Annotated in this window: 52 protein-coding genes and 1 pseudogene (1 of these 53 only partly in view); 26 read left to right on the top strand and 27 right to left on the bottom strand. The window is 70.5% G+C overall.

The genetic code is table 11. From position 1 onward, the window contains the following. The 8 genes and pseudogenes from GEV07_03515 to GEV07_03480 form a co-directional block, all read left to right on the top strand. Window positions 1-802, top strand: partial view of a DUF917 family protein gene (locus GEV07_03515; protein MQA01823.1) — the 3' portion only. Its footprint begins 275 nt before the window's first position; 802 of the gene's 1077 nt are visible here — the last part of the coding sequence; the start codon falls outside the window, past its left edge; it ends in the stop codon at window positions 800-802. A 2-nt stretch (window positions 803-804) separates the two neighbouring features. Further along, window positions 805-2365 (top strand): annotated as a pseudogene (locus GEV07_03510) (hydantoinase/oxoprolinase family protein). A 33-nt stretch (window positions 2366-2398) separates the two neighbouring features. Then, window positions 2399-3814 carry an ABC transporter substrate-binding protein gene (locus tag GEV07_03505; protein MQA01822.1) on the top strand — a complete coding sequence of 472 codons (1416 nt, stop codon included), beginning with the start codon at window positions 2399-2401 and terminating at the stop codon, window positions 3812-3814. Between the two features lie 7 nt (window positions 3815-3821). Then, entirely contained in the window at window positions 3822-4598 is a 777-nt protein-coding gene (locus GEV07_03500) for an ATP-binding cassette domain-containing protein (GenBank protein ID MQA01821.1), read from the top strand. Next, the gene (locus GEV07_03495; protein MQA01820.1) at window positions 4591-5517 is read left to right on the top strand and encodes an ATP-binding cassette domain-containing protein; all 927 of its coding nucleotides are present in this window, start codon (window positions 4591-4593) and stop codon (window positions 5515-5517) included. Before GEV07_03500 ends, GEV07_03495 begins: the two co-directional genes overlap by 8 nt. A gap of 37 nt (window positions 5518-5554) precedes the next feature. Then, window positions 5555-7585 carry a hydantoinase/oxoprolinase family protein gene (locus GEV07_03490; GenBank protein MQA01819.1) on the top strand — a complete coding sequence of 677 codons (2031 nt, stop codon included), beginning with the start codon at window positions 5555-5557 and terminating at the stop codon, window positions 7583-7585. Then, complete coding sequence (locus GEV07_03485; protein ID MQA01818.1) at window positions 7578-9203, top strand: hydantoinase B/oxoprolinase family protein; 1626 nt, start codon at window positions 7578-7580, stop codon at window positions 9201-9203. The genes GEV07_03490 and GEV07_03485 overlap by 8 nt, the downstream gene beginning before the upstream one ends. A gap of 73 nt (window positions 9204-9276) precedes the next feature. Further along, window positions 9277-9702: a hypothetical protein gene (locus tag GEV07_03480; protein MQA01817.1), complete on the top strand. Its 426-nt coding sequence runs from the start codon at window positions 9277-9279 to the stop codon at window positions 9700-9702. A gap of 5 nt (window positions 9703-9707) precedes the next feature. Here GEV07_03480 and GEV07_03475 read toward each other — a convergent pair whose 3' ends face one another. Together GEV07_03475 and GEV07_03470 are read right to left on the bottom strand one after the other, a co-directional pair. Further along, complete coding sequence (locus GEV07_03475; protein MQA01816.1) at window positions 9708-10295, bottom strand: carboxymuconolactone decarboxylase family protein; 588 nt, start codon at window positions 10293-10295, stop codon at window positions 9708-9710. A 22-nt stretch (window positions 10296-10317) separates the two neighbouring features. Beyond that, window positions 10318-10761, bottom strand: coding sequence for a heme-binding protein (locus tag GEV07_03470; GenBank protein ID MQA01815.1), 444 nt, complete (start codon window positions 10759-10761; stop codon window positions 10318-10320). A gap of 37 nt (window positions 10762-10798) precedes the next feature. Between GEV07_03470 and GEV07_03465 the strand changes: the two genes are divergently transcribed. Beyond that, window positions 10799-11845: an amidohydrolase family protein gene (locus tag GEV07_03465; protein MQA01814.1), complete on the top strand. Its 1047-nt coding sequence runs from the start codon at window positions 10799-10801 to the stop codon at window positions 11843-11845. A 5-nt stretch (window positions 11846-11850) separates the two neighbouring features. On the opposite strand, the gene GEV07_03460 is transcribed toward GEV07_03465, so the two are convergent. The 22 genes from GEV07_03460 to GEV07_03355 form a co-directional block, all read right to left on the bottom strand. Next, entirely contained in the window at window positions 11851-13035 is a 1185-nt protein-coding gene (locus GEV07_03460; protein MQA01813.1) for an MFS transporter, read from the bottom strand. A 7-nt stretch (window positions 13036-13042) separates the two neighbouring features. After that, window positions 13043-14194 carry an acyl-CoA dehydrogenase gene (locus tag GEV07_03455; GenBank protein ID MQA01812.1) on the bottom strand — a complete coding sequence of 384 codons (1152 nt, stop codon included), beginning with the start codon at window positions 14192-14194 and terminating at the stop codon, window positions 13043-13045. A gap of 4 nt (window positions 14195-14198) precedes the next feature. After that, window positions 14199-16295, bottom strand: coding sequence for a hypothetical protein (locus GEV07_03450; GenBank protein MQA01811.1), 2097 nt, complete (start codon window positions 16293-16295; stop codon window positions 14199-14201). A 106-nt stretch (window positions 16296-16401) separates the two neighbouring features. Further along, window positions 16402-17271 carry a carboxyvinyl-carboxyphosphonate phosphorylmutase gene (locus tag GEV07_03445; GenBank protein ID MQA01810.1) on the bottom strand — a complete coding sequence of 290 codons (870 nt, stop codon included), beginning with the start codon at window positions 17269-17271 and terminating at the stop codon, window positions 16402-16404. Continuing rightward, a complete protein-coding gene (locus tag GEV07_03440; protein MQA01809.1) occupies window positions 17268-18503 on the bottom strand; it encodes a CoA transferase in 1236 nt (411 codons plus the stop codon). The genes GEV07_03445 and GEV07_03440 overlap by 4 nt, the downstream gene beginning before the upstream one ends. A gap of 4 nt (window positions 18504-18507) precedes the next feature. After that, entirely contained in the window at window positions 18508-19605 is a 1098-nt protein-coding gene (locus tag GEV07_03435) for a hypothetical protein (GenBank protein MQA01808.1), read from the bottom strand. Window positions 19606-19619: 14 nt separating this feature from the next. Beyond that, window positions 19620-20489, bottom strand: coding sequence for a CoA ester lyase (locus GEV07_03430; GenBank protein MQA01807.1), 870 nt, complete (start codon window positions 20487-20489; stop codon window positions 19620-19622). Next, complete coding sequence (locus GEV07_03425; protein MQA01806.1) at window positions 20490-20915, bottom strand: hypothetical protein; 426 nt, start codon at window positions 20913-20915, stop codon at window positions 20490-20492. 11 nt (window positions 20916-20926) lie between these two features. Next, the gene (locus GEV07_03420) at window positions 20927-21409 is read right to left on the bottom strand and encodes a hypothetical protein (GenBank protein MQA01805.1); all 483 of its coding nucleotides are present in this window, start codon (window positions 21407-21409) and stop codon (window positions 20927-20929) included. Window positions 21410-21523: 114 nt separating this feature from the next. Further along, entirely contained in the window at window positions 21524-23233 is a 1710-nt protein-coding gene (locus GEV07_03415) for a CocE/NonD family hydrolase (protein ID MQA01804.1), read from the bottom strand. Between the two features lie 57 nt (window positions 23234-23290). Beyond that, a complete protein-coding gene (locus GEV07_03410) occupies window positions 23291-24475 on the bottom strand; it encodes a prolyl oligopeptidase family serine peptidase (GenBank protein ID MQA01803.1) in 1185 nt (394 codons plus the stop codon). Between the two features lie 19 nt (window positions 24476-24494). Further along, complete coding sequence (locus GEV07_03405; GenBank protein ID MQA01802.1) at window positions 24495-25502, bottom strand: alcohol dehydrogenase catalytic domain-containing protein; 1008 nt, start codon at window positions 25500-25502, stop codon at window positions 24495-24497. A gap of 12 nt (window positions 25503-25514) precedes the next feature. Beyond that, window positions 25515-26537 carry a PhnD/SsuA/transferrin family substrate-binding protein gene (locus GEV07_03400; GenBank protein ID MQA01801.1) on the bottom strand — a complete coding sequence of 341 codons (1023 nt, stop codon included), beginning with the start codon at window positions 26535-26537 and terminating at the stop codon, window positions 25515-25517. A gap of 34 nt (window positions 26538-26571) precedes the next feature. Then, the gene (locus tag GEV07_03395; protein MQA01800.1) at window positions 26572-27378 is read right to left on the bottom strand and encodes an ATP-binding cassette domain-containing protein; all 807 of its coding nucleotides are present in this window, start codon (window positions 27376-27378) and stop codon (window positions 26572-26574) included. Window positions 27379-27398: 20 nt separating this feature from the next. Beyond that, a complete protein-coding gene (locus tag GEV07_03390) occupies window positions 27399-28286 on the bottom strand; it encodes an ABC transporter permease subunit (GenBank protein ID MQA01799.1) in 888 nt (295 codons plus the stop codon). A gap of 120 nt (window positions 28287-28406) precedes the next feature. After that, a complete protein-coding gene (locus GEV07_03385; protein ID MQA01798.1) occupies window positions 28407-29285 on the bottom strand; it encodes a hypothetical protein in 879 nt (292 codons plus the stop codon). A 6-nt stretch (window positions 29286-29291) separates the two neighbouring features. Beyond that, complete coding sequence (locus GEV07_03380; GenBank protein MQA01797.1) at window positions 29292-30260, bottom strand: cyclase family protein; 969 nt, start codon at window positions 30258-30260, stop codon at window positions 29292-29294. Between the two features lie 36 nt (window positions 30261-30296). Then, window positions 30297-31712: a M24 family metallopeptidase gene (locus GEV07_03375; protein ID MQA01796.1), complete on the bottom strand. Its 1416-nt coding sequence runs from the start codon at window positions 31710-31712 to the stop codon at window positions 30297-30299. Next, window positions 31514-32041, bottom strand: coding sequence for a hypothetical protein (locus GEV07_03370; GenBank protein ID MQA01795.1), 528 nt, complete (start codon window positions 32039-32041; stop codon window positions 31514-31516). The genes GEV07_03375 and GEV07_03370 overlap by 199 nt, the downstream gene beginning before the upstream one ends. A 221-nt stretch (window positions 32042-32262) precedes the next feature. Beyond that, window positions 32263-33189: a helix-turn-helix domain-containing protein gene (locus tag GEV07_03365; protein ID MQA01794.1), complete on the bottom strand. Its 927-nt coding sequence runs from the start codon at window positions 33187-33189 to the stop codon at window positions 32263-32265. After that, a complete protein-coding gene (locus GEV07_03360) occupies window positions 33149-34744 on the bottom strand; it encodes an AMP-binding protein (protein MQA01793.1) in 1596 nt (531 codons plus the stop codon). Before GEV07_03360 ends, GEV07_03365 begins: the two co-directional genes overlap by 41 nt. An 85-nt stretch (window positions 34745-34829) precedes the next feature. After that, on the bottom strand, window positions 34830-35627 hold the full coding sequence (locus tag GEV07_03355) for a helix-turn-helix domain-containing protein (protein ID MQA01792.1): 798 nt from the start codon (window positions 35625-35627) through the stop codon (window positions 34830-34832). A 91-nt stretch (window positions 35628-35718) separates the two neighbouring features. On the opposite strand from GEV07_03355, the gene GEV07_03350 reads away from it, so the two are divergent. Genes GEV07_03350 through caiD form a run of 4 tightly spaced genes read left to right on the top strand, consistent with a single transcriptional unit; the run spans window position 35719 to window position 40317 of the window. After that, complete coding sequence (locus GEV07_03350; protein MQA01791.1) at window positions 35719-36258, top strand: 4-hydroxybenzoyl-CoA thioesterase; 540 nt, start codon at window positions 35719-35721, stop codon at window positions 36256-36258. 13 nt (window positions 36259-36271) lie between these two features. Further along, entirely contained in the window at window positions 36272-37432 is a 1161-nt protein-coding gene (locus GEV07_03345; GenBank protein MQA01790.1) for an acyl-CoA dehydrogenase, read from the top strand. A gap of 2 nt (window positions 37433-37434) precedes the next feature. Then, window positions 37435-39522 (top strand): CoA-binding protein, encoded by a 2088-nt coding sequence (locus tag GEV07_03340; GenBank protein ID MQA01789.1) that lies wholly within the window; start codon window positions 37435-37437, stop codon window positions 39520-39522. Between the two features lie 9 nt (window positions 39523-39531). Further along, window positions 39532-40317, top strand: a complete 786-nt coding sequence (caiD, locus tag GEV07_03335) for a crotonobetainyl-CoA hydratase (GenBank protein MQA01788.1) — start codon at window positions 39532-39534, stop codon at window positions 40315-40317. A gap of 8 nt (window positions 40318-40325) precedes the next feature. Here the strand turns inward: caiD and GEV07_03330 are convergent, their stop codons facing one another. Next, window positions 40326-40736, bottom strand: a complete 411-nt coding sequence (locus tag GEV07_03330) for an alpha/beta hydrolase fold domain-containing protein (GenBank protein ID MQA01787.1) — start codon at window positions 40734-40736, stop codon at window positions 40326-40328. A 197-nt stretch (window positions 40737-40933) separates the two neighbouring features. On the opposite strand from GEV07_03330, the gene GEV07_03325 reads away from it, so the two are divergent. The 13 genes from GEV07_03325 to GEV07_03265 all read left to right on the top strand — a co-directional run bounded on the left by GEV07_03325 (window position 40934) and on the right by GEV07_03265 (window position 55610). Next, the gene (locus GEV07_03325) at window positions 40934-41713 is read left to right on the top strand and encodes an enoyl-CoA hydratase/isomerase family protein (protein MQA01786.1); all 780 of its coding nucleotides are present in this window, start codon (window positions 40934-40936) and stop codon (window positions 41711-41713) included. Between the two features lie 8 nt (window positions 41714-41721). Further along, window positions 41722-42759: an LLM class flavin-dependent oxidoreductase gene (locus GEV07_03320; protein MQA01785.1), complete on the top strand. Its 1038-nt coding sequence runs from the start codon at window positions 41722-41724 to the stop codon at window positions 42757-42759. After that, the gene (locus tag GEV07_03315) at window positions 42759-43895 is read left to right on the top strand and encodes an acyl-CoA dehydrogenase (protein MQA01784.1); all 1137 of its coding nucleotides are present in this window, start codon (window positions 42759-42761) and stop codon (window positions 43893-43895) included. Before GEV07_03320 ends, GEV07_03315 begins: the two co-directional genes overlap by 1 nt. 21 nt (window positions 43896-43916) lie before the next feature. After that, a complete protein-coding gene (locus GEV07_03310; protein ID MQA01783.1) occupies window positions 43917-44642 on the top strand; it encodes an SDR family oxidoreductase in 726 nt (241 codons plus the stop codon). Between the two features lie 29 nt (window positions 44643-44671). Continuing rightward, entirely contained in the window at window positions 44672-45832 is a 1161-nt protein-coding gene (locus GEV07_03305) for an acyl-CoA dehydrogenase (protein MQA01782.1), read from the top strand. A 5-nt stretch (window positions 45833-45837) separates the two neighbouring features. Beyond that, window positions 45838-47829, top strand: coding sequence for a hypothetical protein (locus GEV07_03300; protein MQA01781.1), 1992 nt, complete (start codon window positions 45838-45840; stop codon window positions 47827-47829). 55 nt (window positions 47830-47884) lie between these two features. After that, window positions 47885-48652, top strand: a complete 768-nt coding sequence (locus GEV07_03295) for a 1,4-dihydroxy-6-naphthoate synthase (GenBank protein MQA01780.1) — start codon at window positions 47885-47887, stop codon at window positions 48650-48652. A gap of 2 nt (window positions 48653-48654) precedes the next feature. Next, window positions 48655-49455: a hypothetical protein gene (locus tag GEV07_03290; protein MQA01779.1), complete on the top strand. Its 801-nt coding sequence runs from the start codon at window positions 48655-48657 to the stop codon at window positions 49453-49455. Window positions 49456-49528: 73 nt separating this feature from the next. Next, window positions 49529-50197: an FCD domain-containing protein gene (locus GEV07_03285; protein MQA01778.1), complete on the top strand. Its 669-nt coding sequence runs from the start codon at window positions 49529-49531 to the stop codon at window positions 50195-50197. A 28-nt stretch (window positions 50198-50225) separates the two neighbouring features. After that, window positions 50226-52028 carry a TRAP transporter large permease subunit gene (locus tag GEV07_03280; GenBank protein ID MQA01777.1) on the top strand — a complete coding sequence of 601 codons (1803 nt, stop codon included), beginning with the start codon at window positions 50226-50228 and terminating at the stop codon, window positions 52026-52028. Between the two features lie 52 nt (window positions 52029-52080). Further along, window positions 52081-53232 carry an FAD-dependent oxidoreductase gene (locus tag GEV07_03275; protein MQA01776.1) on the top strand — a complete coding sequence of 384 codons (1152 nt, stop codon included), beginning with the start codon at window positions 52081-52083 and terminating at the stop codon, window positions 53230-53232. A 9-nt stretch (window positions 53233-53241) separates the two neighbouring features. Further along, on the top strand, window positions 53242-54975 hold the full coding sequence (locus GEV07_03270; protein ID MQA01775.1) for a thiamine pyrophosphate-binding protein: 1734 nt from the start codon (window positions 53242-53244) through the stop codon (window positions 54973-54975). Beyond that, entirely contained in the window at window positions 54975-55610 is a 636-nt protein-coding gene (locus GEV07_03265; GenBank protein ID MQA01774.1) for an FCD domain-containing protein, read from the top strand. The genes GEV07_03270 and GEV07_03265 overlap by 1 nt, the downstream gene beginning before the upstream one ends. A 132-nt stretch (window positions 55611-55742) precedes the next feature. On the opposite strand, the gene GEV07_03260 is transcribed toward GEV07_03265, so the two are convergent. Further along, a complete protein-coding gene (locus tag GEV07_03260) occupies window positions 55743-56498 on the bottom strand; it encodes a glucose 1-dehydrogenase (protein ID MQA01773.1) in 756 nt (251 codons plus the stop codon). Between the two features lie 14 nt (window positions 56499-56512). Then, window positions 56513-57625 (bottom strand): acyl-CoA dehydrogenase, encoded by a 1113-nt coding sequence (locus GEV07_03255; GenBank protein MQA01772.1) that lies wholly within the window; start codon window positions 57623-57625, stop codon window positions 56513-56515. Window positions 57626-57671 lie beyond the last annotated feature (46 nt).

The following is a 57671-nucleotide window of genomic DNA, read 5'->3' as shown; positions in this document are numbered from 1 at the left end:
GGTCGCCGCGGTCATGCCGTCCGAGATCGGCGGCTCGAACGGCTGCTCACCGATCGCGTGGGCGGCCAAGCTCGGGCTGCCGCTTGTGGACGGTGACGGCATGGGCCGGGCGTTCCCCGAGATGCCGCAGGTAGCCATGGAGGTCGCCGGCGTCGACCCGTCACCGTGCCTGATGGTCGACGAACGCCGCAACACGCTCGTCACCTGGCCCACCGACGGTGCCTGGCTGGAGCGGATCTGCCGCGCCAACGCGGTCGCCTTCGGCGGTCGAGCGGTCTCCAGCGAGTACCTGATGACCGTGGCCCAGGCGCGGCACAGCGTCGTACGCGGTTCCGTGACGCTGGCGATGGAGATCGGCCGGGCGCTGGAGGACGCCGTCGGCGACCCGGTCGACAGCCTGCTCGACAAGGTGCGCGGCTTCCGCCTGATCGAGGGCAAGATCACCGACGTGGACCGGCGTACGACCGGCGGGTTCGTCCGGGGTTCGGTCATCGTCGAGGGGCTGCGCGGCGACAGCGGGCGGCTGCTGCGCCTCGAGCTGCAGAACGAGAACCTGATAGCGCTGGAGGACGGCCAGCTGCGGGCGTGCGTGCCCGACCTGATCACCGTGCTCGACACACAGACCGCGGACGCCATCCCCACCGAGCTGCTCAGGTACGGTCAGCGGGTCACGGTGATCGCGTTCGGCTGCGATCCCGTCTGGCGCACCGAGCGCGGCCTCGCGCTCACCGGCCCGCGCGCCTTCGACTACGACCTCGACTACGTGCCGGTGGAGGAGCTGCACCGGGAGGCCGTCCGATGAGCGTGCTCGACCTCCGCCTCGGCGTCGACGTCGGCGGCACGAACACCGACGCGGTCGTGCTGGCCGCCGACGACACCCTGCTCGCGAAGGCGAAGGTGCCCACCAGCCAGGACGTCACGACGGGTGTGGAGACCGCCGTCGAGCGGGTCGTCGCGCTGGCGGACGTGCCGGCCGACCGCATCACCCACGTGATGATCGGCACCACCCCACGCGACCAACGCCGTGCTCGAACGGCGCGGCCTGTGCCGCACCGCCGTGGTCCGTGTAGGCGGCCCGGCCACGCATGCCATCCGGCCGCTGTTCGGCTGGCCGGAGGACCTGCGCCGCACCGTGTCCGCGGGCGAGATCATCGTCGACGGCGGTGCCGAGCTGGACGGCCGCGACCTGGCGCCGCTCGACACCGATGCGCTCGCCCGGTTCCTCGGCGGGCTGCCTGACGACACCCACGGTGTCGCGGTGACGTCCGTCTTCGCGCCGGTCTCGGCCGACCACGAGCTCGCCGCCGCGGAGATCGTCCGCAGGGAACGCGGCCACGACATCCACGTCTCGCTCAGCCACGAGATCGGCAGCATCGGCCTGCTCGAGCGGGAGAACGCCACGGCGCTCAACGAGGCGCTCGTGCGCACGGCGCAGGGGGTGGCGTCCGCGACCCGCAAGGCGCTCGGTGACAACGGCCTCAGCAACGCCGTGGTGTTCTTCGCCCAGAACGACGGCACGCTGATGACCCTCGACTACGCCATCGACTTCCCCGTGCTCACCATCGGCAGCGGCCCCGCGAACAGCATCAGAGGAGCGGCGTACCTGTCCGGCCTGACCGACGCGATCGTCGCCGACGTCGGCGGCACCTCCACCGACGTGGGCGTGCTCGTGAACGGCTTCCCGCGGGAGTCGACGCTCGGCGTCAGCATCGGTGGCATCGACACGAACTTCCGGATGCCCGACCTGGTCAGCATCGCGATCGGCGGCGGCACCGTGGTACGGACGCAGGACGGCAGCGCGGTCGTCGGACCGGACAGCGTCGGCTACCGGCTGCCCGACGAGGCGCTCGTCTTCGGCGGTGACACCGCGACGCTGACCGACGCCGCCGTGCTCGGGCAGCGGACGCGCATCGGCACGCGGGACGTCCCTGCGCGGCTGCACGTCGCGCTGAAGGAGGCGCTGCGCCTCGCCGACGACCGGGTCGCCGACGCCGTCGACCAGATCAAGCTGGCCCGCGGCGCGCTTCCGCTTGTGGTGGTCGGTGGCGGCGGCGTGCTCGTACCGGACGAGATCGAGGGCGTCACGGAGGTCGTACGACCCGACCACCACGACGTCGCCAACGCCATCGGTGCCGCGATCGGCTCGGTGAGCGGCCAGGCGGACCGGGTGTACTCGCTCGGTGAACGCACCCGCGCGGAGGCGCTCGACGACGCCCGCGCCACCGCAAGGGACCAGGCCATCAGGGCCGGCGCCGACCCCACAGCGGTCGAGCTGGTCGACCTCGAAGAGATACCCCTCAGCTACCTCACCGACCCGGCCGTCCGCATCCGTGCGAAGGCGGCCGGCCCACTCGGCACCGGCTAGCCGCGGCGACCGAGCCGGAACAAGGAGGACACCATGCGGACCATCTCCACCAGACTGGTGGCAGCGGTCGCCGCTGCGGCGCTGACCGCCGCCATGGCGACCGGCTGCACCGGCAAGCCCGCCGGCTCGCCGGTCGACGAAGGCGACACCGGCGGCAAGCAGCGCACCTTCACCTACGACACGTACTCGCAGGTGGTGACCGAGTGGGACCCGGCGATCTCGTACTCCAACGAGATCATCGCCATGAGCAACGTCTACGAGACGCTCACCCGGTACGACGCGGAGACCGAGAAGGTCGAACCACTGCTGGCGACCGAGTGGGACAGCAGCAACGGCGGCCGCACGTGGACGTTCACGCTGCGGGACGACGTCACGTTCCACAGCGGGCGCAAGCTGACCGCCGAGGCCGCGAAGGGCGCCATCGACCGCACCAGGAAGCTCGGCAAGGGCGCCGCGTACATCTGGGACGCGGTAAAGGAGGTGCAGGCACCGGAGTCCGACCGGCTGGTGCTCGAGCTGAAGTACCCGGCACCGATGGACCTGATCAGCTCCGCCGACTACGCGGCCTACATCTACGACACCGAGGCGGCCGGCGACGCCGACCTGCAGAAGTGGTTCAACAAGGGCAACGACGCGGGCACCGGCCCGTACACCGCCGGCGACTGGGAGCAGGGCGAGGAGATCGAGCTCACCCTGGACAAGTACGGGAAGTACTGGGGCGGCTGGAGCGGTAACAGGTACAGCAGGGTGGTGTACCGGGTGGTGCCGCAGGACACCACGGCGGCACAGCTCGCCAGGTCCGGCGAGGTGAGCTTCGTACAGCAGATGAGCCCGCACCTGTGGAAGACGTTCAAGGACGACAAGTCCGTGACCAGGCCGGCCCGTAACTCGTGGCAGAACCTGTTCGCGCTGTTCAACACGGAGAGCGGACCGCTCGCCGACAAGCGGGCCAGGCAGGGCATGGCGCACGCCATCGACTACGAGGGCATCCTCGCCGCGCTGAAGGGCGCGGGCACCCGCACCCCCGGCGTGGTGCCCGACGGCCTGCTCGGCCACGACCCCCGCCTGCCGCAGTACGAGCGCGACACGGCCAAGGCCAAGCAGCTGCTCAACGCCGCCGGGTACGGACCTGGCAAGAAGCAGCTGAAGCTGAGCCTCACGTACACCGAGGGCGACTCCAACGAGCAGCTCGCGGCGTCGCTGATCAAGTCGAACCTGGCGAAGCTGAACGTCAAGCTCACCACGCGCGGCCTGCAGTGGCCGACACAGTGGGCGAAGGCGAAGTCGTCGGACCTGAAGAACAGGCAGGACATCCTGCTCTTCTACTGGTGGCCCGACTACGCGTCGCCGTACTCCTGGTTCATCAACCTGTTCCACACCGAGCAACCGCCGTCGCGTTCAACCTGCTCGGCGACGGTCTGCGCGACGCACTCGACCCGAGGCGGGTGACGCTGCGATGAGCCTGGACGTACAGGACCTCACGGTCGCCTTCGGCGAGCGTACGGTGGCGCACGTGCCTGAGCTGACCGTACGTCCCGGCCACATCGTGGGCCTGGCCGGCGAGAGCGGGTCGGGCAAGTCGATGACCGCGACGGCAGTGCTCGGCCTGGCGGAAAGGCTCGGCGCGACGGTGACCGGGAGCATCACCCTCGACGGGGACGAGCTCGTCGGTGCCCCCGAGGCCAGGCTGCGGGCGATCCGCGGCCGCCGCATCGCGATGATCTTCCAGAGCCCGAGCGCGTCGTTCCACCCGGTGCTGCGGGTGGGCGAGGTGTTCCGCCGTGCGCTGCGGCTGCACGGCGAGCGGTCCAAGAAGGCCGCACGCAGGCGCGCCGAGGAAGCACTCGCGGAAGTGCTACTGCCCGCCGCCGTGCTCGACAGGTACCCGCACCAGATGTCCGGCGGTCAGCTGCAACGGGTGGCCATCGCGTTGGCGCTCGCACTGCGCGCCGAGGTGCTGGTGGCGGACGAGCCTACGACCGCGCTCGACGTGACGGTGCAGGCGGAGATCCTCACGCTGATGCGGCGGCTGTGCGAGACCGACGAGCTGGCCGTGTTGATGATCAGCCACGACCTCGCGGCGCTGGCCGAGGTCGCCGACCACCTGGTGGTGATGCGCGACGGCGAGGTGGTGGAGTCCGGCCCCGGCCGCTCCGTCATCGACGAGCCGCACACGTCGTACACCCGCGAGCTGATCGCCGCGGTGCCGGTACTGGAGGACACCGATGCTTGAGGTGCGCGACCTGCGGGTCACGTTCGGCGGCACGACCGTGCTGACCGGCGTGGACCTCGACGTGCCAGAAGGCGCCCACGGGGTCGGCCTGGTCGGCGAGTCCGGCTCCGGCAAGACGACCATCGCGCGTTGCTTGGTGCGGCTGCTCGACCCCAGCGGCGGCACGATCACGTTCGACGGCACCGACGTCGCCGCGCTGCGCGGTACGGCGCTCACCGCGTACCGCCGGCGGGTGCAGGTGGTGCTGCAGGACCCGGACGGCGTGCTCGACCCGCGGATGCGCGTCGGGCCCGCGCTCAGCGAGGTACTGCGCACCCACCGCGTCGTCGCGCGGGCCGCCGAACGCGACCGCGTGCACGAGCTGCTCGCCGAGGTCGGCCTGGAAGCCGAGCACGCCAAGCGGTACCCGCACGAGCTGTCCGGCGGGCAGCGGCAGCGGGTGGCGATCGCGCGGGCGCTGGCCGTCGAACCTGAGCTGCTGGTGCTGGATGAGCCGACCAGCGCCCTCGACGTCACCGTGCAGGACCGGGTGCTCGCGCTGATCGAGCGGCTGCGGGACTCCCGCGACCTCGGCTACTTGCTGATCTCGCACAACCTCGCCGTCGTCGGCCGGCTCTGCACCGACGTCGTCGTGCTCTACCTCGGTCGCGTGGTGGAGGCCGGCCCGACCAGGCAGGTACTCGACCGGCCGGCGCACCGTACACCGCGGCGCTGCGGTCGGCCGTGCCGCGGCTCGACGGGCAGCAGCGGGCGCGGATCGTGCTCCCCGGCATCCCCGCGAACCCGGCCGACCCGCCGTCGGGCTGCGTGTTCTACCCGCGGTGCCCGCTCGCCGTCGACAAGTGCCGGACGGAGGCGCCACCACTGGTCACCCGTGCGGGCCGGCAGGTCGCCTGCCATCGCGCCGACGAGGTGCTGACCGGCCAGGCGGACCTGACGACGGCAAAGGAGCACGCGTGACTCCGGTCCGGGTGGGCATCGACATCGGTGGCACGTTCACCGACCTGGTCGCCGTGGACGCGGACGGCCGGGTGCACCGGGCGAAGACCGCCACGACGCCGCGGGCGCTGGACGACGCGGTGCTCACCGTGCTCGCCGACACCGGGCTGCCGCCTGAGACCGTCACCGACCTCGTGCACGGCAGCACGGTCGTCGTCAACGCGGTGACCGAACGCAAGGGCGCCCGCACCGGCCTGCTGACCACCAGCGGCTTCGCGGACGTGCTGGAGATCGCCCGCACCAACCGGCCCGCGCTCTACGACCTGAGCTACCGGAAGCCGCCGCCACTTGTGCCGCGCAGACTGCGGCTGGAGGCCGACGAGCGCATCGACCACCACGGCAACGTGCTGCGGCCGCTCGACCCGGCCGACGTACGGGAGGCCGCCGAGCAGTTCCGCGCGGCCGGCGTCGGCGCCGTCGCCGTGTGCTTCCTGCACTCCTGGCTCGAACCCGACCACGAGCAGCGCGCGGCGGAGCTGTTGCGCACCCTGCTGCCCGACGTCGAGGTGGTTGCCTCGCACGAGCTGAGCCGCCAGTGGCGCGAGTACGAGCGCACGAGCACGGCGGTGCTCTCCGCGTACGTCCAGCCGACCGTCGCCGGCTACCTCGGCGTGCTCGGCGAACGGCTGGCCGGCACCGGCGTCACGGGTTCGCTGTACGCGATGCAGTCGTCCGGCGGGGTGGCGCCGTTCGACGTCGCGGCACGGGCGCCGATCACCCTGCTGGAGTCTGGCCCGGTCGCGGGCGTGACGGCCGCCGTGGCGCTCGGCCGGCAGCTCGGCCACACCGACGTGCTGAGCTTCGACGTCGGCGGCACGACCGCGAAGACGTCGGCCGTGCGGGACGGCCGGGTGCGGATCAACACGCTGCACCACGTCGAGCGCACCCCGAGCTACGCCGGCTACCCTGTGCAGGCACCCGTCGTGGACATCGTCGAGGTCGGTGCCGGCGGCGGCTCGATCGTGGAGGTGGACGCCGCGGGGCGCCTGCACGTCGGCCCGCGCAGCGCAGGTGCCGAACCGGGTCCGGTCTGCTACGGCCGCGGCGGCACCGCGCCCACCGTCACCGACGCGAACCTGCTGTGCGGCCGGCTCGACCCGGACAACTTCCTCGGCGGCCGGATGACGTTGGACGTGGACGCGGCGGAGAAAGCGTTCGACGCGCTCGACCGGCAGCTCCGGGTCGGCGCACGCGACGCCGCGCGGGGCGCGCTGCGCTATGCGGTCGCCACCATGGCCAACGCGCTGCGGCTGGTCACCTCGCGACGCGGGCACGACCCCCGCGACTTCACCTTCGTGGCGTACGGCGGCAACGGCCCGCTGCACGCCGCCCTCGTCGCCCGCGAGCTCGGCATCACGAGGATCGTCGTGCCGCCAGGCCCCGGACACTTCTCCGCGTACGGGATGCTCGTCGGCGACCTCACCGCACATGCGGTGCAGACACACGTCGCACCGCTCGACACGGACGTCGTCACCGCACTGCTCGACCGGGTCACGGCGGAAGCCAGCCAGCGGCTGGCCGCGCAGGCGGAGAGCGTACGGAGATTCGTCGAGCTGCGGTACCGGGGACAGGAGCACACGCTGGAGATCGCCGTGCCCGACGCCGTCGGCGCCGCGCTCGTCGACCGGCTGCGCGCCGACTTCGACCGGGCGTCGCAGGAGGCGTACGCGTTCACCCTGGACGCACCGCTCGAGGTCGTCGCGGCACGCGTCGAGGCGGTCGCGCACCTCGACCATCCCACTGCGGCGGCGGAAGCGGACCTGGACGGCGCGGCCATCGTCGAGCCGACCAGCCGGCTGGTGGACTTCGACGAGGCCGGCGGCCGGCGCGAGGCGTCGGTCGTGGACCGGCGGTCGCTCACCGTCGACGTCGAGCTGCCCGGCCCGTGCGTGGTGGAGGAGCCCGCGGCCACCACCCTCGTGCTGCCCGGACAGTCCGTCCGTGCCGACCGGCACGGCAACCTGCTGCTGGTGGATCACCATGACTGACCCGTTCGTCGACGACATCCTGCGCGAAGCGTTCCTCGCCGTCGCGGACGAGATGTTCGTGTCGCTGCAACGCACCTCGCAGAGCCCGGTGGTGTACGAGGTGCTCGACTGCGGGGTCGGGCTCACCGACGCGCACGGCGAGCTGGTGTCGCAGGGCAACGGGGTCGCTGGCTTCCTCGCGCTGCTCGGCGAGGCTGTGCAGGCGACGCTTGTCAGGGTGCCCGACCTGCAGCCGGACGACGTGGTGGTCACCAATGACCCGTACGCCGGCGGCGGCACCCACCTCAGCGACATCGCCATGGTGCGGCCGATCTTCTACGCCGGCGAGCTGGTGGCGTTCGCCGCGGCCAAGGCGCACTGGACCGAGGTGGGCGGCAAGGACCCGGGCTCGTGGAGCGCGACGAGCACCAACGTCCACCAGGAGGGTCTCCAGCTGCCGTTCGTCCGCGCGTACCGCCGCGGCGAGCTGGACGCGGACATCGCGGCCATCATCCGCGCGAACAGCAGGCTGCCCGAGCAGGCACTCGGCGACCTCACGGCGCAGGCGGCCTGCCTGGAGGTGGCGCAGCGGCGGGTGCACGCGCTGTGCGACAGGTACGGCCCGGCGACCGTCACTTCCGCCATGCGCAGTGCGCTGGACCGCAGCGAGGTGCTCGCGCGCGCTGCCATCCGCCAGCTGCCCGACGGCACGTACCTGGCTAGCGACCTGGCCGACCGCGACGGGCTCGGCAACGGCCCGTTCCCCGTCCAGGTCCGCGTAGAGGTGGCCGGCGACGAGATCCACGTCGACTTCACCGGCAGCCACCCGCAGGTGGCCGGGCCGATCAACTGCACCCGCAGCGGCCTGCACTCCGGTGTGCACACGGTCGTCAAGGCGATCACCGGGCCGCACGAGCCGGCCAGCGACGGCTGGTTCAGGCCGCTGACCGTCACCTGTCCGGACGGCACGCTCTTCACCGCGACCCGACCGGCCCCCGTCGGTTCGTACTTCGAGAGCACGGAGATCGCCAGCGACCTGGTGTGGCGTGCGCTCGCCGACGCATGCCAGGACCACCTGACGGCGGGGCACTTCCTCTCCGTCTGCGCCACCTCGATCGCGCTCACCCACCCGGGCACCGGGGAGCCAGCGCTGCTCGTCGAGCCACACGCCGGGGGCTGGGGAGCCGGCGCCGACCACGACGGGCAGAGCGGCCTGGTCTCCGTCGGCGACGGCGAGACGTACGTGATCCCCGTCGAGGTCGCCGAGCAACGGTACGGCGTGCGCGTCGAGCGGTACGCGATCCACCCGGGAGCGGGCGCGGGCGCGCACCGCGGCGGCTTCGGGCTGGTGCGCGAGTACCGGATCCTGTCCGAGTCGGCCACGTTGACCGCGGCGCTCGGACGGCACGACGTACCGCCGTGGGGCCACGCCGGCGGCGAGCCCGGCACCCCGAACCGGATCGAGGTCGTCCCCGCCGAAGGCGGTGAGCCGCGGACGTTCGGCAAGGCCGCAGGCGTACCTCTGCGCCGCGGCGACCTGGTGCGGATCATCACCGGCGGTGGCGGTGGCTGGGGCGACCCGGCCGACCGCGCGCCCGCCGCGGTGGAAGCCGACCTGGCCGACGGCTACCAGCCCTGAATCTGTGGAGGACCCGCGCGCGGCTGTGGGCGGGCGACGACGGAGCCGGCCGGATCGCGTCAGCATGCGGGGCATGTCAATCTCACCGCTGCCGCTCCCCGAGCGCATCGACGACGAGTCCGCCATGGTGCGCTATCTCGGCGCGCTGCTGACCGCGGACGGTGCCTCCGGGCGCAGGGACCTGTGGGTCTTCATGCTCGACGGCGACGGGCACCCGCTGGACCCCGCCACCTGTGTAGACGACGTGCCGGCCGACCCCGCACCCCGGTTCACCGGCAACCTCTTCCTACTGTTCCGCCGTACGCTCGCCAGCGTCGCACCCGACGGCAGCGTCGCCATGGCGCTCGAACGACCTGGCCCGCCGCAGGTCTGCCTCTCCGACCGGCAGTGGGCCAGCGCCCTGCGGTGGGGCGCCCGCCGCGAGGGCGTACGGCTGCACGGCCCTTACCTGGTGGTGGGCGGCCGGGTGCGCCGGCTGCCGGACGGCGAGGCGAACTGACGGCGTCAGTCGAACGCGGACTCCGCGCCCGGCGGCAACGCCACGGCGAACGTGTTGAGCGCGGCGGCCACGCTGGTGTAGTAGCCGAAAAGGAACACCAGCTCGGCGACCCCGCGGTCGCCGAACTCGTCCGTGGCGGACGCGTACAGCTCGTCGTCGACGGTGCGGTCACGCAGCAGGGCACGGCACACGTCGTACGCGGTGGCTTCCGGCCCGGACACCTCGTCCGGCCGGTCCCCGCGGTGCAGCGCGGCCAGCACGTTCTCCGGCATGCCCGCATGCCTGGCGATCTTCGAGTGCGCGTACCACTCGAACTCACACCGCCAGGCCTGCGCCACCACAAGGATGACGAGCTCACGCACCCGGGTCGACAACGACGACTCGTAGCGGAGGATCTCGCCGACCCGTTGGAACGTGCCGCCGAGCGCCGGGTTGACCAGCATCGCGTTGAACGGTCCGTACAGGCTGCCGTCCGGCGCGGTGAGGTCGAACAGCTGCGGCCCGGACGACCGCTTGCCGCCGACGATCGCGTCGTACACAGCACGCTGTTCGGCGGAGAGCTGGTCAGGTGGCAGTTGCGGCAGTCGGGTCATCGGCGGGCTCCCATCGGCGGGTTCACGACTCGGCAGTTGCGTCGGCGACCAGCCCGGTGGCCTCGATGGCCGCCACCGCGCACTCCTCGTCGCGGTCGGACGTGTCGCCGCTGACCCTAACCGCGCCGACGATCTCGCGGGTCTGTGGGTCACGGACGAGTACACCACCGGGCACCGGCACCAGACCACCAGGCGCGAGCGCGGCGAAGAACTGCGGCTGCCCCTGCGCGCGGCGGGCGAGCTCGCGGCTGGGCAGGCCCATGCCGAGCGCACCCCATGCCTTGCCGGAGGCGATCTGCGGCCGCATGATGCTCGCCCCGTCCTCGCGCTGCAGCACGACGACGTGCCCACCCGCGTCCAGCACGGCCACGGTCAACGGCAGGTAGCCACGCTGCTGCCGCAGCTCGAACACGCCGCCAGCGATCTGCTGCGCGACCCCGAGCCGCAGCCCTCCCGACGACGACATCCGGGCCTCCTTCTCCTCGGATTCTGTACAATACATCATGTTTGATATCACCGTCGCCGTAGGAGGCACCGTGACGGAGCGCGCGGCAGGCACCGCGACCATCGACGTGCATGCGCACCTGATCTCCGAGGCGGCACTGACCGAGTTCGGCGGTACGTACCCGGAGCTCGGCCCGACGCTGGTGGAGCGCGGCACGGACTACTACCTGACCTACCCGGGCCGCGCCCCGCTCGGGCCGATCAGGGCGGCGATGTTCGACGTGGACGAGCGGCTGGCGGAGATGGCCACGCAACGCGTCGACCTGCAGGTGCTCGCCGTGCCGCCGCCGCAGTTCTTCTACCACGTGCCCGCCGGCCCCGGCGCCGACTTCGCCCGGCTGCAGAACGACGCCATGCTCGACGTCAGCGCCAAGTACCCGCACCGCCTCCACGTCTTCGGCACCCTCCCGCTGCAGGACCCGGCGGCTGCGGTCAGCGAGATCGAGCGGCTGGCCGGGCACGACCGGGTGCGGGGCGTGCAGCTCGGCACGAACGTCAACGGGGCCAACCTGGACGCGGCCGAGCTGGCGCCGGTGTGGGCGGCGCTGCAGGAGGTGGGCCTGCCGGTGTGGGTGCACCCCGACCAACGCAGCATCGCCGGCGCAGAGCGGCTCACCTCGTACTACCTGGCCAACCTGATCGGCAACCCGCTGGAGTCCACGATCGCCATCGCCTGCCTGATCTTCGGCGGGGTGCTCGCCGCGTACCCGCGGCTGCGGTTCGGGTTCGTGCACGGCGGCGGGTTCGTGCCGTACCAGAGCGGCCGGTGGGACCACGGCTGGCAATGCAGGCAGGAACCACGGGCCGTCATCGACCAACCGCCTACGCACTACGTCGAGCGGATGTTCTTCGACTCGCTCACCCACGACCGGGAGTCGCTGCTGCTGCTCGGCCGTCGGGTGGGCTGGCGGAACGTCGTGCTCGGCAGCGACTACCCGTTCGACATGGCGAGCGCCGACCCGGTCGGTGCCGTCGAGGAGCTGCACCTCGACGACGCCGACGAGCGGGCCGTGCTCACGGCCAACGCCGAGACGTTCCTCCGCTGACCGGTTCACGGCGACCTCCGCAGCCGCAGTGCAACACACAGCGCGGCGCCGGCGAGCGCGCTCGACCCGGCCGCGACCAACCAGATAGCGGCGTAGCCGAGACCGTGTGCCAGCTGGCCGAGCACCAGCGGCCCGAGGCACGCGCCGGTCGCGAAGCCGGTCATCAGCACTCCCGTCGCGCGTGCTGCACCACCAGGGCTGCCGACGACCACCGCGTAGTGCAGCAGGCTCGGCCACGCCCAACCCAGCCCGTACGCGACGAGCGAGCCGACCACGTACCCCGCCGGCGCGCCGGTACCGATCAGCACGTGTCCAACCGCGCCGGCGAGGAGCAGCCCGCCGGCCAGCGGTAACGGTCCCGGCCGGGACGTGTGGTCCATCAGCCAGCCGGCGGCGACCCTGCCGGTGAACCCGGCGACGCTGGCCAGCGCAAACGCCAGGCCGGCGGCCGCTTCCGCGAGGCCTACCGCACGCACGCCGTAGTCGACGAGGAACGTGCCGAGCGAGTTGCCCGCCGCGCCGCCACACCCGGAGACCACGGCGACGACAAGCAGCAGCCGCCCGTCGATGCTCGTGGCGCGGCGCCCGGACAAGCCCGCCGTCTCGTGCCCGGCCGGCGCCGGCGCCATGCGCACCGCGTACACGAGGAACAGGCTCACCACCGCCGCGGTCACGAACGACCACCGCCAGCCCACGGTCAGCGCCACGACCGGCACCGCGAGCCCGGCGAACAGGCTGGCCACCGTTGGCGCCGCCTGCTTGACGCCCAGCGACGTGCCAAGCGGCGCGTCACCGTTCGACACGAGCAGCAGGTTGGTGGACGGGTGCACGGCGCCGTTGGCCAGCCCGCCTACGGCCATCGAAAGCGCGAGGTGGACGACCGACTGCGACAGCGCGGCACTGACAAGCGCGATCGTGCTGCCGACCATCGTCGCGACCAGGCTCCGCCGCGCACCCCAGTGCTGCACGGCCCGGCCGAGCGTCGCCGACGACAGCGCGGTGAGCCCGAAGAACAACGCGACGGCACGACCGAGCGACGCCGGGCTGAGCCCGAGCTCGGACCCGATCTGCACGGCCTGCGCGCCGACGAGGAACAGCGGCGAGATCGACGCGACCGCCGTCACGGTGGCGAGCAACAACGGCCGGCGGGCGAACGCGCTGCCGGGCCGCCGCAGCACCGTCAGCCACATGGCGGCGTTACAGGCCCATCGTCTTCGCGATGATGTTGCGCTGGATCTCCGACGTGCCCGCGCCGATCGTGCCCAGCCGTGAGTCGCGCAGGTGGCGTTGCAGGTCGTACTCCATCGTGTACCCGTACCCGCCGAGGATCTGCAGTCCCATGTCGGCCACCGACTTGTACGCCTCGCTGACGTAGAGCTTGAGCTCGGCGGCGTCGCGGATGGTGTTGTCGCCGGTGTCGAGCAGGCCCGCGTAGCGGTTCACCAGCATCCGCGAGATGTCCACGAGCAGCTGCATCTCGGCCAGCTTGTGACTGACCGCCTGGTACTTCCCGATCGGCTGGCCGAACTGTTGCCGCTGCTTCGCGTACGCCAGCGCGTCGTCGAGCGCCGCCCTGGCCGCGCCGGCACGTGCCGCCGACAGGCAGAGCCGCTCGAACTCCAGCACGTCCATCAGCACCGGCCAGCCGCGGTCCTGCGGGCCGAGCCGGTTCTCCGCCGGCACCTCCACGTCGTCGAAGTGCAGCACGGTGGTGCCGAGCGGCCAGTGGCCGAGGGTGTCGAGCGGCCTTGCGGTCAAACCGGCACTGTCCGTCGGCACCAGTAGCAGCGTGATGCCCTCGTGCTTGCGCTCGCCGGTGCTCGACCTCGCGACCGTCAGGACGTAGTCGGACACCTTGAAACCGGAGCAGAAGATCTTGCCGCCGTTGACCCGATAGCCGGCGTCGGTGCCGGAGGCAGACGTGGTGATCGCGGCCGCGTCTGACCCGGAGTCCGGTTCGGTCAGCGCGAAGCAGACCGACAGCCGGCCGTCCGCGATCGCGGGGAGGAACCGCTGCTTCTGCTCGTCCGTGCCGTGGCTCTGGATCGCGTGACCGCCGTGACCGATAGCCCGGAACACCCAGAACGCGAGGTCGAGGAAGCCGTAGCCGAGCTCCTCGAGCAGCACGGCCGCGGCCTTCGTGTCACCACCACCGCCGCCGTACGCCGGGTCGATGTTCACACCGAGATAGCCGAGCCGGCCGAGCTCGGCGAACGCCTCCGTCGGCGCGCGATGCTCCCGGTCGCACTCCCGCACGTACTCGCGGTCGTACCGCTTCGCGAACATGTCGCGCACCGTCTGGCGCAGCATGTCGTGCTCGGCAACGGGTTCTGTCATCACCTCGGACATGTCATCACTCCGTCTTCTTGCGGGCGAGGGCGTCGACGACCAGCCAGCCGTGCTCCGACCACGTCAACGGGTTCACCTCGAGCTCGACGAGCTCCGGGTGCGCGACGAACTTCCGGCTCAGCAGGGCGACCAGCCGCGCGAGCGCGTCGACGTCCGGCGGCGGTACGCGGCGGCTGTTCGCAAGGGCGGGGAAGCCGCGCAGCAACCGGTGGGCACGGACGTCGGACAGCGGCGCGGGCGCGAACGCCACGTCCGCAACGGCTTCCGCGTCCACCCCGCCGAGACCGACCATCACCACCGGGCCGAAGGCGTCGTCGACCAGGCAGCCGACGATCACCTCGAGGCCGGGCCGGTGCTGCTCGACGAGCACTCCGTCGACCCGCGCCCCTGGCACCGCGCGGCGTACGTCGTCGTGGGCGCGGCCGACCTCGTCGACCGTACGCAGGTCCACGCGCACGCCGCCGGCGTCGGCCTTGTGCAGGACGTCCGGCGAGCTGACCTTCACCACCACGGGGAGCCCGATCCCCGCCGCGACGGTACGCGCCTCGTCCGCGTCCAGCGCCAGCGCTCCTGTCACGACGGGCAGCTGCCACTCCCGCAGCAGGTCCTTGACCCGGTGCTCGGTGAGCGACCCGCCGTCGATGGGTGCGCCTGGCGGGTCGGGGACCGGCTCGGTCTCGCGGCCGGCCGCGGCGAACCTGAGCAGCCCGGCGAGCGCGCGGGCCGCCGCCCGCGGCTCCTCCGTCACGGGCATCGCGTGCTGGCGCAACAGCCGCAGTGCCGGCGCGCCGAGATCGCCGGCCAGCCACAGCTGCAGGACCGGCGGACCGGCACCGTTGCGCAGCCGGATCAGCTGCTCGGCGCGGGCCACCGAGTGCGCCGGGGGATGCGGCGTGCTCACCGCGAGCACCACGTCGTACGCACCGCTGCCGGCGAACCCGCGCACCACCTCGGCGAACCGGTGCGGCCCGCCGACGATGGCGCCGAGATCGAGCGGGTTGGTCGGGCTGCCGTGTTCGACGAACGCGGCCACGTCGATGGCGAGCTCCTGTGGCGGTGGCAGCAGCCGTAGCCCCTCGCCGGTGAGCAGGTCGGCGAGCAGGATCGCCGTACCGCCGGAGTGGGTGACCACACCCACCCGGTCGCCGGTGGGTACCCGGCTGTACGCCATCAGCTCGGCGACGTCGAGCAGCTCACCCGGGGTGCTCGTACGGACGATCCCCAGCGCGTCGCACACCCCGTCGACCACCCGCGACGCGGACGCGAGCGCACCCGTGTGCCCGCGCGCGAGACGCTGGCCGGTCTCGCTCGTACCCAGCCGGCAGGCGACGACCGGCTTGCCGCCTGCGTGCGCGTACCTGACGGCGTCCACGAACGCGCGCCCCTCGCGTACGGTCTCGAGCACGACGGCGACGACCCGCACCGCGGGTTGATCGGCGAGCGCGACGATGCCGTCGGCCACGGTGAGATCGGCCTCGTTGCCGGTGGAGATCGACGCCGCCAACCCGCTGCCGCGCTCGGCCGCCAGGTTGTGCAGGTAGCTCCCGGTGCCGCCGCTCTGCGTCACCACGCCGACCGGGCCGGTCCGCACCTCGTGCGGCGGCCGGTCGAGGCAGGTGAGAAAGCTCAGCGCGCACCGGCCCTCCGGGTGCACGACACCGCCGGAGTTCGGCCCGAGCACGCGCACCCCGCTCGCCCGCGCGACCCGGGCGAGCTCGTCCTGGGCCTGGCGCCCGGCCGCACCGGCTTCGGCGAACCCGCCGCTGAACACGATGACCGCAGGCACACCGAGTGCACCGGCGTCCGCGACCACCTGGCACACCCCGGCCGCGGGGATCGCACACACCAGGACGTCGGGCACACCGGGCAGCGCGGCGAGCGTCGGCACCACCGGCACCCCGTCGACGGCGACGCCCCGCGGGTTGACGCCCGAGACGTCACCGCGGAACCCGGACGCACGCAGGTGCCGCAGCACCCGCGCGCCGTGCTTCTCCTCAGCGCTGGACAACCCGACGATCGCGACCCTGCGCGGCGACAGCAGGGCACGCCACGCGCCCGCGCTCCCAGACGCACGGCGGCGGTCGGCGGGAAGCACTGTCATGAGCCGGCCGCCAAAGCGCGCATCGCAGCGAGAACGGACACCTGGACGCACGCGCTCACCGCGCCTGAGCGAGGAGCACAGCGGCGGCGGTCCGCGGGAAGCACTGTCATCCGAGCTCGCGTTCCAGGCGCTGCATCTCCGGCAGGCCGACCAGCCGGTTGAACTCGTCGAACGTGATCATCTGGTCGAGCGTTGCCCGGGTGATGCCGTCCCTGCGCAATGCCGAGAGTGCGGCCGCCATGCCGCCCGCCGCCGCGTACAGCGTGGTCAGCCCGCACAGCTCGATGGCCACCCCGATCTCCTGCAGCTGCGCGGTGGTGCTGTGCGGTGTCTTGCCGCCCTCGATCATCGCGACCTGTACGGGCAACGGCACCTCCCGCACCAGCCTGGCGAGGTCGTCGAGCGTCGGCACCGCGTCCGCCCAGAAGACGTCGGCGCCCGCCTCCGCGAACACCTTGCCGCGCGCGACCGCCTCGGCCATGCCGCCGGTGTAGATGGAGTCGGTACGCGCGACGACGACGAAGTCCGGGTCGCGGCGGGCCCGCACGGCGGCCTCGATCTTCTTCGCCATCTCCTCGACGGGCACGACCTGCTTGTCCTCCATGTGCCCGCAGCGCTTCGGGAACACCTGGTCCTCGATGGTGATGGCGGCGGCGCCTGCCCGTTCGTACATCTCGACGGCACGCGTCACGTTGAGCGCGTTGCCGAACCCGCACCCGGCGTCCGCGATCAGCGGTGTGCCGACGGTCGCGGTGATGATGTCGACGAGCCGCACCATCTCCGGTGTGGTCACCAGGCCGTAGTCGGGACGGCCGAGCAGCACCGCGGATGCGTTGTAGTCACCGACGAACACCGCGTCGAAACCCGCGCGCTCTACCAGCAGGGCACTCAACGCGTCCTGTGCGCCGGGTGCGACGAGTGTCTCCGGCGCAGCGATCAGCTCGCGCAGCCGGGCCGCGTGCGTTGCCGCCGTCACGGTTGCCCTCCTTCCGTCCCCGGCGGCTCCCAGGCCGTCACGACGCCGCGCGCCACGAGGTCCGCCACCGCAGGCGCGTCCAGACCCAGCCGGTCGCGCAGGACCTCTGCGGTGTGCTGGCCGAGCACGGGCGCGGGCGCGTTGGGGAACTGCCAATCCTGGTACTGCATCGGGCTCGCCGGGTAGCGCAACGGGCCGAGCGTCGCGTGCTCGTAGGTCCGTACAAGGCCGCGGCTGACGACCTGCGGGTCGTTGAACACCCCGTCGAAGTCGTTCACCGGCGCCGCCGGGATGTCGTACGCGTCGAGCAGCCGCATCCACTCGTCCTTCGTGCGGGTGGCGAACGTCTTGTCCAGCACGTCGGTGACGAACTCCCGGTTGGCGACACGCGCGCTGTTCACCGCCGTGCGCTCGTCGTCCTTGAGGTCCGGACGGTCGATGGCGTCGCACAGCCGCTGCCAGAACTTGTCCTCGCGCGCGGCGATGACGATGTAGCCGTCGCGTACCGAGAACGCCTGCCACGGCACCATGTGCGCGTGTGCCGTGCCCTGCCGGTGGACCGACCGGCCGCTGTTCAGGTGGTCGAGCGCGTCGTACGACAGCATCGACACCAGCGAGTCGAGCATGCCGACGTCGGCGTGCTCGCCCCTGCTGTGCAGCTGCCGCCCGCACAGCGCGCCGAGCACGGAGATGCACGCGAACAGGCCGCCGGCGATGTCCGCGAGCGGTATCCCCGCCCGCGACGGCGGACCGCCAGGCTCGCCGGTGACGTGCAGGTGTCCGGCGAACGCCTGGATCACCAGGTCGAACGCGGGTCGGTCCCTGGCCGGCCCGTACTCGCCGAAGCCGGTGACCGACGCCGTGACGAGGTCCGGGTTCCGCGCTTGCAGGGAGGCGTGGTCGATGCCGAGCCTGGCCATCACGCCGGGCCGGAAGTTGTCGATCACCGCGTCCGCCTGGTCGACGAGGCGGTAGAAGAGCTCCCGTCCCTCCGGGCTCTTCAGATCGAGCGCCACACTCTTCTTGTTCCTGTTCATGAACAGGTGGATCGCGCTCTCCCCGTGCAGCGGCGCGATCCCCGGGTTGCGGTTCGCGTCGCCGGTCAGCGGCTCGATCTTTATCACCTCGGCGCCGAGGTCGGCGAGGATCACGCCGCCGTACGTGCCGGCGATGACCTGGCCGAGCTCGAGCACGGTGATGCCGTCGAGCATTCCGTTCGTCGTCGTGGCCATGGCGCTACGCCGACCAACGCAGCGGCACCAGCTCGCCGGTACGTACGGACTCGTCGATCGCCCGCGAGACCAGCAGCACCTCCTGGCCCTGCTGCCCGGTCGCGAGGATCGGGTCGACCCGGCCGGTGCCGGTGCTTTCGATGAGGGCGTGCGTCTCGTCCTTCATGGCCCCGAAGTACTCACCGAGCGCCCAGTCACCCGGCATCGCGGACCCGAGCATGGCCACCGGCATACTGACGTCAGGTGTGTACGGCGAAGGCACAGCCCGGTCGGACGCGAGCAGCACGTCGCGGTGGTCGTCCTTGATGGACAGCACACCGTCGCGGCCGAACAGCTCGAACTCCATGCTGGCGACGTACGCCGGCCAGTACTCCGGCAGCTCCCAGCTGACGCCGAGGTTGACCACCGGCCCGTCGTCGAAGCTGAGCACACTCCAGGTGGAGTCCGGGGTGTCGTACCTGTCGTGGATCCGGCCACGGCCGCCTTGCGCATACACGGTGCCGGCGCTGCGGTCGGGCATACACCACAGCAGCAGGTCGATGCAGTAGGTGAGCGTGTTGATCGCCGGTGTCGTGCTGCCGGCCCGCGAGATCACCGCCTTCGCCACGGCCCGGGTGAGGTAGATGGTCGACTTCACGCTGGTCAGCTCGCCCAGGTAGCCGGCGTCGACGTGCTCCTTCATGGCCAGGTAGCGGCGCCTGAACCGTTGCGTGAAACCGGTGTAGAGCGCCACCCCGCGATCGTGCGCGGCGTGGATGAGCTTGTCGCCTTCCTCCGGGCGGATGGTCAGCGGCTTCTCCACCAGCACCTGGTGGCCAGCCTCGATCGCGGCGCTCGCCGGCAGGAAGTGCGCGTCCTCCGTGGTCGCGACGATGACGAGGTCGATCGCGTCGTGTTCGACCAACCGCGACGCGTCCGTGCTCCAGGCGTCGGCGGCGCAGTCGTCGGCGAGTGGCTTGGCCTTCGCCTCGTCCACGTCGCAGACGGCGAGGTAACCGACGCTCGGGTGCCGGTGCGCGATCTGCGCGCGCAATCGCCCGATGGTGCCGCAGCCGATGACCGCGACACCTACCCCTTCGGTGATCTGCCGGCTCCTGCTCATCTCACACCTCCCCGTCACCGTCGCGCCGCGGCTGCGCGAGCGAGGATCTGCCTGGCCCGCCTGGCGACGGCGTAGTCGACCATCCGCCCGTTCACCCCGATCGACGCGGACCCTTCGGCCAGCGCCGCCTCGAACTTCTCCAGCAGGTCGCGCTGGTACACCACCTCCTCGTCGGTCGGCGTGAACACGTCGTGGATGACCGGCACCTGCGCCGGGTGAATGGCCACCTTGCCGACGTAGCCGACCCGCTTGGCCAGCTCGCACTCCGTACGCAGCGCGTCGAGGTTGCGGTAGTCCATGAACACGGCGTCAAGCGGCTGCTCGATGCCGGCCGCCCTGGCGGCGAGCAGCACCAGCGAGCGTGCGGTGAGCAGCCCGGTGCCCTCCGGCGTCCACTCGCATCCGAGGTCGACCACCAGGTCGCCCTCTTCACCCGAGCCGAACAGCACCGACTCGACCCGCGGCGAGCTGGTGAGCAGCTCGTTGATCCGCACGATGCCCAGGCCGCTCTCGAGCAGCGGCAGCAGTGCCGTGGAGCCCACCTCGCGACCGCACTCCAGCTCGAGCACGGTGAGCGCGCCGTCCATGCGCCGCAACAGCTCCGGGTCGTCGGCCTTCGGCAGCACGATGCCGGCGATGTCGGCCCGCCCGGCGGCGGCGACGTCCGGCCAGAGGAAGTCGGTGTCGCCGCCGTTCACGCGCACGAACACCGGCACCTCGCCGATGTCCAGCTCGGCGAGAGCGTCCCGTGCCTGCTGCTTCGACGCGACCGGCGCCGCGTCCTCCAGGTCCACGATGACGGCGTCGGTGCCCGAGCGCATCGCCTTCGCCACCAGGTCGGGACGGTTGCCCGGCGTGAACAACATCGAGCGGACGGCTTCCATTCAGCTCACCTCGTCTCGTGGTACCCGCACCACCGCCGTGCCGGTCGTCGTCCGCTGACCGGAGGAGCCGTGCGCCATCCACATCTCGACCGTGGCGGTGCCCGCCTCCTCGTCCAGCTCGGCGAGCTGCCCGTCGATGACCACCGGCTGGTCGACCGGCAGCGCCGCGACGTGCCGGTACCGCACCGACACCAGCTCCGCGCGTTCCGTCAGTGCCCCGGCGAGCGCCTCGAACAGATGCACCGCCTGCAGCGGCCCCTGCACCAGCAGCCCGTCGTGCCCCTCGACGGAGCGGGTGTAGCTCTGGTCGTAGTGCACGCGGTGCGGGTTCCAGGTCGCCGCGCTGAAGAGGAACAGCTCCGTGGTGCGGTACGTGCGCCGCACCGAAGGGACCCGGCCGTCGGTCAGCACGTCGGTCGCTTCCATCGGACTGCCTCTCAGCGGAAGATGCGGGTGAAGTGCTCGACGACGTACGGCGCGTCGTCCAGGTCGGCGTAGCGGTACTGGAACGAGACGAAGGTGAGCTGCCCACTGCGGCCCTCCTTGCGGACCGTGGACACCACCGACCTGGTGCAGACGACCACGTCGCCGGCCACGAACCGCCGGTGCAGGTCGGCGGCCGTCTCGCCGGCCATCGCCTGGTCGAACGCGATCGGCGGCAGGTCGGCGCGCGGCGTGCCCTCCTCGTGCAGCTCCTCCTGCGGCACCAGGTTGAACACCCCCGTGCGTAGCGCGACGTAGAACAGCTCGGGCGCGACGACGTCGGGATACCCACGCGACCTGGCGACCGCGGGGTCGAAGTGCGCCTCGTCGCGCGCCCCGATCGCGACGGCGAACCTGGCGATGTCGTGCGCGCTGACCCGGATGGTGCGGCTGGTACCCACCGTCCGTGCCCATCCGTCCATCGCGGCGTCCGCCATCACACCTCACGAGTAAAATCGCAACACTGTCTCGTTCTAGTCTGAATCCTTCCAGCGACGCCCGCAAGAGCAGGCCGGTCGGTAGCTCCCATAGCGAGACGATGTCTGCGCCACCTAGCCGGCTGCGTCCGGGATCACCGGCAACATCAGGTACGGCCGCATCTCCGCGCCGAAGTGCAGCGTGTTGGTGCCGCCGAAGATCTCCGCTGGCCGGTCGCGCTCGTCGGTGTGCGTGAACGGCCCGACGCCCTTCAGCGGGTACATGGCGTTGGGCACGACGGTTCCCTCGTTCTCGTAGTCCTGGCCCCGCACCAGCAGCGCGACGCGGCAGCCGGCGGGTACCACCACGCAGGTCGGCCAGATCTCGACGTCGAGCTCCACCGGCTCGCCCGGCGTGAGCGGCCACGCCTCGTCGTGCGAGTGGTACGGCCGGTAAGGCAGGCTCCGCTGCGGGTCGAGCTTGCGGTGCGAGGCCCGCAGCCAGCCAAGGCCGACCGGTGTGCGCGGGTCGTTGGACCCGTTGAACACCACCTCGTTGCTCGCCTGGTCGAACACCTGCAGGACGAGGAACACATCGGCGTTCGTGGTGTCCGACGACAGGTACAGCCTCGCCGCGACGGGTCCGGTGATCTCCGTGTCCTCGGCCAGCGGTGGCGTGCTGAAGGTGACGCCGGCATCCGTCGCCGAATAGCTGACCGTGGTCTCCTCGACCGCCGGGTCGGTCGCCAGCCCGCGCTCGGCCGGCTGCAGGTAGTACTTCGTCCAGCGGGTTCGTGCAAGCGGCCACTCCTGCTCCGCCCTGGTCACGAACTTCTCCCCGGGATGGCGCACCTGCAGCTCCACCGGCGGCTGCTGCTGCCAGCCGGTGTCCTCGCCCTTGAGGAAGTGGCCGAAGAACCGCTTCTGCAGGGCGACACCGCGGTCGGTGTAGAACGGCGAGAAGTGCGTGTCGCCGTGCATCTCCAGCCACTTCCGCTCGGACGCCGCCGCCAGGTAGCCCTCGATGTTCCCGCGCGGGTGCAGCCCCTGGCCGCCCCAGTTGCCGGCCGAGAGCAGCGGCACGGTGATCCGCTCGTAGTGCGGTGACCGTTCGCGGTAGTACTCGCCGTCGAGCGGCCGGGTCAGCACGTCGTGGCCGGGCTCGGCGCGGTTGCTGACCAGCGCCTCCTCCGTCATGGTCGCCGGGCCGGCGACCAGCTCCCCGGTCACCGGGTTGCGCTGCGCGCGCTCGCCCTTGCCGTGCTGCACGCGCACCACCTGGCGGTGGAACCAAGCGTCGAGGAACTCGCAGAGGATGCCCCCGTGCCGGCACAGGTCGCGGTAGTAGTCGGCCGCTCCTTCCCACACGCAGATCGCCGTGAGGTGCGGCGGCTGCAGCGACGCGACGTACCACTGGTTCATCGCGTAGTACGAGATGCCGAGCAGCCCGACGTTGCCGTTGCTCCACGGTTGCGCCGCCGCCCACTCGATGCAGTGGTAGAAGTCGCTGCTCTCCCTGGTGGACCAGACGTCGAGGTAACCGGGCGACCTGCCGGCGCCGCGGGAGTCGACCCGCACGCACGCGTAGCCGTCCGGCACCCACTTCTCCGGGTCGACGAGCTCCCAGTTCTGGTACTTGTTCGTGGTGCCCTCGGCCACCTCCGGGTGGGCCCCGACCATCCGGTCCCAGTTGCCCTTGAACCCCTCCTGGAACGCCAACCCCTTGGCATACGGCCCCATCGAGAGCACCACGGGATACTCACCGTCGTCGACGGGACGGAACACGTCGGCGCGAAGTACGGTGCCGTCGTCCATGGTGATCGGCGCGTCCCACTCGATGCGCATGCCGTCGGCCACGGTGGTGCTGGCTTGGTCCATCGGAGTTCTCCCAACGTGCGGTGGTCAACCTGGACGGAGTACGTCGTCGAGCCAGTCGCCCAGCTCGGCGACCGCGATGCTGACGTTGTCGATCTGGCAGTGGTGGTAGCCGCCCTCGTCGCGCGTGAACACGCGCAACGTCTTGTGCGCGGACCCGACGGCGTCGTAGCAGCGCTGCGCGTCGGGCAGCGGGATCTGCTCGTCGCCTTCGCCGTGGAGCAACAGGAACGGACACCGGATGCGCTGCACCACACCGTCGAGCCGGAAACCCGCCAACGCGTCCAGCGCATCCTCGCGGCTGTTCACCCCGAGCACCCAGAGCAGGTGCTGCCAAGGCACGGAGAGCGACGGTGTGTCGCCGCCGTCGAGTTGCGCGAGCCGCTCGCTCCATCTCGCGTGGTAGTCCCACTGCGCACCCCAGGCGACGCAGCACGCGAAGCGCTGCTCGAACGCGGCGGCCCGCGGCGCGTAGTAGCCGCCGAGGCTGATGCCCATCACGCCGATGCGCGCCTCGTCGACCTCCGGTCGCGCAGCCAGCCACTCGTACGCGGCTGTGGCGTACCGCTCGGTCTCGTGGTGCAGTGGCAGGCCACGGAACCTGATGGCTTCACCGTTGCCGGGCCCGTCGACGATCAAGCAGCTGATGCCGCGGGCCGCTAGTTCCGCGGCGCCCTTGAAGTACTGGATCTCCTTGGTGATGTCGAAGCCGTCGAAGTAGACCATGCCCGGTGCCGGCGTCGCGCCGCGCCGCTCGGCGTGCACGAGCAGCGCCGGCAGCGTCGTGCCCTCGTACGGGATCTCCACCGGCTCGATCGCCGGCCGGTCGAGGAACGCAGCCGCGTCCCTGAAGCACTCGACGCCCTGCCGGTACGCGGCGTCGCTCGTTGCCGTCTTCGGTTGGCGGAACCGCTCACCGACGTGGAAGTAGTTGGCGGCGCGCAGCAGGTAGCTCGCCGCGCTACGTCGACGACCGCCGGCGAGCAGCTCGTGGCCACGCTCGGCGACCGACGACGCCATCTCCGACCAGGCGCGGAACCACTCCTCGTCGTCGCCGACCCGGTCGCGCAGCCGCATCCCGACGCGGTGCACCTCACCGATCTCCGCGCCGCCCCACGGCGCCGCGTTCAACGCGATGAGCAGCCCGTGCGACCAGCGGTAGTCGTCGGGGAAGTACGTGAACGCGAGCTCACTGCGCAGGTCCACCGCCATCTGTCGCCCCACCTCCACGTCAACCGATCTCGAGCAGCACCTTGACCAGGTCGCTGTTGCGCTGCAGGTCGTCGAACGCCGCCACGCCGCGCTCCAGGCCGTAGCTGGCCGACCGCATCGGCGCCACGAGCACCGACCCGGTTGCGAGCAGCCGCAGCGCCGTCGCGTAGTCGCCGGGCAGCGCCGCACGGCAACCGACCAGCGTCAGCTCCTTCTGGTAGACGGGCAGGAAGTCGAAGCTCTCCGGCCCGGTCCTCATGACGCCGTGCAGGAGCACGGTGCCCGCCGGACCGGCGAGCTCGACCGCTTGCCGGAACGTCGACCCGACGCCGACGGCTTCGACCACGATGTCCGCGCCCGCACCGTCGGTGACCTTCGCGACGTGCGCGGCGGCATCGTCGGGGTGGCACACCACGGTGGCGCCAAGCTCCGCCGCGAGTGCGCGCTTCGCCGCCGACCGGGTGACGGCGACGACCTCGCGCACCCCGCGTGCCCGCAGCAGTTGCAGGTGGAGCAGGCCGCCGGCACCGAGACCCACCACGACACCCGTCTGGCCGGGGAACACGCCGATCAGCCGCTGCGCGTGCACACACACGCCCAGCACCTGTGCGCAGCCGGCGTCGTCGGTGGCGATCTCGTCGGGTACGGCGAGCAGCCGTGCCTCGTCCGCCGCGACGTACTCTGCGAAACCACCGTCGACCTCGCGGCCGAGCAACTCACCGCGGGGGCAGAGGTTCGCCTTGTCGGCAAGGCATTGCGGGCAACGCGCACAGGCACGGAACGGGTCGACCAGCACCCTGGTACCCGCGGCGAACCGACCCGCAGGCCCCGACCTGGCTACCCTGCCGACGACCTCGTGCCCGAGGACGCGCGGGTACTCCACCGGGGTGATCCCGTTCGCGATCTTCACGTCGGAGCCGCAGATGCCTGCCCGTTCCACGGCCACCAGGGCGGCGCCGGCCGGTTCCGGATCACACACCTCGGCCACCTCGATCTCATGTGGCCGCACAACACGCACTGCCCGCATGCCGATGCCTCGCTACTTCTTCGCCGCCTCCTTGACCAGCGAGTTGTCGTAACGGTCCGGGAGACTGTCGGACGTCGGCGGATCCTGCGCACCGGCGAGCTTGGCGTTCTCCGCCGTGTTCTCCAGGATCGTCTTGCCGATGAGCACGTCCTTGGGATAGGCCTGTAGCTCCTCCACGAACGTCTCGTACGTGATGGTGGCGTGCTTCTTCGACACCTTCATCTCCTTCTGGATGATGGAGATGGCGGTGCCCTTGTTCGCCGCGTCGTAGGTCCAGTCGACAGCCGCCCGATAGCCACGGAGAAACTTCACCGCGAACTCGTGGTTGTCCTCGTCGCTGTACCAGCTTTCCTTGGCCATGATGGTCGCCAGCATCTCGTCACCGACGGTCTTTACCTCGCTCGCCGTGGCGATCGACTTCACACCCTCGTCGGCGAGCTTCTCCGAGTCGGGCGGGAAGCTCATTACGGCGTCGACTTGCCCTTCGAGAAGTGCGGAGGCACGTTGTGGTGGCGGCCCGGCATTGATGAAGTTGTAGTCGCGCTTCTCCTTCAGCCCTTCGGCTTTCAGCAGCAGTTTGGCCGTGAAGTAGTCGGCACTACCTCTGACCGCGGCTACCCCTATCGTCTTCCCCTTGATGTCCGCCAACGAGTCGATTCCCGACGAGGCGTACATGCTGTACGGGTTCTTCGCGACTTCCGCGCCGATCATCTTGAGGTCTGGTTCCTTGTCTTGCGCACTGAACGCCTGCTGTGGCGTAGCTGTCGCGATGTCCAGAGAACCGGACAACAGTGCCGGAATGATCTTGCCGGTGTCCTGGAAGACGGTGAACTTCAGGTCGATGCCGTACTTCCGCATCAGGTTCTCCTCGCGGGCCATGAGCAGCGGCAGGTGCAGCGCGTTGAAGCTGGTGATGCCGAAGTCGAGTTCCTGCACCCCGTCCTCTTCCGATCCGCCGCCACCGCACGAGGTCGTCAGGAGGAGTACTGCCGCGCAGGCCGCGAGTACCTTTCGCAACGGGTGGGACTTGTTCATGAATCTGGCCTCTTTTCTCGGTTCCCGCCAGCTGTCAGCTGCCCCGTTCCTTCGTTGGCTTCATCCCCATGCCGACCAGGACCTCCTCCTCGATCATCGTCCAGATGTGGTCGAGGATCGCGACGAAATCCGGTCGCCGCTTGACGGCGAGCTCCCGCGGGCGCTCGAAGGGAACGTCCACGAATTCCTTGATCCGTCCCGGTCGCGCGGTCAGCACGATGATCCGGTCGGCGAGGAAGATCGCTTCGTCGATCTGGTGCGTGACGAAGAGCACCGTGCCGCCGGCCGTCTCGCGCCATATACGCAGCAACTCGGTCTGCATGATCTCGCGCGTCTGCGCGTCGAGAGCTGCGAACGGTTCGTCCATCAACAGCAGCTGCGGCTGGATGCAGAACGCCCGCGCGAGGTTCACCCGTTGCCGCATCCCGCCGGACAGCTCGTGCGGATAGTGCTCCTCGAAGCCCGCCAGGCCGACAAGCTCGATGTACTTCATCGCCTGTTCCTTGGCTTTCCGCTTCGGCGTGCCCTGGAACTCCAGTCCCATCTGGACGTTCCGCCGTACGGTGCGCCAGGGGAACAGGCTGTCCTGCTGGAACACCACCCCTCGGTCGGGTCCCGGCTCGGTCTCCTCGGCGCCGTTCACCAGCAGCTGCCCTGAGGTCACGGCCTCCAGGCCGTCGACTGTACGTAGCAGGGTGGTCTTGCCGCAGCCGCTGGCACCTAGGAGCGCGACGAACTCGCCGGGTGCGACGGTGAAGCTGATGTCGCGTAGTGCCTCGAGTGCGACGTCCTTCTTGGTGAAGACCTTCGACACCGAACGTGCCTCGAGTCTTGGTGTCATGGCCTCGTTCTCCACTGTGGTCACGGCATCTTGAAGTCGCGCCATGGGGCGAGCCACCTTTCCAAGCGGTACATCAGCCGGATGAGCGTCATCCCGATGAGGGCGAGGATGAACACGCCCAGCCAGACCTCTGCGGTGGAGAAGTTCTGTGAGGCGATGAAGACCATGTGCCCGAGACCCGCGCGGGCGCCGAAGAACTCCGCGACGACCACGGCGATGAGCCCCCGACCCACGGCCAGCCGCAGTCCGGTCACGATGAACGGCACCGCGGACGGGATCAGCACCTGGGTGAAGATCTGCCGCCGGCTCGCACCGAATGAGTACGCGCACTCGATCAGGTTGTAGTCCGTCGTCCTGATACCGGACGCCGTGTTGATGATCACCGGGAAGATCGCCAGCGTGATCACCACGGCGACCTTCGCCGACAGGCCGATGCCGAACACCACGATGAACAGCGGTGCCAGGGCGATCAGCGGCGTCGAGTACAGCGCCGAGATCCACGGGTCGAGGAAGTCGAACACGATCTTCGACGTCGCCATGAAGACACCGATGACGATTCCCGCAGCCGAGGCGATCAGCAGACCCACGGTGAAGCCCTGGAAGCTCGCGAAGAAGTCCCGCCAGAGCTGCCCCGATTTGATGGTGTCCACCAGCGCCCCGGCGATGTCGCCGAGCGGCACCATCACGAGCGCGCTGGTATTCGCGGCGGCGATCTGCCAGATGCCCAGCCCGAGCAGCACGGTCAGCACCGTGTGCACGAGCACCGAGCGCCGGCGGTACCAGGCCATCAGGCCACGCTCGGCCTCCGGCGTCCGCACCGTCGGCGCGTCGCCGTTGCCGTTCTTTCCGTTGCCGCCGTTGTTGTCGCTGCGGTTCGCGGTTGCCTGCGCTGTCACTTCGCCCGGCATCACCGACGCCTCCTTCAAGCAGCTACTGCATCGTGCACATTGCATCGCCAGTGGTTACGCGAAACTGGCGACGAATACCGCCGCACCGACTCCGCAACCGAGACCCGCGCGCTCATGGCGTCAGCCCTCGGTGAGGATCGGGTTGGCGGCGAACACCTCGTGGCGACGCCAGTCGCGCAGGGCTCCCGGTTTCGTGCGCCACGGGGACTCGCCTACGATGTTCCTGTCGTGCTCCTTGCGCAGCCACCGCACCCGTTCGAGGTCCAGGTCGGCCGTGTGCACGCCGGGGGAGTGCTCCTCGAGGAGGATGTCCTCGGGGCTGCAGATCATGCTGAAGCCCTTGTACCCCTCGGCCGGAATGTTCGAGCACAGCGCGGTGTGCACGAGGTTCTCGATCGCGCGCGCCCAGGCGAGCGTGCGCCAGGTCTGGTACAGCGCGCCGCCATACCCGGCGGGCAACCGTTCCGGTGCGATCAGCCCGGCCGGCAGCAGGACGACGTCCGCGCCCTTCAACGCGAGGATGCGGGGCTGCTCGGGCGCGTAGACCTCACTGCACATGAGCAGGCCGATGCGGCCGACGTCGGTGTCGAACACCGGCAGCTGGTCGGCCGGCACCCAGTCGAAGTCCCAGTACTCACCGCCGCGGTAGATCCACGGCGCATGCCGGGGAACCGTACGGCGGTACCTACCGATCTCACGGCCGTCCGGCCCGAACAGCGCAAGGCTGTTGTAGCAACGGTCGCCGGCAGCATCCAACGGTTCCGCGAAACCGCCGACCAGGTGTACGCCGTTCGACCGCGCGATGTCCGCGAGCTCCCGTACGGGCGTCCAGGTGATCGGCGCACGCCACTGACCGGGGAAGGTCTCCGGCAGGCAGACGAGGTCGGCACCCTGCGCGGCGGCCTGCGCGACGTAGTCGGCGGCAGCGGCGACGTTCACCGCCGCCGCGTCCGCGCCGAACCGGGTCAACGTGTTGACGACTGCGAGCTTCATGGTCATGCCTACCTACTTCACGGCGATCGGGTTGAGTGGCGAGCCGACGGCGCGGGTGAACGGCAGCGGTGGGCCGCAGAACATGAACTCGTAGACGCCGTCTTCGGCGCAGTCGTCGGCCAGCGGCTCGAGGTCGTAGATCTCACCGACCCACAAACCCATGTGCACGATGAACACGATGTGCACCGGTTGGAAGACGTCCTGCGTCTCGTTCGGCCGCACCTCCATGCCCCAGGTGTCGGTGGCGACCGCGGCGACGTCACGCTCGGCGATCCAGTCGACGCTGTCCAGGCCGAGACCGGCCGCGTCGCCGCCGGCGTAGTCGCCCCAGCGGCCGGCGGCCCGCACCTCCGCCATGGCACCGGTACGGACGAACACGAAGTCGGCCGCGCCGACGTCGACCTGCCCGTACTCGGCGGCCCGGTCGAGGTCGGCCGCGCCGATCGCCGTGCCCCGCGCCAACCACGACACCCCCTGGCTACGCGGTATGTCCAGCAGCACGCCGCGCCCGACCATGCCGTCCGCGGCGTTGCGCACGTCGTTCTTCAACGCGCCCTTGCTGCTCACCTGGTCGGCGCTGTACCCGTTGTAGATGACGTCGCCGTCGACGACGTGCCCGAGCGCGTCCCACTGGGTGCCGCACTGCAGCGGCATGATCACCAGGTCGTCGTTGCCGCGGAAGTGCTTGTCGACGCCGCCGTAGAAGTCACGCACTGAGCTGCCTACGAGCGCGTCCGCGCCGTCGCGGGTCATCAGGTGGATCGGGTTGAACCTGCTGTACGAGCCTTGCTGCGGGCCGTCCTCGTCGAACGGCAGTGCCATGGAGATGACCTGTCCCTTGCGCACGAGCGTCGCGGCGGCGAGCACGTGCTCCGGTTGGACGAGGTTCAACGTGCCCCGCTGGTCGTCGGCGCCCCAACGCCCCCAGTTCGAATGCTTCGCGCAGAGCTCGCGGACGGTGTCGATACTCGGCTCGGTCATCAACCCTCCTCGACGCCTGGCAGGCGACGCTGGTCGTCAGAGCAGCAAACGGTCACAGAATGCGGTGCGGGACATCACGTGGGCGTCGCCTTCGGTGACGAGCACCATCTCCTCCAGCCGGACCCCGCCACCGCCGCGTACGCCGTCGACCCAGATCAGCGGCTCGACGGCGAACACCATGCCGGGCTGGAACTCGTACACCGGCGCACCCGGCAGGTTCTCGCCGATGTACGGCGGCTCGTTCGCGCCGATACCGACGCCGTGGCCGATGAACAACGACAGGAACCGACCGCCGAGGCCGTATCTCTCCGCGTGCTCGGTGATGGCCCTCGCCGCGTCCGCGTTGGTGCGGCCGGGCCGCATCTGCTCGATGCCCGCGTGCAGCCCCTCGTACACCGCCGTGTAGATCTCCCGCTGACGCCGCGACGGCGTGCCGCAGATCGTCGTACGTGCGACGTCGCCGTAGTACCCGGACCAGCAGGCGCCGATGTCGATGAAGACGACATCGCCGTTGCGTACGAGCTTCTCGCTGGTGATCCGCCGCGGCGGCGCCATCCGCTCGCCGGACGCGACGAACGGCGTCATCACGTGCGCGTACTCGCCACCGAGCCGGAACAGCGTGTGCATCGCGGCGGCGGCGACCTCGCACTCGCGCACGCCGTCGCCGACGACGGCGACGCCGCTGGCGGTCACCGCGTCCGCGAGTGCGGTCGCCTCCTCCAACAGCGCGATCTCCCCGGGGAGTTTGATAGTGCGCGCCTGCTGCATCGCGGTGTCACCGTCGGCGATGGTCAGCGAGGGGAGGGCTGCGCGCAGCTCCTCGACGAGGACGGTGTTCGCCTCGTCCATGCCGACCCGCGCGTCCACGAGCCCGTGCGTACGGAGCACAGGCGCGAGCACCTCACGCACACAACCGGCGACGAGCTCGCGCTGCTCGACGATGGGGATCGTGTGCACCTCGGCCAGCCACGGCATCGTGCGTTCCACGCGGTCCCGCTCACCCCCGGAGCAGAACAGGATCGGCACGCGTCCCTCCACCAGCAGCGCACCGTTGAGCGCGGTCGTCTTGCCTGCGATCAGCTGCGGCCGCAGGTCGGTCAGGTACCTGACGTTCTCGTCCTTCCAGACGAGCAACGCGTCGAGGCCCGCGTCGGCGCGCTGCTTCTGCGCCCGCTCGACCCGCTCCTTGCGCAGCGCACGGTGGTCCACCCGGTCCTCGTACGAGGCGTTGAACTGGCCCTGGGCGTACACGGTCACCTGCGCGACACCTTCCGCGGGTACTCCTCGTAGTCGACCGGCTCGCCGTTGACCTTCGCGTTGCTGACGACGGGTACCGGATGCTCGACCGCTGCGTGCGCGTAGCAGCCGCCCTCCGCGTTCCTGATCAGGGCCGCGACCCTGGGCAGCTCGTCGTCGCTGTCGATCTCCAGGTCGATGTTCATCGCGTGGCACTTCGACGCGATGGTGCCGGCGAACACCGACCCCTCGCTCGTCCACTGCCCCTCGACGGTGCACCTGACGTTCTTCAGGTCGACCTTGAGCATCTGCCCGTACCTGACCACCTGCGTGACCAGACAGAGCGCGACACCCGCGGTGAAGTAGTGCAGCGGGTAAGGGAACTCCTCGTCGCCGCCCATCCGCGCCGGCTCGTCGCTGAAGAACGTGAAGCCGTGGCTGTGCGCCTCGTGCTTCATCTTCTCCAGGTGGACGGCGTCCGCCTCGATCGTCACGACGCGCTTCAGCACGTCCGGGTCGAGTCCACTGAGTTCCTGGCGGCTCATCTGGCTCCCTCCTCCGCAGCGTTGCGGCAGGAGACATGGCGGCGTTGATCCCCGAGGGTGGCCAACAAATGCAACGCTGTCTCGTTTATAAGTGTCACCGCTCTCGCAGCGGCGCGCAAGGGGTGCTCACGTTCTTTCCGCCAGACGGGCGGCCACACAGGGCGGACACACTCGGCGTGATCACAGAGACAGTGGATGGACGAACCGCAACCGGAGTGCGGTCAGCTGTCGGGCACGGTCTCCTTGGCGGCAGCCGCCTCGACGTAACCGAGGCGCGCGGACAGGTCCCTGCCGGCCTGCTTCACCGCGTCGGCGATCTCCGGTGCCGACCGTACGTCGAACCGCTGCGCCGGGCAGGTGTAGACGATCGAGCCGCGGCAGGTGCCGCCCGGCCGGAAGAACGGCGCAGCGATCGCGCACCCACCGATCACCCGCTCACCCATGCTCATCGAGTAGCCGCGCCCGCGGTCCTCCTCGACCTGGTGCCTGAGCTCGTCGACGTCCACGATGGTCTGCTGCGTCAGCGCCACGAGCTCGGTGCGGCGGACCACCTGTTCGAACTCGTCCGGGGACAGGCCGGCGAGGATGGCACGACCGCCGGCACCGGCGTGCAACGCCGACCGCTCACCGACGTCGATCACGTAGCGGACGGTGCGGTCGCAGTCGACCTTCTCCCTGAACATGATCTGGTCGAGCTCCCTGGTGGCCAGGTAGCACGTCTCGTTGAACCGCGCGGCGAGCGCGCGCACGATCGGCTCGGCCGCCTCCCACAACGTGTCCCTGCCGTGGATGGTCGCGGCCAGCGCGAACAGCCGCGGCCCCGCCTTGAACCGGCCGGTGATCTCGGACTGCTCGGCGACACGCAGCTCGCAGAGCTGGTCGAACAACCGCGACACGGCGCTCTTGTCGATGCCGGTCTCCCTGGCCAGCTCCCGGACGCCGATGCCGTGCTCGTGCGCAGCGAGCGCCTCCAGCAAGCTCACCAGCTTGCTGGCGGTGCTGTGCCGAGCCAGCCGCTCCTCGGTCAACCCCACGACCGTCGCACCATGTACTGCATGATGGCCTCCCCTACGGGTGTGGAACAGGCACGATACCCCGCACCGGCCGTCACGGTTGCCTGGCTTCCAGCTCGCGATCGATGCGTACACCGAGCGCGGCCGCGTCGAGCTTCCTGAGCTCCGACTTCTGTACCTTCGCCGTCGAGGTCTTCGGCAGCTCGTCGGCCACCAGCTCGACGAACCGCGGCACCTTGAAGCCCGCCAACCGTCCTGCGCACCAGGCGAAGACCTCGCCCGCCGTCACGTGCGCACCCGGCCGCGGCACCACGTACGCGAGCAGCTCCTCGTCGGTGAACTCCGAAGGCACGCCGACCACCGCGGCTTCGAGCACGGCCGGGTGCTGCTCGATGATCCGCTCGACCTCCAGCGAGGAGACGTTCTCGCCGCGGCGGCGCACGATGTCCTTCTTCCTGTCCACGAAGTAGAACGTGTCGTCCTCGTCGCACCAGGCGCTGTCGCCCGTATGCAGCCAGCCGTCCACGAGCGTGGCGGCGGTGCGTTCTTCGTCCCGCCAGTAGCCGGCCATCATCGCCGCGTTGCGCAGCAGCAGCTCGCCCACGACACCCGGCCCGACCTCGCTGCCCTTGTCGTCGACGACACACGCCTCCGTCCGCGGCACCGAGGGATCGGGGTGGTGCCTGGGCACGCCCATCGAACCCTCCTTGCGCACCCCGTCGAACGGCTCCAGCAGACCGAACGTCGTCTCGCTCATGCCGAACCCGGAGACCACCGCCATCTGGAACTTGCGTTCGATGTCGTCCCTCATCTCGGGCACGAGCGCAGGCACGCAGTACGCCACGTGCGCGTCGTTGTCCAGGTCGTCCGCGGTGGGCGCCTTCTTCGACAGGATGACCGCCATGGCACCGATCAGGTTGAACGCGTTGACCCGGTACTGCCGCACGTGCGACCAGAACGTGCTGGCACTGAACCGCGGCGCGAGCACGATCGTGCCGCGGTTCGCCATCGCGCCCATGGTGGAGTACGACTGCGAGTTGATGTGGAACAACGGCAGACAGGCGTAGATCCGTTGCCCCTGCTGCATCCGCATCCAGTGCGGGTACGCCTGCCCGGTGAGCACGAAGTTCTTGTGCGTCTGGATGACGCCCTTCGGGTACCCGGTCGTGCCTGACGTGTAGATGAGGCTCATCGGGTCGTAGCCACTGAGGTCGACGGCGGGTGCGACGGGATCCGCGGCGGCCATCGCCGCGGCGAGGTGGTCGTAGCCGGGCACCTCGCCGACGGTCAGCAGCTGCCGGATGGACGCACGGGCAGCGGCGTCGGCGGACAGGAACGTGGTCAGGTGGTTGGCGTCGACGAGCGCCGCGCACGGCGTCGAGTCGCCGAGCAGGTACCCGATCTCCTCACCACGGAAGCCGGTGTTGACCGCGACGAGGATGCCGCCGATCTTCGCCAGCCCCAGCCACGCGTAGAGGAACTCGGGTGAGTTGTCGACCATGAACGCCACCCGGTCGCCCTTGGCCACCCCGAGCTCGCGCCACATGCACGCGGCCCGGTCGACCCGCTCGTTGAAGTCCGGGTAGCTCACCTCGCGGCCGTCCGGCGCCCAGATGAGGTACGGCGCCGTGGGCCCGCTGTCGACGGCCTCCTCGAGCAAGGAGCGCACGGTCAACGCGGCAAGGTCCATGGGCGATCTCCGATCGGAGAAATACAAGACACCGTCTTAGTATCGATGGCCGGGTGGCGACAGGTCAACTGACTGCCGCGCCCGGTCACGAGGTGATGGTGGCCGCGATCTCCGCAGCGCCCTCGCGTACCAGCGCGCCGAGCTCGGGGAACCTACCCTCGGGCACCCGGTCGGTCGGTCCCCAGATGCTGACGACCGCGCACGGGCGGCCGTTGCGGTCGAGCACGGGAGCGGCCACACCGTTGAGGTGCGGCTCCATCTCGCCGATGCTCACGCCGTACCCCTGCGCCCTGATCCGCGCCAGCTCGGCCCGTAGGACCTCTTTGTCCGTACGCGTCGTCTCGGTGTACGCCGCCAGCGGCGCGGCGAGCAACTCGGCCAGCTCGGACTCCGGCAGCCACGCCAGCAGCGCCTTGCCCGCGGAGGTCGCGTGGATGGGCACCTGCCGGCCGATCCAGCGGGCGGTGAGCACGACCGGCGGGGCGACCTCGTCGACGTAGGTGAGCTCGAGCCGGTGCGCCACCGCGAGGTTGGTGGTCTCGCCGGTCTGCCGAGTGAGCCGCTCCAGCACGTGATGGGCACGACGGGCCAGGCCCTCGACGCCGGCCGTCGTCGACAGCCGACTGATGGTGAAGCCGATCCCGTACCGGTTCGTGGCCGGGTCGCGCTCGACCATGCCGTGGTGCTCCAAGGTGGCGAGCAGCCGCCAGGCGGTGGCGCGGTTCAGCTCACAGGCGACCGCGAGCTCCGCCGCCGTACTGCCGCCAGGCGGGGCCGCGGAGACCGCGTTGAGCAGGGCGACGGCACGGTCCACGGACTGCACCCGGCCGCCGTACGGAGCGGTCGCCGGTGTCTGCTGCGTCTTGACGGCTCTCACCGCCACTCTCTACCGTCATGGAAGTCGTGTTATCTGAACAATCATTGCACATTATGCGACGGAGCCGCGGGTGGTCGAGCACGGCGACAGCGAGCGGGTGGTGACCCCGTACGAAGGCACCGGCCACCGGCCGTGGGACAGCTCGGCGGAGATACCCGCCCCACTGCGCCTGCACGAGACGACGGTCAGCCCACGCTGGGTGGACTACAACGGCCACATGACCGAGTCCGCGTACCTGCTGGTCGTGGGCGACAGCTCGGACGCGTTCTTCCGGTACCTCGGCATCGACGAGGAGTACCGGGCAACCGGCGGGTCGCTGTACACGGTGGAGACGCACCTGCACAACAAGCGCGAGGTGAGCGAGGGCGAACCGCTGGCGCTGAGCCTGCTGCTGCTCGGCCACGACGAGAAGCGCGTCCACATCTTCCAGGAGATCCGGCACGGCGAGTCCGGCGCGCTGGTGGCGTCGGCGGAGCAGATGCTGCTGCACGTCGACAGCCGGGTGGGCAAGACGTCGCCGCTGCCGGAAGTCCTGCAGGAACGGCTGGCGGCGATCCGCCGCGCGCACGCGGCCGTGCCCGTACCCGACGTCGTCGGTCGACCGATGGGCCTGCCCAGCCGGCCACAAGCGCACTGAGGGAGGATCGCCCGTGGAGTTCGCACTCACCGACGAACAGCGGATGATCGTGGACACCGTCCGCAGGTTCGTGGCCACCGAGCTCGAGCCGCACGAGGAGGAGATCGAACGGCTCGACGAGGTGCCGGCGGAGCTGGCCGAGCAGATCCGCAAGAAGGCGCTGGCCGCCGGGCTGTACGCGGCGAACATGCCCGCGGAGCTGGGCGGCGGCGGCCTGGACGCCACCAGCATGACGTTGGTCGAGCGGGAGCTCGGCCGTACCAGCTTCGCCCTGCAGTCGCTGGTCGCACGTCCAGGCAACATCCTGCAGGCCTGCGAGGGCGAGCAACGTGAGCGCTACCTGTTGCCCACCATCCGCGGCGAGCGGCACGACTGCCAGGCGATGAGCGAGCCAGGTTCTGGCTCGGACGTCCGGTCGATGACGACCAGGGCGGTACGCGACGGCGACGACTACGTCATCGACGGCACGAAGCACTTCATCAGCCACGCCGACGTCGCCGACTTCGTCATCCTGTTCGCGGCCACGGGTACGGAGGACACACCACGTGGGCCGAAGAGCCTGATCACGACGTTCCTCGTCGACATGGACACCCCGGGGCTCACGCTGCGGCGCGGCTCGGCGTGCGTCTCGCACCGCGGCTACCACCAGTGCGAGCTGTCGTTCGAGGGCTGCCGGCTCCCCGCCAGCCAGCGGCTCGGCGAGGAGGATCGCGGCTTCGAGCTGATGAACGAGTGGCTGGGCGCGAGCCGGCTCGCCGTCGCGGCGACGAGCGTCGGACGCGGGCAGCGCGTGCTGGAGATGACCACCGACTGGGCAGCGCAGCGGCAGCAGTTCGGCCAACCTATCGGGCGGTTCCAGGGCGTCGGGTTCCAGCTCGCCGACATGGCCACCGAGCTGGCCGCGGCCGAGCTGCTCACCATGCGCGCGGCCTGGCTGCTCGACCAGGGCACCATGACCGACCAGGACGCGGCGATGGTCAAACTCTACGCGTCCGAGACGCTCGGCCGGATCACCGACGCCGCCGTACAGATCTTCGGCGGCATGGGGTTGATGGCGGAGCTGCCGATCGAACGGTTCTGGCGCGACGCGCGGGTGGAACGGATCTGGGACGGCACGAGCGAGATCCAGCGGCACATCATCTCCCGGTCCATGCTGCGGCCGCTGGGCGCGTGACGATGGCGAGGACCGCGCGAGCCAACCTCCGACGGCTGCTCGCACCCAGGCACCTGGCCGTGTTCGGGGGCGCAGCGGCCGAGGAGGCGATCAGGCAGTCACACGGCATCGGCTACACCGGCGAGATCTGGCCGTTGCACCCGCACCGCGACACCCTCGGCGGGCTGCCGTGCTACCGCACCGTCACGGAGCTGCCAGAAGCACCCGACGCCGCGTTCGTCGCCGTACCGCGGGATGCGACCGTCGACGTGGTCGCCGTGCTCGCCGCGTACGGCAGCGGCGGCGCCGTGTGCCACGCCTCCGGCTTCGCCGAGCACGGTGGCGACGGCGTAGATCTGCAACGGGCGCTCGTCGAGGCGGCAGGCGACATGCCGGTGATCGGCCCGAACTGCATCGGCGTGCTGAACTACCTGGACGGCGCGGCGCTGTGGCCGGACCAGCACGGCGGCCACCAGGTGGACCGCGGCGTGGCCGTCATCACCCAGAGCGGCAACATCGGCCAGAACCTCACCATGCAGCGCAGGTCGCTGCCGCTGGCGCAGCTCGTGACGATGGGGAACGGCGCCGTGACGGGGGTGCCTGCGTTGATGGCGGCCATGCTCGACGACCCGCGGATCACGGCGATCGGCCTGCACCTGGAGGGTCCGGGCGACCCGGTCGCGCTGTGCGAGGTCGGGCTCGAGGCACTGCGCCGCGGGGTGCCGATCGTCGCGCTGAAGTCCGGTCGGTCGACGCTCGGCGCCCGCGCCAACCTCAGCCACACCAGCTCGCTCTCCGGTTCCGACGCGCTGTGGAACGCGCTGTTCGAGCGGGTCGGCATCGCCCGCGTCGAGCAGCTGGAGACCCTCGTCGAGACGTTGAAGTTCCTGCACGTCCACGGACCGCTGGCGGGCAGGCGCCTCGCGTCCGCGAGCTGTTCCGGCGGGGAGGCCGCGCTGGTCGCGGACCTGGCCGAGGACCGCGGCCTGGAGCTGCCGGAGTTCCCCGAACCGACCGCGCAACGCCTGCACGACGTACTCGGCGACCGGGTGTCGGTGGTGAACCCGCTCGACTACCACACCTACATCTGGGGCGACAGGGACGCGCTTACCGACTGCTTCGACGCGTTCTTCACCGCGGACGCCGACGCCCACGTCGTGGTGCTCGACTTCCCGCGCGCCGACCGCTGCGTACCGGAGAACTGGCAGGCGGTGATGAACGCCGTACTCGCCGCCGGGCACGACACGAGGGCGGCGGTGAGCATCGTCAGCCAGCTGTCCGAAGGGCTCTCCGAGGCGGCGGGGCAACGGCTCGTCGACGCCGGCATCACGCCGATGCAGGGCCTCACCGACTGCCTGGACGCGATCGCCGCGGCCGCGACCATCGGTGCCGCCCAGACGAAGGCGGCGGACGCCGTGCCGCTGGCCACGCCGCCCGGCCCGGTCGGCACGTCCCTCGTCCAGCTGGACGAGTGGCACGGGAAACAGGACCTCAGCGGCTACGGGCTGCCCGTACCCGAGGGTTGTGTCACGGGGGCTGCGGACGTCGCTTCTGCTGCCGGGCGGCTCGGCTTCCCCGTTGTGCTCAAGGCGCTGTCCACGTCGATCGCGCACAAGACCGACGTCGGCGGGGTTCGGGTGGGGCTGACCGACGAACGTCAGGTGCGGCAGGCGGTCGGCGAGATGACCGGGCTGACCGACACCTTCCTGGTCGAGCGGATGCTCGGCGGTGCGGTCGCGGAGCTGCTCGTCGGCGTACACCGCGACCCGCAGTTCGGTCTCGTGGTGACCGTCGGCGTCGGCGGCGAGCTGGTCGAGCTGCTCACCGACACGGCCGCCGTGTTGCTGCCGACCACCCGCGACGAGATCGCGGCCGCGCTGCGGTCGCTGCGGGCGTGGTCGATGCTCGCCGGTTTCCGCGGCCGGCCGGCCGCGGACGTGGCTGCCGCGGTCGACGCGGTGCTGGCCGTCGTCACCTACGCCCGCGCGCACCAGGACACGCTGGTCGAGCTGGAGGTCAACCCGCTGCTCGTCTTCGCGCAGGGCGCGGCGGCGGTGGACGTGCTCGTACGGCACGACGAGACGGCGGATGTCGAGGCACGCGCGTCATGAGGAGGACGGATGGCTGATCCGGTGCGGATAGACGTCGACGACGGTGTGCTGGTGGTGACGCTGGACCGGCCGAAAGCCAACGCGATCGACGTCGCCACGAGCCAGGCGCTCTACGAGGCGTTCGCCCTGCTGCAGTCCGACGACGCGCTGCGGGTCGCGGTGCTGATCGGCGCGGGCGACAGGTTCTTCTCCGCCGGCTGGGACCTCAAGGCGGCCGCGGCCGGCGAGGGGATCGACGCCGACCACGGCCCAGGCGGGTTCGCCGGCCTCACCGAGTTCTTCGACCTGGGCAAGCCGGTGATCGCCGCGGTGAACGGACTCGCCCTCGGCGGCGGCCTCGAGCTGGCCCTCGCCGCCGACCTCGTCGTGGCGGCCGACCACGCCGAGTTCGCGCTGCCCGAGGTGTCGCTCGGCATGGTCGCAGACTCCGGCGGCGTCCTACGGCTACCGAAGCGACTGCCAACCGCCGTCGCGACCGAGCTGCTGCTCACCGGCCGCCGCATGCCCGCCGCCGAGGCCAGCAGCTGGGGCCTGGTCAACCGTGTCGTCCCCGCCGACGAGCTGCTGCCGGCAGCCCTGGACCTCGCCCACGCGATCCGCGCGGGCGCCCCACTCGCGATAGCGGCGGTCAAGGAGATCACCGCAGCCACAGCAGCACTACGGGTAGACGAGGGCTACGCACTGCTTCGCAGCGGCACCCTGCCCACCTACCAAGCCATGCTCACCTCCACCGACGCCGCCGAAGGCCCGCAAGCCTTCGCCGAACGCCACCCACCCCGCTGGACCGGCCACTGACCCCGGGCTCACCACGCCCGGCTCCAGTCGGTCAGTCGCTGGCGGAGCGCGGCGGCAGGTGGTGGCGGGTCGGCCAGCATCGCCAGGTGGAAGCCGTGCGCCAGCCCGTCGTAGATCTCCAGCTCGACGGGTACGCCGGCGCGCGCGGCCGTCGCGGCGAACCGACGGGCGTCGTCGAGCAGCACCTCGCTCGAACCGACCGCGAGCAGCAGCGGCGGCAGGCCGTGCAGGTCGCCGTGCAGCGGCGACTGCGGTGCGGCGTCCGGTCTCGCCGCGATCGAAGCGGCCGACTTCGCCGTCCCCGACGACACCCTGGTCGAGTACGCGAACGCGATGCACACGGTCGCCGAACGCGAGCTGACCGACATCCCCACAGACTCCACCGAGGCCGCCGTACGCCACGTCGTACTAGGCACCATCCTCGCCGAGCCGCTGCTGCTAGCCCTCCGCCGCCTCGCCCAGGTCGACGTCTCATCCCGCTACTTCGGCACCAAGGACGCCCACCACTAACTCCCGGCGCGCCGGTTGGCGGTCCACGTGGCGGGATCGCTCTTGACTGCCGGGTGCATGCGGTGCCAAGCTCGGTGATCTGATATCAGATATCTTAAGGAGACGCATGAGCGCGTCGATCCTCATGGCGGACGAGGGCGGTGTGCGGGTACTCACCATCGACCGTGCGCAGCGCAGCAACGCTCTCGACGACGAGGCCAGCCAGCTGCTGGTCGAGCACTTCACCGAGGCGAACGCCGACCCCGACGTGCGCGTCGTGGTCGTCACCGGTTCCGGTGACCGGGCCTTCTGCGCCGGGCGTGACCTCCGCGAGCTCGACGACAAGGCGAAGAGCCAGACGCAGATCAAACAGCCGATGGTGGCCGCCGAGCGCAACCTGCACGAGACGGTCTTCGAGACGTACAAGCCGGTGCTCGCCGTCGTCAACGGCGCGGCGGTGGGCGGTGGTTGTGAGCTGGCGTTGGCCTGCGACCTACGCATCGCCGCCGAGCACTCGTTCCTCCAACTATCCGAGGCGAAACGCGGCATGGGCGCGAACTTCGCCAGCGTGCTGCTGCCACAGCTGCTGCCACGCGCCATCGCCATGGAGATGCTCTACTGCGGCCGGCGGATGCTGCCGGACGAGGCACTGCAGTGGGGCCTGCTCAACGCCGTCCATCCGAAGGAACGGCTGATGGACGAGGCGATGACCTTCGCCCACAGCATCGCCCGCAACGCGCCACTGAGCCTGCGCCGGTACGCGGAGATGGCCAAGAAGTCGTGGGGGCAGCCGATCTCCGCCGGCCTGCGCCTCAACGTCGGCCCGAACCCGTACACCTCCAAGGACCGGGTGGAGGGCGTGAACGCGTTCGTCGAGAAGCGCGAACCGCACTGGACAGGCGAGTAGGGGACGCCATGACCGCCGTCGAGCTTGGCTACTTCGTCAACCCCGAGTACGAGAAGGGGGTCGACGTACGCCGCGCCACCGAGGAGCAACGCGAGACCGTACGGCTGTGCCACCAGCTCGGGCTGCGCGCAGTCATCGTCGGCGAGCACTTCTCCCGCCAGGACTCCGTGTGGCTGCCGCCGCTGCACCTGCTCGGCCGCATCTGCGACCAGGGCGAGGGCATGCTGTTCGGCACCGGCGTGCTCGCCGCGCCGTTGCACAACCCGGTGGTGCTCGCGGAGCAGGCGGCGTACCTCGACGGGCTCACCGAAGGTAACTTTGCGCTCGGCCTCAGCGCCGGTTGGAACGCACACGAGTTCGCATCGCTGTCCGTACCGATGGCCGGCCGGGGCCAGGCGGTACACGAGACCGTGGAGATCCTGCGCGCGCTGTGGCGTACGGAAGGACCAGTCAGCTACGCGGGCAGCCGCTACTCGGTCACCGACGTCGAGCTCGGTCTGCGGCCGGTCAGCCAGGGCGGACCGCCGATCTGGCTCGGCGCGAGCTCACCACGGGCGCTGCGCCGGGCGGCGCAGCTCGGTGACGCCTGGCTCGCCACGTCGCACCTGCCGCCAGGCGACGTAGCCACGCAGGCCGAGCAGTACCGCACATACCTGAGCGAGGCAGGACGCACACTGCCCGCCACCCGGCCGGGGCTGCGCAACATCTACGTCGGCCGCACCATGGAGTCCGCGATCCGCGACGCCGGTCCCTACCTCACGTCGAGCTACAGCATGTTCGACAGCTGGGGACTCTTCGCCGAGGTGCTCGACCAGGCCGGCGATGCGGTCGACTACGAGAAGGCCGCTCAACGAGCGGTCATCGGCGACCCGGAGACGGTCGCCGCGCAGCTCGTGGACTTCGTCGGGGCCTCCGACGTCAACCTGCTGCTTGCCCGTACGCAGTGGCTCGGCATGGACCACCGCAACATCATGGCGTCGCTCGAGCTGCTGGCCACCGAGGTCATGCCGAGGGTCAACTCTGCGCTCGGGCAGGGGGAGCGCTGATGCGGATCGTCGTCGACGAGACCGAGCGGCTGCTCGCGTCGTCCGTGGCCGACATGGTGAAGCGGCGGATCGAGCCACGGCTGGCCGCGTGTGCGCCGGCAGAACCGGTGTCGAAGGAGACGCTCGCCGAGTGCTTCCGCGACATCGCGTCCACCGGCTACTTCGGGGTGCGGGTACCGGAGGAAATGGGTGGCACCGGTCTCGGCCACACGCTCGGCGGCACGGTGACAGAAGCCCTGCCCGCGTTCCTCGCGGTCGCATGCATCGCGCAGGAGGCGACCGTCTACCGGATCGCGCTCGGCGCGGACGAGGAGGTACGGGCCAAGTACCTGCCGGGTCTCATCGCCGGCGAGCTGATCGGTGGCTCGGCCATCAGCGAGCCGGACGTCGGTTCCGCGTCGAACTCGGTCACCTCGACCGTCAGCAGCGACGGGGACGAGCGCGTGCTGAACGCAACGAAGCTGTGGACGTCGAACGGCACGGTCGCCGACGTGCTCGTCGTGCTGGCGAAGGACGAACGCACCGGCGACCCGGCACGGGTGCTCGTCGACACCCGTACGACCGCGGTCACCGCGGAAGAGATCCCGATGAGCGGCCTCGGTCGCGGTCACCTGTGTTCGGTCACCGTACACGCCACCGTGCCGGCCGACCATGTGCTCACCAGCTCCGCCACCAGCGAGCGGATGACCGACTCCTGGACGCTCAACCGGGTCTCCATGGGGCTCATCGCGTGTGCGCTGGCGCAGGCCGCAATCGACTACGCGATCTCGTACGCACAGACGCGGGAGCAGTTCGGCCGCCCGATCGGCCGGTTCCAGCTCGTGCAGGGGCTCATCGCCGACGCCGCCAGCTCGGTGGCCGCAGCCCGCCTGCTCTGCTACCGCGCGCTGTCCGAGATGGAGCAGGGCCGGTCCACCGTGTTGTCGTCGTCGATGGCGAAGCTCTTCGCGACGGAAACTGCGCTGCAGGCCATCCTCAAGGCGCAGCAGGTGGCCGGCACGTACGGCGTGAGCACCGAGCTGCCGTTCGACCAGTGGCTGCGCGACGCGCGCATGCTCACCTTCCCCGACGGCACCAGCCAGATCCAGCAACTCATCATCGGCCGGGAGCTGCTCGGCCTTTCCGCGTTCGTCTAGACACGGCAGGAGGTAGCGACGATGGTCGACGCATCCGCACCGTTGGCGCTCGTCACCGGTTCGGCCAGCGGCATCGGCCTGGCCATCGGCCAGGCGCTGCTCGACAGCGGTCACCGCGTGCTCGGCCTCGACCTCACCGCCGCGGACGATGGCACGCCCTTCGCCCGCACCTACGCGTGCGACATCACGGACGAGCAGCGCGTGCGGGCCGTCGCAGCCGAGATCGCGGCCGACGAGGGCGAAGTCACGGCGCTCGTGCACTGCGCCGGCTGGTCACCGCACGGCAACTTCCTCGACTCGACGCCCGAGTCCGACGAGCGCGTGGTGGCCGTCAACTACCTGGGCCTGCTGCACCTCGTACGGACGTTCGCGCCGCCGATGGTCGCGGCGAGGAACGGACGCATCGTCGTCATCGCGTCGGACGCTGCGCGCATCGGAGTGCGCGGCGAGGCAGTGTACGCGGGTGCCAAGGCGGCCGAGATCGCGTTCGCCAAGTCGCTGGCCGTGGAGCTTGCTCGGTCACAGGTGACGGTGAACGTCGTGTCTCCCGGCACGACGAACACGCCGCTGCTACGGGAGATGCTCACCGACGAGCAGATCGAGAAGCGCCGCCGCGCGAACCCGATGCAGCGCATCGGCGAGCCGGCGGACGTCGCAGCGGCGGCTGAGTTCTTCACCCGGCCGGAGAGCAGCTACATCACCGGACAGGTGTTGAGCGTCAATGGCGGCATGGCCCGGGTCGACTGAGCACGACAGAGAGATCCCTTGGAGCGCTGATGGACTTCACCCTCACCGACGACCAGCAGGCGTTGGCTCGCAGCGTCGCCGAGCTGTGCGCCAAGTTCCCCGAGGAGTACTGGAACAAGGCCGACCAGGACGACAGGTATCCCACCGAGTTCGTCGAGGCACTCACCAAGGCCGGCTACCTCGCGGTGCTCGTCCCCGAGGAGTACGGCGGTGGCGGCGGCACGTTGACCGACGCCGCGGTGATCCTGGAAGAGGTCAACAAGTCCGGCGGCACCGGCCTCCCCGCGCACGCGCAGATGTACACGATGGGCACCATCCTGCGACACGGCAACGAGGAGCAGAAGCAGCGGTGGCTACCCGACATCGCCGCTGGAAAGCTGCGACTGCAGTCGTTCGCCATCACCGAGCCGGACGCCGGCTCCGACACCACGAGCATCACCACCACCGCGGTGCCAGACGGCGACGAGTACGTCATCAACGGCAGCAAGATGTGGACGTCCAGGGTCGAGCACACCGACCTGATGCTGATCCTCACCCGTACCACGCCGAAGCGGGACGTCGCGAAGAAGACCGACGGGATCAGCACGTTCGTCGTCGACCTCCGCGAGGCGGGCGACGCCGTCGAGGTGCAGCCGATCCGCACCATGGTGCCGCACGAGACGTACTCCCTCTTCATCAACGACCTGCGGGTGCCGGCGGCGAACCTCGTCGGCGAGGAAGGCAAGGGCTTCCGCTACATCCTCAGCGGCATGAACGCCGAGCGCGTGCTGGTGGCGTCCGAGGTGCTCGGCGACGGTTACTGGCTGGTGCGCAAGGCGGCGGAGTACGCGACGCAGCGCGAGGTGTTCGACCGGCCGATCGGCTCGAACCAGGCAGTGCAGTTCCCCATCGCCCAGGCGTACGCCCAGCTCGAGGCGGCCAGCCTCATGCGCTACAAGGCGGCCGCGGCATTTGAGAACGGTGAGCAGCCGGGCATGGAGGCCAACTCGGCGAAGCTGCTCGCGTCGCAGGCCACCTGGGAGGCCGCGAACGCGGCCATGACGGCGTTCGGCGGCTACGGCGTCGCGGACGAGTACGGCATCCACCGCAAGTTCAGGGAGGCCCGCTTCCAGCTGATCGCACCGATCAGCAACAACCTGGTGCTCGGCTACATCGGCACGCACGTGCTCGGCATGCCGCGGTCGTACTGATAACCATGAGCGACCAGCGACCGCTGCACGGCCTGCGGGTCGTCGAGCTGACCGGCCGGCCGGGTGCGGCACGCCTGCTCGGTCGGCTGCTCGTCGACCTCGGCGCCGAGGTCGATGCGTTCACCACCGAACCCGCGGCGGCCGACGCGTGGGACACCTGGGTACAGGCGGGGAAGAACACGGTCACCGGCGAGCTGCACCATCAGCTCACCGTCGCCGACGCCGTGGTCACCGACCACACCGGCCACCAGCTCCTACAGCAACACGACTCCGTCGGGCGGAAGCCACTCGAGGTGTGCCTGAGCCCGTACGGCCTGACCGGACCACTTGCGGGACAGCCGGCGAGCGAGCTCACCCTCGAGGCGCTCGCCGGCTTCCTGCTGGCCAACGGGAACGAGGGCGACGCACCACGGCCGACGGGGGTCGCACTCGGCCGCGCGACGGCAGCGCTCGCCGGGCTCGTCGCATTGCTCGCCTACGGCGAAGGCGCATCCGACTGCGTAGACATCGCCGAGCTCGACACGCTCGTCTCGTACCTCGGCACGCTGCTCCCGCCGGTCGCGCTCACCGGCAACGACCCGCGCAGGATCGGCAACAGGCACGGCATGGCGGCGCCGTGGAACGTCTACCCGACGGCGGACGCGCCGGTCGTCGTCTGCACGATGGGGGAGCAGATGTGGCGGCGCCTCACCGAGGTGATCGGCCGGCCCGAGCTCGCCGCCGACGGCCGGTTCCTCGACACCGCAAGCAGAGTCGCGAACGTCGACGCCCTGGACGCGTCGATCAGTGCCTGGTCGAGGCAACAGCCCAGTGCGACCCTCGTGCAGCAGCTCACCGAAGCCGACATCCCCGTGGCTCGGTTGCGCACACCCGCCGAGGTACGCGGGCACCGGCTGACCGCGGAGCGCTCGCTGGTGACCGACACCGGTGCACCACACAGCCCGGTCGCGTCGCTGACGCCGAAGCCGATGCCCGGAGGTGCTCCGCGCCGACCCAGAGCGCCGATGCCGGGCAAGGGGCCGCTCGCCGGGCTCCGCGTCGTCGAGCTCGGCGCCTACACCGCCGCACCACTTGCCGCGAGACTGCTCGCCGACCTCGGCGCGGACGTCGTCAAGGTGGAACCGCCGCACGGCGAAGGCTCACGCCGGTTGGCGCAACGCATCGACGACGTCGGCTACCTGTTCTTCGTGAACAATGCCGGCAAGCACGGCTGCCGGCTCGACCTCGCCGACGCCACCGACCGGCAGCGGTTCGACCAGCTGCTCACCGCAACCGACGTCGTTCTCACCAACCTCTCGGCCGCCGCACTCGACGCGGCCGACCTCGGCGCGGAGTCCGTGCTCGCGCAGCGGTCCCTCGTCTACTGCCAGCTCACCGGCTACGGCAGAGCAGGTGTGGGCGCGGGCCTTCGGGCGTTCGACACCGCCGTGCAGGCCGAGTCCGGCGTGCTACTCACGCTCCCCGACGCCCCTGCGATGAAGGCCGCTGTGTCGTTGGCCGACGTCGCCGGCGCATACCTCGCGGCCGCGGCGACACTCCTCGGCGTACGCCGGCACAGACAGACCGGCGCCGGCCAGCTGCTCGACGTCGCGATGTACGACGCCGCGGTGTGGTCGACGTTCCACCGCTGGTTCGCCGACGAGGCAACCAAGGAACCGCCGGCGGAGACTCTCCATCCGACCACCGACGGCACGGTCGCACTCTCCGCACCCGGTCCGGCCGAACTCGCCGCGTTCGTCGCCGAGGCCGACGGCTCGCTGGACACGAGCACCGTACTCCGACACGCGGCGGCCGCCGGCGTGGCCGCGGCACCTGTGCTCGGCGTCAAGGAGACCGCCGAGCACTCCCAGGTGACCGCACGCGGCTCGGTGGTGCGACAGACGTACGGCGATACGCCGGTGCTGATCACGGGCGCGCCGTTCCACTCCGCAGCAGACCCGCCGACCGTCGCACCGGTACTGCCCACCGACGTCAGCTGGAAAGACGAGGAACCATGACCGAAGGCTTCGAGGACATCCGCTACGAGTACGCCGATCACGTGGCGACCATCACGTGGCGACCATCACGATCGACCGGCCACAGGTCAGGAACGCCTTACGTACCAAGACCTACGAGGAACTCACCACGGCGATCGACGCCGCCGCCGACGATCCGTCCGTCGGCGTGATCGTAATGACCGGTGCCGGCGACAAGGCGTTCTGCGCCGGCGGTGACGTCAACGACCAACGCGGCCGCGACGTCGCCGGCGGTCGCAACCACCTCCGCCGGCTGCTGCGGCTCGGCTCCGCCATCCACGACGCGGGCAAGCCGATCATCGCCGCCGTACGCGGCTACTGCGTGGGTGCCGGGCACGAGCTGCACGTAATGTGCGACCTCACCATTGCGTCGGACGACGCGAAGTTCGGTCAGGTCGGACCGCGGGTGGGCAGCGTGCCGGTGTGGGGTGCCACGGAGCTGCTGCCACGCATCGTCGGCGAGAAGCGCGCACGGGAGATGATCTACACCACTCGCCTGTACACAGCGGCCGAGGCCGAGTCGATGGGCCTGGTGAACCGGGTCGTGCCGGCGGCCGAGCTCGACGACGCCGTACGCGAGATGTGCGACGTGCTGCTCTCGATGAGCCCACAGAGCCTGCGAATCGCTAAGACCAGCCTCAACTTCGCCATCGACTCCATGCGGGCCGCGTTCAGCTCCGGCGCGGAGATGCTCAGCCAGCTCTACGGCAGCCCAGAACAGCAGGAGGGCGCCGCGGCGTTCCTGGAGAAGCGGCGACCGGACTACGGCAAGTTCCGTCAGCCCGCGGGACAGGTCGAGGAGTGACCATGCCGCACGCCGACACCGAGTACGAGCCCGTCGTCACCGTCGAGTACGTGGACGCCGCGGCCGTCGTCAGGTTGAACCGCCAGAAGAAGCGCAACGCACTCAACGCCGAGCTCCTGCTGGCACTCGCCGCTGAGCTGGAGAACCTCGCAGAGGAGCCGGAGGTCGCGGGCATCGTCCTGACCGGTGGCGGGGGCTGCTTCTCCGCGGGCGCCGACCTGAACGAGGCGGTGGGCATCGACAACGTCGCGGACTTCCGCCCGTTCGCCGAACGGGCGGCGCACGTGAACCGCACGATCGAGGAACACCCGAAGGCGGTCGTCGCGGCTCTCCAGGGGCCCTGCCTCACCGGTGGGCTCGAGCTCGCGCTCGCCTGCGACTACCGGATCGCCTCGCCGGACGCCACGTTCGGCATCACGAGCGCACGGATCGGGTCCGTTGCCGGGTTCGGCGGCACCCAGCGCCTGCCCAGGTTGATCGGGTCGAGCAAGGCGAAGGAGATGCTGTTCACCGCCCGCATCGTGGGCGCCGAGGAGGCTGCGTCGATGGGCCTCGTCGACCGCATCGTGCCGGCTGACGGCGTGCTGCCGCGGGCACTGTCGCTCGTCGAGCAGATCGCCCAGGTTGGGCCGTTGAGCGTCGCGTTGATGAAGCGCGCCGTCAACACCGGCCTCGATGCAGACCTCAAGACCGGGCTCGAGCTGGAGAAGGCACTCTCCGGCTGGGCGTTCACCACCGACGACAAGGCCGAGGGGATGACTGCGTTCCTGGAGAAGCGAAAGGCCCGCTTCACCGGCAGATAGGAACACGAACGGGCCGCCCTCCCGGCCCGTTCGAGCAAAGGAGCTCACGTGTCCAGTACTGTTGACGACTGCCATGCCGAACCTGCCAGCCGCGCCGCCAGTCCAGCGTTCGAACCTGAAGGACGCTGTGGCCTCGTACATCCGCGACCTCATCTTCTCCGGTCACCTCGGGCCGGGAGCGAAGATCGACCAGGACGCCGTGGCACAGGTCCTCGGGGTCAGCAAGCTGCCGGTACGCGAGGCACTGATCGTGCTGGAGAGCGCGGCGCTCGTGGAGGTCGCACCGCGCCGCGGCGCGTTCGTCGCGCCGCTGACCCGCGACGATTTGCGCGACCACTACCGGATCTACGGGGCCGTCTCGGCGATCGCCGCCGAACGGGCCGCCTCCGTGATGGAGCCGGCGACCGTAGAGCTGCTGCGGAAGAACGTCACGCGGATGTGCAAGCCACAGCCCGACGACGACCTCGAACAGCTCAACCACGACTTCCATCGGCTGATCAACAAGAGCGGTGGCTCCCGCCGGCTGGACGCGGTGCTGCGCAGCCTCTCCGCGATGATGTTCGGCGAGTTCTTCCAGACTGCGAGCGAGTGGGGTCGGGTGGCCGCGAAGCAACACGACGGCATCTGCACGGCCATCAAGGATCACGACGGCGAGGCCGCTGCGCGGCTGATGCGGCAGCACATCGTTGAAGGCGGCGAGTATGCGATCTCGCTGCTGGAGCAGCGCGGCTTCTGGGAGTAGGCCGGGCAGCTGCTCACCGGGGTAGCGCATGAGCGCGCTACGTCACCCCACCCGCCGTGGCTTCATCGCCGCCTCCGCCCTCGCCGCCGCGGGCGTGTTGACCGGCTGCGGCCGCGCTGCCACCGCAACGACCGGACAGCTCACCACCGCCACGTACTTCCCGCCGTCATACACCGACGTGCTGCCGAGCATGACGGCCTTCATGAAGACGGCCGCGAAAGACGCCGAGCTCAGCTTCGACATGTACGACTCGGGCAAGCTCCTCGGCCCGGATCAGCTGCTCCCAGGGCTGATGGCTGGCGTCGTGGAGATCATGTTCACCACCAGCTCGTACCTCTCCTCTTCCTACCCGATCCTCGGCGCAGTGGAGCTACCGTTCGGCACCGACGACTTCGAAACGCACAGCCGTGCCACCGACACCGACGGCCCGCTGCACGAGCTGATCAACGCCGAGCTGGCGAAGCAGAACGTCCGGATGCTGGGCAGCCTCCTCTCTTCCCCCAGCACGAGAGTGAGGTCGGCTGATGCTCAGCGATGGCACCGTTGTCGTCCTGGCGGTCGTACTCCTCGGCGTGCTCATCGCGCTACGGGTACCGCTGTTCATCTCCCTCGCCACAAGCGGCGCTGTCGGGCTGATCGCAATCCGTGGGTTCGCCGGTCTCGCCCAGGTACCGCTGGCCATGGTCGGCCAGCTGCAGAACTACGCGCTCGTCGCCGCGCCGCTGTACATCCTCCTCGGCGAGACGCTCGCGGTGGGCAACCTGGGTCGCGACCTGTTCCGCGTCGCACACCGCTGGTTCAACCGCGTGCCTGGCGGTCTCGGTGCCTCGGCCGTCGGCTCGTCGGCGATGTTCGGCGCCATGTCGGGCGTCAGCATCTCGTCCGTCGCGGTCATCGGCCGGATGGCCGTGCCCGAGATGCTCGACCGCGGCTACCGACGCAGCTTCGCCAGCGGCTCGGTCACTGCATCGGGCGCCCTGGCCATGCTCATCCCGCCGAGCCTGATGTTCATCCTCTACTCGTCGGTGACCGGCGTCAGCGTGGCGGCACTGTTCGCCGGGGGCATGGTGCCCGGCCTGCTGCTCGCCGTGGCCATGGGTGTGTACGTCGTCGCACGCGCGAAGGCGCAACCGGACATCGCTCCCGGTGCGACGGAACGGTTCACCTGGTCACAACGGTTCGCCGTGCTGGTGCAGACCTACCTGCGTTGCTGCTGATCGTCGGTGTGCTCGGCTCGATCTACAGCGGGCTCGCAACGCCGACAGAGGCGGCCGGCGTCGGTGCCATCGCCGCGTTCGTCGTCACGGGCATCACCCGGCGCGGGTTCACCTGGGCCGAGATCAGGACCATCTTCACCTCTACGTTGCGGGTGTCAGCGACCTTGCTCGTCATCGTCGGTTCTGCGTACGTGTTCACGCAGCTGTTGGTCGTCGCGCGGGTCACCGACTCGATCGTCGGCTTCGTCGGCGGCCTCGACGTGTCGCCGTACCTGGTCGTGCTCATCATCATGGCGCTGCTCGTGGTGCTCGGGGCGCTGGTCGACGCGTCTTCACTGCTGCTCGTGGTGACACCGATCATCGTGCCCGTCATCGAGACACTCGGGTTCGACCCGCTGTGGTTCGGCGTGCTTCTCGTGGTCAACCTGGAGATGGCGGTCATCACGCCACCCGTCGGGCTGAACCTCTACGCGATGAAGTCCGCCGTGCCCGAGCTGCCGATGCCGGACATCATCGGCGGAGTCGCCCCGTACCTCGCCATCGAGTGCGGCATGCTGCTCGCCCTGCTGTTCGTACCAGAGCTCGTCACCTGGCTACCTGGCCTCGTGGAGTGACCGTTGCGGTGGTCACCTTCGTATGCAATGCTGCATGCGCAGGGCTCGGGAGATGGGCGTGGCGGACGGGCGCATCGCCGTCGTGGGCGGCGGGATCGTCGGCACCGCCATCGCGTACCAGCTTGCGGTGCGCGGTCATCGCGACGTCCTGGTCGTCGAACGCGGCGCGATCGGCGAGGGCAGCACCGCGTACGCCACCGGCGGCATCAGGCAGCAGTTCAGCTCCCGGGTCAACATCGAGCTGTCGCGCCGCGCGGTCGCGTTCTACGAGCGGTTCGCCGACGAGGTCGGGTACCCGCTGGACTTCCGCCAGCACGGCTACCTCTTCCTGCTCGACTCCGACGCCGCTCGGCAGCAGCTCGCCGCCGGCGTGCGGTTGCAGCACGAGCTCGGTGTGCCGGTGCAGGAGCTCTCGCCCGCACAGGTGCACGACCTGTTCCCGCAGGTACGTACCGACGACCTGGTCGCCGGCGTCTACTGCCCGACCGACGGCTCGGCCTCGCCGGCCGACGCCGTGCAGGGCCTGTGGCGTGCGGGCCGCGCGCTCGGCGTGACGTACCGGAGGCACCTGGAGGTCGGCGAGCTCGTACGTTCCCCGCAGGGGGAGGTGCGCGGCGTCATGGCCGGTGGTGAGCTGATCGAGGCCACCACGGTCGTCGTCGCCACCGGGCCGTCGGCGGCCGAGACCGGGCAGCGGTTCGGCGTCGAGCTCCCGGTGTCACCGCACCGGCGGCAGGCGTTCGCGTTGGCGCCGGTCGACTGGCTGTCGCCGTCGTTGCCGATGACCGTCGACCTGGCCACCGGCGCGTACGTACACCCGGAGGCGAGCGGTGGCGTGATCGGTGGCACCGACAGGGACGTGCCGTCCGGCACCGACACGAGCGTCGACTGGGACCGGCTGGATCGGCTGGTCGCCGCGCTCGGTCACCGCATCCCGGCCCTCGCCGACGCCAGCGTCGCACGCGGCTGGGCCGGCCTGCGTGAGATGTCGCCCGACGACCACGCGCTCGTCGGGCCGATCGACGACATCCCCGGCCTGTGGGTGGCGGTCGGGTTCTCCGGGCACGGCTTCATGCACGCGCCCGCGATCGGTGACTCGGTCGCCGCCTGGCTGCTCGACGGCACACCGACCGTCGACCTCACACCACTCGATCCCATGCGGTTCCGCACCGGGCAACCGGTCGGGGAGTCAGTCGCGTTCTGAGGAGCACACATGCAGGAGGAGCAGGTGGTACGGGGCGCGGACGTCTTGGTGACGAGCCTCGTCGAGGCCGGCGTGGAGGTGCTGTTCGGGCTGCCGGGCGACACCGGGGTCGTGCTCTACGACGCGCTGCACGGGCGACGCGACGGGATCAGGCACGTACTCACCCGCGACGAGCGGCACGCGTCGATCATGGCGGACGCGTACGCCAGGACGACCAACCGCGTCGGCGTGCTCGAGGTGAGCAGCGGCGGCGGTTGCACGTACGCCGTCGGCGGTCTCGGTGAGGCGTACTCGTCGGCGATCCCGCTGCTGCTCCTCAGCTCGGACATCCACAGCGCCAGCCGGGGATCCGGCGCGCTGACCGAGATCGACCAGCTGTCGCTGTTCGCCGCGGTGACCAAGTGGCGGGTCAGCGTCGAGCGTGCCGGCGACATCCCCGGCCTGGTCGCCGAGGCGCTGAGCCACGCGCTGACCGGACGGCCGGGGCCGGTGGCCCTGGTGCTGCCCGAGGACGTGCTCGACGAGGAGGTTGTGGTCGGCAAGCTCCCGGCCGAGCTCACCGGGCTCGCGGCGGGAGACCTCAGGCCGCGGCCCACGGTCGGTGCCGCCGAGCTGGACGCGACCGCCGAGCTGCTGCTCGCCGCACAGCGACCGGCGATCGTGGCAGGTTCAGGCGTGCACCACTCCAGCGCGTGGGCGGAGCTGGGGCAGCTCGCCGAAGCGGCGGCGTGTCCGGTGGCGACCACCATCCACGGCAAGGGCGCGATCGCCGAGACGTCCGACTTGAGTCTCGGGGTCGCGGGCAACAACGGCGGCCGGCCGTACGTGAACGAATATCTCGCCACCGCAGACACGGTGCTCTTCGTCGGTACCAGGGCGAACGCCACCGACACCAACAGCTACACCACGCCGGCGCGCGGTGAGGCGAACATCGTGCACCTCGACATCGACCCGCGCCGTGCCGGCGCCAACTACCCGGGCAGCCGCCGGCTCGTCGGCGACGCCGCCGTCGTGCTCGGCGAGCTCGGTGAACGCGTGCGCAACGCCGGCGGACGGACCGACGCAGACGTACGGCGGCGGGTGGCCGACGACCGCGCGGCGTGGCGAGCCGAGGAAGAGCGGCCGGAGCTGCCGTCCGGCCAGCTGCTGCCGCGGGACGTCATCCGTGCGGTGGCCGACGTGCTCGGCGACGCGGTCACGGTGCTCGCCGACCCAGGCACGCCGACGCCGAACGTCGCGTCGTACTGGGAGTGCCACACGGCCGGGCGCACGGTGCTCGTGCCGCGCGGTCACGGACCGATGGGGTGGGCGGTTCCCGCGACAGTCGGTGCCGCGCTCGGCGAACCACGGCGGCCGGTCGTCGCGTTCACCGCGGACGGCAGCTTCGCGATGGCCGGCCTGGAGCTGGAGACGATCGCCAGGCTCGCGCTGCCGGTCTGCTTCGTGCAGTTCACCAACGACAGCCTCGGCTGGATAAAGATGCTGCAGCACCTCTACTCGGGGCAGCGCTACTTCAGCGTCGACCCGGGGCCGATCGACGCGCCCGCCGTGGCGGACGCGTGCGGGGTGGAGGGCAGGCGGGTCACCACCGCCACCGAGCTCGAGGACGCGCTCGAACGGTTCGCACAGGCGCGGGCGCCGATCTACCTGGACGTCCAGGTGCCGCACATGATCGACCACCTGCCGCCGGTCCCGTTCTGGCGCCAGGCCATCGAGCGCGGCGGCGGACGGCCCGTGTACTGATGCCGACGATGGACCGTCTGGTGACGCAGGTGTACCAACAGCTGCGGCACGAGATCGTCACCGGAGTGCTCCGGCCGAACCAGCCGATCGTCGAGGCCGACGTCGCGGAACGGTTGAAGGTCTCGCGCACGCCCGTCCGCGAGAGCCTGCAGCGGTTGGCGACCGACGGCATGGTCGTCTCGCAACGGCGTCGCTGGGTGGTCTACGAGTTCTCCGCCGACGAGGTGCGCGAGATCTACGAGGTGCGCGCCGCGCTCGAAGGTGAGGCGGCCGCGCTGGCGTGCCAGCGGATGACCGAGGAGCTGATGGCCGGCATCGACGAGATCGAGCCGGCGGCCACCAGGTTCCACACCGTCGCGCGGGACGAGCGCGTCGAGATCAACAACCGCTTCCACGGCCTGATCGTGCAGGCATCCGGCAACAGCAGGCTGCGCAACCAGGTCGAGCAGAACCAGCTCTACTACTTCAACCGCCAGGTCGCGGCCATGTACTCGCAGGAGGAGCTGGCCGAGTCGTCCAGGCAGCACGGCGAGCTCGTCGACGCGCTTCGGCAGCGCGACGCCGAACGCGCCAAGGCCGTCGCGCACCACCACGTGACGGACGCGCTTGCGCAGATCATCACGAAGCTGTTCTGAGGCCGACCGACGTCGAACCTGGATTTTCCTCCGGCTGCTCAACGAGGGGCTCACCGCGGTGACCTGTCCACCGAAGCCATCAGGCTCGCCTGGTCACCGCGGCCGCGCGCCTCGACCAGGACTGAGCGGGGGTCAGACGACGTCGCCGGTCAGGGTGGCGCCGCCGTCGATGACGAGGGTCTGGCCGGTGATCCAGGCGGCCTCGTCCGAGGCGAGGAAAGCGACGGCACCGGCCACGTCCTCGGGCACGCCGAGCCTGGCCATCGGGTAGCCAGCGACGAGCTGTTCCTCCCTGCCCTCGTACAACGCGGTCGCGAACTTGGTCTTCACCACCGCGGGGGCGACGGCGTTCACCCGCACCTTCGGCGCCAGCTCCACCGCAAGCTCCATCGTCACGTGTATCAGCGCCGCCTTCGTCGTGCCGTAGAACCCGATGCCGGGCGCGGCCCGCATCCCACCGGCGGAGGCGATGTTCACGACCGCGCCGCCGCGTTCGGCGAGCGACGCCTTGTGGACGCGCTGCGTCCAACCGATGGCCGCGAGCACGTTCACCTCGAGGATCTTCCGCGCCGCGTCCAGGTCGAGCTCCAGCATCGGGCCGTACACCGGGTTGATGCCCGCATTGTTGACCAGGACGTCGATGCGGCCGAACGCCCCGAGCACCGCGTCGACCGTGGCGTCCTGGTGCGCCGGGTCGTGTGCCTTGCCCGGCACCCCGAGCGCGTGCTCCGCGCCGCCGAGCGACGCGACCGCCTCGTCCAGCGGCCCGGCGTTGCGCCCGGTGATGCAGACGCGGTACCCGCGCTCGACGAGGGTGCGCGCGATGCTCAGGCCGATGCCACGGCTGGCACCGGTGACGATGGCGACGCGACGTTGACCGTCAGGCATGGGTGGCGAGCTCCTTACCCGGGTAGGTCGATCAGCGAGGCGAGGGCCGTACGATGCAGGTGCGGGGCGCCGAGGAGCAGCGCGTCGGCCTTGGCGCGCTTCAGCCAGAGGTGGGCCGGGTGCTCCCAGGTGAAGCCGATCCCGCCGTGCAGCTGCAGGCACTCCTCCGCCGCCGTCACGGCCGTCTCCGAGCAGTACGACCGGGCCAGCGCGACGGCCGTCGCCGTGTCCGGGTCGCCGGCCGCGCAGCACGCGGCGGCGTAGCGGGCCGCCGCCCTGGCCTGCGTCACCGCGACCCAGACGTCCGCCAGCCGGTGCTTGACCGCCTGGAAGGAGCCCACCGGGCGGCCGAACTGCATCCGCTGCTTGGCGTACTCGACCGTCGCGTCCACGCAGCGCTGGGCCAACCCGACCTGCTCGGAGGCGAGCACCGCCGCGCCCGCGGCGGTCGCCGCGGACACCGCGCGCTCCGCGGCACCGCCGGCCGCGAGCAGCCGGGCCGGTGCCCCGGTGAGCGTCAGGTCGGTCAGCGGCCGGGTGAGGTCGAGCGAGACCACCCGCTCGGCACCGACGGCCGCGGCGTCGACCGCGTACAGGGCGGGCCCGTCGACGCCGGTCGCCGGCACCAGCACGACGTCGGCCGTCGGCACGTCGACGACCGAGGACATCTGGCCGTCGAGCACGGGACCGGTACGCGCACGCACGGAGCCGGGGAACGCTGCGTCCGGCATCGTGCCCGCCGGCACCGCCAGCGTCGCGACCCGGTCGCCGGACGCGAGCGCGCCGAGCAGCTCGGCCGGTCCGTCCAGGTCGAGCAGTGCCGCCGTCGCGAGCACGGCGCTGCCGAGGAACGGCGTCGGTGCCACGCAGGCGCCGAGCTCCTCCGCCACCACGGCGGACTCGCACCAGCCAGCGCCGGCGCCACCGTACGACTCGGGGATGGGCAGCCCGCCGACGCCGACCTGCCGCGCCAGTGCCCGCCAGAGCTCGACGTCGTACGGCTCGTCGGCCTCCAGCCGGGCGAGCACGGCGTCGTGCGGGCTGCGCTCGGCGAGCAACGTACGCACGCTCGCGCGCAGCGCGTCCTCGTCGGCTGTGTAGCGCAGCCGGGCGCACGGATCGGTCATGAGGAGACCTTCCCCGTGAGCATCGTAGCGAGCATGTGCCGCGCAA

The organism is Streptosporangiales bacterium (assembly GCA_009379825.1).
Lineage (GTDB): Bacteria > Actinomycetota > Actinomycetes > Streptosporangiales > WHST01 > WHST01.
The sequence above is the reverse complement of the archived record's forward strand: the minus strand, read 5'-3'. Positions and strand labels throughout refer to the sequence as shown.

Bases quoted from the DNA above. Each gene is read 5' to 3' on its own strand.
- GEV07_03405 (MQA01802.1), bottom strand. From the start codon at position 25,502: ATGCGGGCAGTGCGTGTTGTGCGGCCACATGAGATCGAGGTGGCCGAG.
- GEV07_03495 (MQA01820.1), top strand. From the start codon at position 4,591: ATGCTTGAGGTGCGCGACCTGCGGGTCACGTTCGGCGGCACGACCGTG.
- GEV07_03470 (MQA01815.1), bottom strand. From the start codon at position 10,761: ATGTCGTCGTCGGGAGGGCTGCGGCTCGGGGTCGCGCAGCAGATCGCT.
- GEV07_03430 (MQA01807.1), bottom strand. From the start codon at position 20,489: ATGGAAGCCGTCCGCTCGATGTTGTTCACGCCGGGCAACCGTCCCGAC.
- GEV07_03400 (MQA01801.1), bottom strand. From the start codon at position 26,537: ATGAACAAGTCCCACCCGTTGCGAAAGGTACTCGCGGCCTGCGCGGCA.
- GEV07_03305 (MQA01782.1), top strand. From the start codon at position 44,672: ATGGACTTCACCCTCACCGACGACCAGCAGGCGTTGGCTCGCAGCGTC.
- GEV07_03300 (MQA01781.1), top strand. From the start codon at position 45,838: ATGAGCGACCAGCGACCGCTGCACGGCCTGCGGGTCGTCGAGCTGACC.
- GEV07_03280 (MQA01777.1), top strand. From the start codon at position 50,226: ATGAGCGCGCTACGTCACCCCACCCGCCGTGGCTTCATCGCCGCCTCC.
- GEV07_03425 (MQA01806.1), bottom strand. From the start codon at position 20,915: ATGGAAGCGACCGACGTGCTGACCGACGGCCGGGTCCCTTCGGTGCGG.
- GEV07_03390 (MQA01799.1), bottom strand. From the start codon at position 28,286: ATGCCGGGCGAAGTGACAGCGCAGGCAACCGCGAACCGCAGCGACAAC.
- GEV07_03270 (MQA01775.1), top strand. From the start codon at position 53,242: ATGCAGGAGGAGCAGGTGGTACGGGGCGCGGACGTCTTGGTGACGAGC.
- GEV07_03460 (MQA01813.1), bottom strand. From the start codon at position 13,035: ATGTGGCTGACGGTGCTGCGGCGGCCCGGCAGCGCGTTCGCCCGCCGG.
- GEV07_03415 (MQA01804.1), bottom strand. From the start codon at position 23,233: ATGCGCATCGAGTGGGACGCGCCGATCACCATGGACGACGGCACCGTA.
- GEV07_03385 (MQA01798.1), bottom strand. From the start codon at position 29,285: ATGACCATGAAGCTCGCAGTCGTCAACACGTTGACCCGGTTCGGCGCG.
- GEV07_03480 (MQA01817.1), top strand. From the start codon at position 9,277: ATGTCAATCTCACCGCTGCCGCTCCCCGAGCGCATCGACGACGAGTCC.
- GEV07_03320 (MQA01785.1), top strand. From the start codon at position 41,722: ATGACCGCCGTCGAGCTTGGCTACTTCGTCAACCCCGAGTACGAGAAG.
- GEV07_03485 (MQA01818.1), top strand. From the start codon at position 7,578: ATGACTGACCCGTTCGTCGACGACATCCTGCGCGAAGCGTTCCTCGCC.
- GEV07_03420 (MQA01805.1), bottom strand. From the start codon at position 21,409: ATGGCGGACGCCGCGATGGACGGATGGGCACGGACGGTGGGTACCAGC.
- GEV07_03275 (MQA01776.1), top strand. From the start codon at position 52,081: ATGGGCGTGGCGGACGGGCGCATCGCCGTCGTGGGCGGCGGGATCGTC.
- GEV07_03360 (MQA01793.1), bottom strand. From the start codon at position 34,744: ATGGACCTTGCCGCGTTGACCGTGCGCTCCTTGCTCGAGGAGGCCGTC.
- GEV07_03325 (MQA01786.1), top strand. From the start codon at position 40,934: ATGAGCGCGTCGATCCTCATGGCGGACGAGGGCGGTGTGCGGGTACTC.
- GEV07_03475 (MQA01816.1), bottom strand. From the start codon at position 10,295: ATGACCCGACTGCCGCAACTGCCACCTGACCAGCTCTCCGCCGAACAG.
- GEV07_03340 (MQA01789.1), top strand. From the start codon at position 37,435: ATGGCGAGGACCGCGCGAGCCAACCTCCGACGGCTGCTCGCACCCAGG.
- GEV07_03465 (MQA01814.1), top strand. From the start codon at position 10,799: ATGTTTGATATCACCGTCGCCGTAGGAGGCACCGTGACGGAGCGCGCG.
- GEV07_03255 (MQA01772.1), bottom strand. From the start codon at position 57,625: ATGACCGATCCGTGCGCCCGGCTGCGCTACACAGCCGACGAGGACGCG.
- caiD (MQA01788.1), top strand. From the start codon at position 39,532: ATGGCTGATCCGGTGCGGATAGACGTCGACGACGGTGTGCTGGTGGTG.
- GEV07_03450 (MQA01811.1), bottom strand. From the start codon at position 16,295: ATGACAGTGCTTCCCGCCGACCGCCGCCGTGCGTCTGGGAGCGCGGGC.
- GEV07_03370 (MQA01795.1), bottom strand. From the start codon at position 32,041: ATGAGCCGCCAGGAACTCAGTGGACTCGACCCGGACGTGCTGAAGCGC.
- GEV07_03330 (MQA01787.1), bottom strand. From the start codon at position 40,736: ATGGTGCCTAGTACGACGTGGCGTACGGCGGCCTCGGTGGAGTCTGTG.
- GEV07_03260 (MQA01773.1), bottom strand. From the start codon at position 56,498: ATGCCTGACGGTCAACGTCGCGTCGCCATCGTCACCGGTGCCAGCCGT.
- GEV07_03410 (MQA01803.1), bottom strand. From the start codon at position 24,475: ATGGCGGTGGACCTGCGCAGTGAGCTCGCGTTCACGTACTTCCCCGAC.
- GEV07_03315 (MQA01784.1), top strand. From the start codon at position 42,759: ATGCGGATCGTCGTCGACGAGACCGAGCGGCTGCTCGCGTCGTCCGTG.
- GEV07_03310 (MQA01783.1), top strand. From the start codon at position 43,917: ATGGTCGACGCATCCGCACCGTTGGCGCTCGTCACCGGTTCGGCCAGC.
- GEV07_03440 (MQA01809.1), bottom strand. From the start codon at position 18,503: ATGGCCACGACGACGAACGGAATGCTCGACGGCATCACCGTGCTCGAG.
- GEV07_03380 (MQA01797.1), bottom strand. From the start codon at position 30,260: ATGACCGAGCCGAGTATCGACACCGTCCGCGAGCTCTGCGCGAAGCAT.
- GEV07_03290 (MQA01779.1), top strand. From the start codon at position 48,655: ATGCCGCACGCCGACACCGAGTACGAGCCCGTCGTCACCGTCGAGTAC.
- GEV07_03505 (MQA01822.1), top strand. From the start codon at position 2,399: ATGCGGACCATCTCCACCAGACTGGTGGCAGCGGTCGCCGCTGCGGCG.
- GEV07_03435 (MQA01808.1), bottom strand. From the start codon at position 19,605: ATGAGCAGGAGCCGGCAGATCACCGAAGGGGTAGGTGTCGCGGTCATC.
- GEV07_03285 (MQA01778.1), top strand. From the start codon at position 49,529: ATGCCGAACCTGCCAGCCGCGCCGCCAGTCCAGCGTTCGAACCTGAAG.
- GEV07_03455 (MQA01812.1), bottom strand. From the start codon at position 14,194: ATGTCCGAGGTGATGACAGAACCCGTTGCCGAGCACGACATGCTGCGC.
- GEV07_03395 (MQA01800.1), bottom strand. From the start codon at position 27,378: ATGACACCAAGACTCGAGGCACGTTCGGTGTCGAAGGTCTTCACCAAG.
- GEV07_03265 (MQA01774.1), top strand. From the start codon at position 54,975: ATGCCGACGATGGACCGTCTGGTGACGCAGGTGTACCAACAGCTGCGG.
- GEV07_03500 (MQA01821.1), top strand. From the start codon at position 3,822: ATGAGCCTGGACGTACAGGACCTCACGGTCGCCTTCGGCGAGCGTACG.